Raw genomic sequence first — 51237 nt, 5'->3', positions numbered from 1 at the left:
CACTGGCAAGCGCCTCGATAGACGTGGTAGCTTTCTTCATGGTGTTGCTCTCCATTCAGGATTGAACACCCCGAGCCTACGGCTCGAGGAGAGCAACGCCAACCTCACTCCAATTTTCTACATTGAGCGGGACATCCCCTGTGAGAGCTTCGCCGGGGCTGGGCCTGAAAAAGGTCCGGCCCCGGCCATTTCAGCCCCACTCGTTCACGTGCCGCTTTTCTTTTTGGTGCCGCTCCTGCACTGTGGCCCGATGAACGTTCTCATCCTTCATGCCCACCCGCGCCTACGGAACTCCGTCGTCCATTCGGCGATGCTGAAGGCGGCTGCCGGTCTTGAACGCGTCACGCTCCACGACCTCTATGCCGCCTATCCCGACTTCGCCATCGATGTCGTGGCCGAGCAGCAGCGTTTGCTGGCGCATGACCTGATCGTGTTCCAGCATCCCTTCTACTGGTACTCCTCTCCCGCGATCCTGAAAGAGTGGCAGGACCTCGTCCTGGAGAACGGCTGGGCCTATGGGCCGGGCGGAACGCAGCTTGCGGGGAAGTTTCTTCTTTCTGCCGTCTCCACGGGCGGCACCGAGCCCGCCTATCACGCCCAGGGCCGCAACCGGTTCGAGATGGAGGAGCTTCTCGCTCCCTTCAACCAGACGGCCTGGCTCTGCTCCATGGCTTATCTCAAGCCATTCGTGATCCATGCCGGACGCCGGATGAAACCGGAGGACCTGACAGCCGCCGCCGAAACCTACCGCGACCTGATCGTGGGGTTGCGCGACCACCGGATCGACCCGCTCTCCATTCTGGCCTCGGGCTACAGCCTGCCGCCCGCGTTTGACAGGCAGGCTGCCTGATGCATCTTTCGGATTTTCTCATCGGCGCCTTCGTCTACCTGACCGCCGCCGTCATCGCGGCACCGCTGTTCAGCCGGATGGGCCTGGGCTCGGTGCTGGGCTATCTCGTCGCCGGAATCGTCATCGGCCCGGCCGTACTCGGCCTGATCGGACGCGAAGGCCAGGACGTGATGCATTTCGCCGAGTTCGGCGTGATCGTGATGCTCTTCCTCGTCGGCCTCGAACTCCAGCCCTCGAAGCTCTGGTCACTGCGCAAGCCAATCCTCGGGCTGGGCGGTCTTCAGGTGGTCGTCACCGCCGCAGCCATTGGCCTTGCCGCATGGCTGCTCGGCACCACATGGCAGACCGCGATCACCGTGGGCCTCATCCTTGCCATGTCGTCGACCGCAATTGTCCTGCAGAGCTTGCAGGAGCGCGGCCTCCTCAAGACCGCAGCCGGGCAGTCGTGCTTTTCAGTCCTGCTGTTTCAGGATATCGCCATCATTCCCATTTTCGCGCTGCTGCCGCTGATCGCCGTGGCGCATGGCGCGGATGAACACGGCACCAGCCTCATCGCTGATTTTCCGGGCTGGGCGCAAGGCGTGTTTGTGCTGGCAGCCGTCGCCGTCATCATCCTTGCGGGCCGCTATCTCATGCGCCCATTGTTCCGGCTGGTGGCGGGCTCCGGCATCCGCGAAATCTTCGTCGCCTTCGCGCTCCTGATCGTGGTGGGCATCACGCTGCTGATGCAGTTCGTCGGCCTCTCTGCAGCGCTTGGCACATTCCTCGCCGGCGTGGTGCTGGCGGAGAGCGAATACCGCCATGAACTCGAGATGGACCTCGATCCCTTCAAGGGCCTGCTGCTGGCCGTGTTCTTCATGGCCGTGGGAGCCGGCATCGATTTTTCGCTCCTCATCAGCCAGCCGCTGACGCTTCTGGGCCTTGTCGCCGGTTTCGTTCTGATCAAGCTCGCCGTGCTCTTCGGGCTGGGCAAGCTCTTCCGCATGCGCGATGGCGATCCGGCGCGCTTCTCGTTTTCACTGGCACAAGGCGGCGAGTTCGCCTTCGTGCTGATCTCGTTTGCAGCGGGCCTTGGACTTCTCTCTGGCACGCAGTCCGGAATGCTGGTCGCCATGGTGGCGATCTCCATGGCCTTCGCCCCCCTGCTCATGATTTTTGACGACAAGGTTCTGCAACCCCGTCTGTCGCCATCGGCGGCAGAGCGCGAAGCCGACAGCATCGAGGAGAACGGCGCCCACGTCATCATCGCGGGCCATGGCCGCTATGGCATGACGGTAAACCGCCTGCTCGGCGCCAGCGGCGTCAAGGCCGTGGTGCTCGACCATGACGCCGAGCAGATCGATGCGCTCCGCCGCTTCGGTTACAAGGTCTATTACGGCGACGCCTCACGCGTCGACTTGCTGGAGGCGGCTGGAGCGAAGGAGGCCCAGGCCCTCGTGATCGCGGTCGACGACCGCGCCAAGGTCAACGAGATCGCCGACACCGCGCGGCATCACTTCCCGCACCTCAAGCTCTTTGCCCGCGCCTGGGACCGGACGCACGCCTATGAACTGATCAACAAGGGCGTGGATCATGTCCACCGCGAACTCTTTGCGTCCTCGGTCGAGATGGGCAAGGATGTGCTGGGCGCGCTGGGCCGCCACCCTTTCGAGGCCCACCGCGCAGCCCTCACGTTTGCCACGCATGACGAGCGCCTGATCAGGAAGTCGGCCGCTCATGTGGATGATGCGGTTGCCCTCGTGGACATTGCGCGGAAAGGCCGCGCCGAAATCGAGAACGTGCTCGGGCAGGACGTCAGGGACAGCGAATTGCCCCACGACCACGCCTGGGAAGCCCCCGACAGGACACGCGAGTAGCTGCCCCTTCAAATCACCCCGCGTTCGCGGCTATATGGCCTCATGCAACAGACCAACATTCACGACGTCAAGATCGATCCCCGCAATCTCGGCATTCTCATCTCGGTCAATGGTGAACTCGTACCGCGCGCGCAGGCCATGATCTCCGTCTTCGATTCAGGCTTCATCCTGGGCGATGGCGTGTGGGAGGGCCTCCGCATGGTGAAGGGCGGCGTGCCCTTCCTGCGCGAGCATATCGAGCGCCTCTATGAAGGTGCGAAAGCCATCTTCATGGACATCGGGCTGAGGCCGGATGACCTCGTGAAGCGGCTGTTCGATTGCCTCGACGCCAACCACATGAACGACGGCGTCCACATCCGCCTCATGGTCACGCGCGGCGTGAAGGCGACCCCCTATCAGGACCCTCGCGTCACGATCTCCGCACCAACCATCGTCATCATTCCCGAATACAAGACGCCGAACCCCGAGAAATCCGCCAAGGGGCTCACGCTTCACACCGTGAACGTGCGCCGCGGTTATCCGGACGTTCAAGACCAGAAGCTCAACTCGCATTCGAAGCTGAACTGCATCACAGCCTGCATACAGGCCGCCAACGCCGGCGCAGACGAAGCCCTGATGCTCGATCCGCATGGATTCGTGGCGACGTGCAATTCCACCCATTTCTTCATCGTGCGCCGTGGCGAATTGTGGACCTCGACAGGACAGTATTGCATCCCCGGCATCACGCGTGGCAACATGATCCGCCTCGCGAAGGACATAGGGGTTCCGGTCTTCGAGAAACACTTCTCGCTCTACGACGTCTATGGCGCCGACGAGGCCTTCGTCACCGGCACCTTCGCGGGGCTGATCCCCGTGCGTGAGATCGACGGCAGGCCCGTGCGGCATCCTCTGTCCACAGACGAATGGTCGGGCGCGGGGCCTGTCTCGCAACGCCTGTCCGCCGCCTACAAGGAACTCTGCGCGAAGGATTCGCGGAGGCACCTGTGAGCACCAACATTGCCATGTGGTCAGGCCCGCGCAACATCTCGACGGCCATGATGTATGCATTCGGCAACCGGCTTGATTGCGTGGCGTGGGACGAGCCCTTCTATGCCTTCTCGCTGGTTCATCACGGCAACGATCATCCGATGCGCAACGACATCATCGCCGCCAACGACAGCGACTGGAATCGCCTCGTGTCACGCTGCCTCGCACCTGCGGACAAGCCGGTGTTCTACCAGAAGCACATGACGCACCACATGCTGAAGGGCTATGACCGCTCGTGGATCAAGGGTCTCGTCAACGCCTTCCTCGTCCGCACGCCGGAGCGGGTTCTCGCGAGCTACACGAAGAAATGGTCGGACGTGTCGCTGCGCGACATCGGCTTCGTCGAGCAGGCTGAAATCTTCGACATGGTAGCCGATCACTTGGGCTCCGTACCACCCGTTGTCGATGCGGATGACATCCTCGCCGATCCGCGCGGCGTTCTGGGCAGGCTCTGCGCGGCTTGCGGCATTCCCTTCGATGATGCGATGCTGTCGTGGGCTGCAGGCCCCAAGCCCTTCGACGGCGTGTGGGCGCCGCATTGGTACAACGCCGTTTGGGCCTCGACCGGGCTGTCGAAGCCCGAGACGAAGCCCGTGGAGTTGCCGGCGGCTCTGGCGAAGATTGCCGAAGCCGCCCGGCCCTATTATGAGAAGATGAGGCCTTACCGCCTCACCTGATCGATCAGCGGATGCTCTGTGCCGCGAGGCTGTGGGGGATCATCGGCGCGGGTGACCCGCCCTCCTTCTCCACCAGCATCTCGGCACGCCGCAATTCCTGCGCCTCTGCTTCGAGGGCGGACTGGGCATCGGCAAGCTGGTCCTTGAGTTCGGCGATCGAGCGCATGAGATTGTCACGGCGGCCGCGCGCGGCCTTGGCCGAGAGCGAATAATTGAAATGGGCAGGATCGGTGACGCCGTTCCGGCTTTCCTCGAACTTCACCTGCGCGTCCAGATCGTCATACTTCCGCATGAAGTCCTGAATCATGCCGTCGATATCGGCGACTTGCCGGCGCTTTTCCTCCGTGCGGAAACGGTGCAGACGGAGAAGCGTTTCGCGTGAACGCATGATGACCCCTCAAACTCAAACTACAAACAATGGGGCACGTGCTTCGCGTCCCCTTTTCACGATTCACCGAATCAACTACGCAGATGATTCCGGTGCTCGATGAAGAGACATGATGTACCGGTAAGCTTAAGGGTGGGTAAACCGGAGAGGGCAACCGGTTTAAGGCAACTTCGGCGCCGTTGCGCCCTGGTCCGATCTATATGTGGGGGCTACTTGTGAAACGCCACTACATCTCGATTGGAACATCAACAAGTTGCGTGGCAGGGATTAGGTTTTGTTAACCTTTCCCGGCTTATCTTAAGCGACAACGTTAACGGTTAGTTGTGCGCGGGCCTCGTCGGGCGCGCAGGACAGAAGGGCTCCACGGCGGAGTCCGGACCAAAGGGGATTCGAGATGAGGGTACTGCTGATCGAGGACGATACCGCGACGGCCCAGAGCATCGAACTGATGCTCAAGTCCGAAGGGTTCAACGTATACACGACCGACCTTGGCGAAGAAGGCGTCGACCTCGGAAAACTCTATGACTACGACATCATCCTCCTCGACCTGAACCTGCCCGACATGTCGGGCTACGAGGTCCTCAAGACTCTCCGCGTCGCCAAGGTCAACACGCCGATCCTCATCCTGTCCGGCCTTGCCGGCATCGAGGACAAGGTGAAGGGTCTCGGCTTCGGCGCCGACGACTACATGACCAAGCCGTTCCACAAGGATGAGTTGGTCGCCCGCATTCACGCCGTGGTGCGCCGTTCCAAGGGCCATGCCCAATCGGTCATCATCACCGGCGATCTCTGCGTCAATCTCGATACCAAGACAGTTGAAGTCGGCGGCGCCCGCGTGCACCTGACCGGCAAGGAATACCAGATGCTGGAGCTGCTCTCGCTCCGCAAGGGCACGACGCTGACCAAGGAAATGTTCCTCAACCACCTTTATGGCGGCATGGACGAGCCGGAACTCAAGATCATCGACGTGTTCATCTGCAAGCTCCGCAAGAAGCTGGCGAATGCGGCCGGCGGCAAGAACTTCATCGAAACCGTGTGGGGCCGCGGCTATGTGCTCCGCGAGAACGCACCGCCGATGGGCGACATCGACCTGCGCGAGACCGCCTGAGCGCGCCTCCCTCGTCAAGGCGACTGATCAGAACCCCGATGCTGGCCCTTTGGGCCGCGCCGGGGTTTTTTCGCTCTACAGGATGAAATCGTCGGCCACGAAGTCGGCCGTCTTCAGGCCGGTGAAGAACATTGCACCGCCATCAAGCTTGAGAACCGCGCCCAGTTCCGTGTCGCCCATGTTCGCCAGAACGTCCTTGAAGCTGGCCACGCCCTGGCCGGTCAGCCAGACGCGGTCGGTCCGCCCCGCGCCCGCTTCGAAGTCGGTGATCGTGTCGACGCCAAAGCCGCCCTTGTCGAACACGAAGACATCCTGACCCTTGCCGCCAGCCAGGCTGTCGTCGCCAGCGCCGCCCACCAGGTAGTCATTGCCGCCGCGGCCATCGAGACTGTCATTGCCTTCGCCTCCGTTGAGCCTGTTCACGTTGTCATCGCCGAGCAGCCTGTCGTCGAAGCGCGAGCCCATCAGTTTTTCGATACTGATGAAGGTGTCGCCCTTGGCCTCGCCGCCCGAACCGGCCCCCTTCAGGAGGTCGACGGTGACGCCGGCCCAGGAACTGGTGAAATCGGCTGTATCCATGCCTTCGCCGCCATCATGGACATCGGCACCCGAACCGCCGAGGAGCATGTCGTCGCCTGCGCCGCCCGAGAGAACATCATTGCCCTGACGCCCGACGAGGCGGTTCACGCCGTCATCGCCCGTGAGCTTGTCGTCTGCGTTGGAGCCGGAAAGGTTTTCGATGCCGGCAAGAACGTCACCCTCCGCGTCTCCGCTGAAACCCGCGCCTACGAGAAGATCGACGCTGACCCCCTCCTTCGAGTGACGATAGTCGGCGCGGTCGATACCGAGGCCGCCGTCGATCTTGTCAGCGCCTGCGCCGCCGGTGAGAATGTCATTTCCGCCATTGCCAGCGAGCGCATCGTCACCCGCGCCGCCATCGAGCGTATCGTTGCCCTCGATGGACTCGCCATAGGCGGCATCATAGGCGAAAGCCTGGGTACCGGTTGCCTTGACGTCGACCTGCGCCGAGCCGAGAAGAAGCTTGTGCGTGCCGAAGTCGATGCTGGTGACGAACACGTCCGATTTTGGTGGAACGCGCACGGTGACGGCGGCAACCCCCGAAATCGGCTGAAGCGTGACTAGCTGCTCCGTGGTGGAGGCATTGCGAATGCGCCAGACGCCCAGCTTTTCGCCATCCATGGCAAACGTCGCTCCCATCGAGGTCAGCAACAGGCCCGATGGCCTCGAAACCGTTCCGGCATAGTCGATCCGCGCGTAGCCTGTCTCTCGCACGGCGTCCGCCACCGTGTAGCTGCCATCGCCGGACAGCAAGTCGTTGCCGTCGCCGCCTGAGAGCGTATCCGATCCGCCAAGCCCCACGAGCACGTCATCGCCCAGATCGCCATAGACCTGGTCCACCGCATTGGTGGCCCGGAGGATGTCATTCTTTGCAGTGCCCTTGATGCTTGCCATAGCTCGACTTGCCTTCCCTTGAGTACACTTTGTCTATGAGGGGGAAGGCTTGTGCGTGACCTGAACAACATCATTCAAAATTGAAAGATGGCTGCAGGTTGGACTAACGGATGGTTACGGTCAGGTGCTGACGCCTCAAAGTCGTGATCAGGCGGCCTTCACCAGAACATCGGGGCCATCCATCGTCATCGTCAGCATAAGACCGGCGGACCGCGCCAGTTGCTTGGCATAATATGGCTGTACGAGTCGTGCATCGAGGGTCGTGAGTTCGATGGTGCCTTCGACAACCTGCGCGATGGCCTCCGGCACCTTGGCGCGGTCGCCCGCGGCGCGTGCCGAGAAGCTGTCGCCTTCAGCGCTCACGGTGACGACGCCGCCGCGCGGAATGCCTGCCATCGCCATCAGCAGCATGTTGAGCACGAGCTTCACCTGCTGCTTCGGGCGGTTCTCGCGCGGCGCCTGCCAGTCGAGCTTCACTTTTTCCTCGCCCACGAAGGCCTTGGCGATTTCGCCCGCCTCGCCCATGTCGATGAGTGCGCCCGCAGAGCCCGCAGCGCCGAAGGCGATGCGGCAGAACTTGAGCTTGGCGGAGGCCGTGCGGGCCGAGGAGCGCACCATGTCGAGCGCCGTCTCCTTGGTCTCCTCGTCCATCTCCGGATCGTCGATCAGCTCGAGCCCATTGGCGATGGCGCCCACCGGTGAAATCACGTCGTGGCAGACGCGGCTGCACAACAGGGCCGCAAGATCGAGGTCGGAGAGCCTGGCTTCGACGGGCATGGTTTCGGGCATCGGTTCGGACATCGTTGCGGACATGGGCCTACCTGCAGAGTGATTCGCATGACTCTTGTACCATCAGACCGATGGAATTTCCGCATTGACGGCAGCCCCCCGAGCGACCAAGAACACGCCCGCAACCGCCCTCACGGAGCTTCACAGCATGTCCCTCGTCCCGTCCCCCCTCGTGCAGTCGCTGATTGACCTTTCGGTACTCGCAGGCCGTGAAATCATGGCGATCTACGCCACCGATTTTTCAGCCAAGGAAAAGGGCGACCTGACGCCAGTGACGGATGCTGATGAAGCGGCCGAAAGGATCATCCTCGCAGGTCTTGCCCGGATCGATTCGTCGATCCCCGTGATTTCGGAAGAAGCAGCGTCCGCTGGCCGCATCCCGGAAGTGTCCGCGCGGTTCTTCCTTGTCGATCCGCTCGACGGCACCAAGGAGTTCATTTCAAAAAACGGTGAGTTCACCGTCAACATTGCCCTCTTGGAACATGGCGTGCCGGTGGCGGGCGTGGTCTATGCGCCAGCCCTGAAGCGCATGTTCTGGGGGGAGAAGGGTGTTGGAGCCGCCCAGGGCATGATCGAGGGCGATGCTGCCACCGTCTGGAAGGCGCTTGGCGTGCGCGCACTCCCAGATGACGGCGCCACCGTGGTCGCCAGCCGCTCGCACCGCGACCAGGCGACCGAGGATTTCCTCAAGACGGTCAAGGTGAAGTCGCTGTGCTCGGCCGGGTCCTCGCTCAAGTTCTGCCTCGTCGCCGCCGCCGAGGCCGATCTCTATCCGCGCTTCGGCCGCACCATGGAATGGGACACGGCCGCGGGCCATGCGGTTCTTCTGGCGGCCGGCGGCAAGGTGATGAGCGTCGAGGGTCCCGTCCTCTCCTATGGCAAGCGCGAGCGCGGCTACGACAATCCGGGCTTCATCGCCAGCGCCTGAACGGTCCCGGATGGCCGGGGCCTCTTGACGAAGCATTAACCATCCCGAAACACCCGGCTGCTAGCCTGACCTCATCGAGGCCGGCCGCCTTGGACTTGCCATGAGCCTTTGGCATTCCCGGCCCTGACAGTGAGGATACCATGATGATGAAGCTGATTGCCCCTCTCGCGCTCGCGCTGCTGCTTTGCGCAGGAGTGCCTGCCATGGCCCAGACCACGGGTTCGGTCTCCAAGTCCGAGCAGACGGGAGCGGAGACCTATTCCAACGAGGAGATGCTCACCGTCGGCCACCAGTTCTTCGGCAAGACCACGCGTGGGCTGGCCAAGGCCGTGGAATATGTCTTCCAGCGCCAAGGCGAACCCTCTGCCTACATCGTGGGCGAGGAAGGTGCCGGCGCCTTCGTGGGCGGCCTGCGCTATGGCGAAGGCACCATCTATTACAAGAACGGCACCAAGCAGCGGATCTACTGGCAAGGGCCCTCGCTCGGCTTCGACTTCGGCGCCAACGGCTCGCGCAGCCTGGTCCTCGTCTACAACTCGACGAGCCCCGAAGATCTCTACGACCGCTTCGGCGGCGTGGAAGGCTCGGCCTACATGATCGGCGGCGTCGGCGTGAACTTCCAGCAGCGCGAGAACATCATCCTCGCACCCATCCGCACCGGCGTCGGCGCACGTCTGGGCGCCAATGTGGGTTATCTGAAGTACTCCAAGCGCCCCAACTGGAACCCGTTCTGACCGAACGGCGTTCTTTTCCTCAATCAACCGGCGCAACCGGGGATCATGCTTTGGCCATGATTCTCGGTTGTTGACGTGTGGCGAAAAGGAATCCGCTCATGATGAACATGCTGAAATGGGGCGCGCTGGCCCTGCCCCTCCTGGCCCAGCCCTTTGGTTACGATGCATTGGCCGCCAATCCCGAGGGCGTGTGGTCGATGTCGAATGGCAAGGTAACCGTGAAGGTCTCGGACTGCGGCGGCAATCTCTGCGCCACCATCATCGGCCTCAAGGAGCCGATCAGCAAGATCGACGGCAAGCCCAAGGTCGACCGCGAGAACCCGGATCCCGGCAAGCGCAACCGCCCGCTCATCGGCCTGTCGATCCTCATCGGCATGAAGCCCGCGGGCTACAACAAGTGGGAAGGCGCCATCTATAATCCGGACGACGGCAAGACCTATAGCGCCACGGTGCGCCACGACGGCGGCACCATGAAGGTCAAGGGCTGCGTCGCCAGCGTATTCTGCAAGACCAACACCTTCGTGAAGGCCAACTGACCGGTTGCGGCACGGCTGAAATCGGCGGTACTGCCGGTCCTTTTGCAAGTCGGACCGAAATTGGGTAGTAAGGCGGAGCCGCCGGAGGACACATGTCTCAGACCGAGACGATATTGCTGGTCATTTTGGGCTTTTCGCTCGCGAGCCTCATCGCCCTTTTCATCGGGCGCATGATGTGGGGCATGGCCATCAGGCTGGGCGCGCGGCGCATGCGCAAGCAGGTTCCCTCTTCCCTGGTGGGCCTTCAGACCGAGCGCGACAGGCTGCGGGCGGACTACGCCATGATGTCCCAGCGGCTTGGCTCGAAGCTTGAGGCCGCGCAGTTGAAGATGGCCGAGCAGATGGCCGAGGTCAGCCGCCATCGCAACCGGCTGGAAAATGTCGACCGCGCCATCGCCGAGCGTGACGCCGAAGTGAACCGCCTGACACAGCTCGCCGCCGAACTCGACCGGCGCCTGACCGAGAGCACGGCTCAACAGGTCGATCTGCGCATGGCGCTGGCCGCAAAGGAAGAAGCGCTCCGCAAGCTGCACCGGCCGCACACCGCTGAAGTGTGGACGTCCGAGCCGGACGAAGCCCCCGAACCCTATCAGCCGCCCCCGCCGCCCTCACCCCCAGGCGACCCGGAGGAGAGGTTGCGCCAGCGAATCGCCAAGCTGAACCAGATGGCCTCCGTCCGCGCCCGCGAACGGGCCGACCCGGCGCCCCGCGCACCCTTGCCCCCCGACACGATGGCCTATTCCGCCCCGCAAGTGGCTGAAAGGCTTGAACATGCGGAGCGGGCAACGGGCGACCTCCAGAAGGAACTGGAAGACCTCGACGCCGAATGGTCGCGCCGGATCGAGGAATTGCAGCCCGGACAGCCCGTGGATGGGCCAACGGGCCCGACGGCAGTGGCAAACGTGATCTCTCTGGCCAACCGCATCCGGGACCTCAAGAAGGGCCTCAACACAAATAATTGACGCCTCGGATTTCTGGCCTGTCCTTGATCAAAATCAAGGTGTAATCTAAAACTGACGTCTAGCCTGATTGACAGCTATCCAGGGAGGCTGTCATGCGGATACTGTTGCTCCACCCGAATTATCACTCCGGCGGAGCCGAGATCGCCGGCAACTGGCCCCCCGCCTGGGTGGCCTATCTGGCGGGTTCCCTGAAGAAGGCGGGCTATACCGACCTCCGCTTCATCGACGCCATGACGAATGACCTCTCCGAAGAGGCGATCCGCAAGATTCTCCGCGAGGAAAAGCCCGACGTCATCGGCTGCACCGCCATCACGCCGTCGATCTACAAGGCCGAGCGCCTGCTGCAGATCGCCAAGGAGATCCACCCCAACGCCGTCACCGTCTTGGGCGGCATCCACGCCACCTTCATGTACAATCAGGTGCTTGGCGAAGCGCCCTGGATCGACTGCATCGTGCGCGGTGAAGGAGAGGAGATCTTCACCAACCTGATCCGCGCCATCGACGAAGGCCGCTGGCCCCAATGCCGCACTGACATTCGCGGCATCGCCTATCGCGACGGCGCCGACGTGACCGCAACACCCGCCGCCCCCACCGTCAAGGACCTCGACGCCATCAGCCCCGACTGGTCGGTGCTGAGCTGGGAAAAATACATCTACATCCCCATGGGCAAGCGCGTGGCCATTCCCAACATGGCGCGCGGCTGTCCCTTCACCTGCTCCTTCTGCTCGCAGTGGAAGTTCTGGCGCGATTACCGCATTCGCGATCCGAAGAAGGTGGTCGACGAGATCGAAACTCTCATGCGTGACCACGACGTGGGCTTCTTCATCCTCGCCGACGAGGAACCGACCATCAACAAGAAGAAATTCCTCGCCTTCTGCGAAGAGCTGATCGCGCGCGACCTCAAGATCCTGTGGGGCATCAACACCCGCGTCACTGATATCCTGCGCGACGAGGCCCTGCTGCCGCTCTATCGCAAGGCGGGCCTCATTCACGTATCGCTCGGAACGGAAGCCGCAGCCCAGCTTCAGCTCGACCGTTTCAACAAGGAAACGACGGTCGCGCAGAACAAGAAGGCGATCCAGTTGCTGCGCGATGCCGGAATCGTGGTCGAAGCGCAATTCATCGTCGGCCTCGAGAACGAGACCCGCGAGACGCTGGAAGAAACCTACAGGATGGCGCAGGACTGGAAACCCGACCTCGCCAACTGGTCGATGTACACGCCCTGGCCCTTCTCCGATCTGTTCCGTGAACTTGGCGACAAGGTCGAGGTCTTCGATTACGAGAAGTACAATTTCGTGACGCCGATCATGAAGCCCGACGCGATGGACCGCGCCGAACTGCTCGATCGCGTGATGCACAACTACCGGCGATTCTACATGAAGAAGGCGCTGTTCTCCTATCCATGGGCAGGCTCAGGCGAGCGCCGCCGCTATCTGCTGGGCTGTCTCAAGGCCTTCCTGAAGTCGGGCTTCGAGCGGAAGTTCTATGACCTGGGCCGCGTCAACTACTATGGCAAGAAGGACACCGTGGACTTCGGCTTCGACCGCACGCGCAAACGCGCTGACATGGGCAAGGTCGAATGGCAGACGACCCATAACCGCAAGGTCAAGGGCCAGCAGCAGGCCGAGCTCATGGCCTGCGGTGGAAGCAAGGAACACATGCAGGAGGAGCGCCAGCCCGTCGAGCCCGCCGAATGAACAGCGCGGTTACATCGGGCCGCATCGGCCCCAATGCGGTGATCCGCCTCGTGGAGGCCCTCGATGCCATCGAGAGCCGAACCGTGACGACGAAGCTGTTCCGGTCCGTCGATCTCGAATCCTATGTCGTGACGCCGCCTGATAAGATGGTGGCCGAGGACGAGGTGACCGTCCTGCACCGCAAGCTTCGGCATGACATGGGAGCAGAGCGCGCCGCCAGCGTCTCGTGGATCGCGGGGCTGCGCACGGCGGACTATCTGCTCGCCAATCGCATCCCGAAGCCGGTGCAGCGCTTGCTGAAGATCCTTCCCCGCCGGATTGCGGGTTTCATCCTGCTGAAGGCCATCGGCAGCCATGCCTGGACCTTCGCGGGCACCAGCCGCTTCACCTGGCGCATGGGACCGCCGATCGAACTCGCGTTCGAGGACTGCCCGCTCTGCCGCTATGACGAGGCGGCCTCGCCCTGCTGCCAGTACTATGCCGCGACCTTCGAGCACCTGTTCCGTGAATTGATCGATGCCGATGCCCGTGTCGTCGAGACCTGCTGCATCGCGGCGGGCGCAGAAGCCTGCCGCTTCGAAATCCGCACATGACATCGCCGTAACCTGCGGCGTCCCGCCTTGCCGTGCCCCCATGCCCAGTCTACAAATTCGGGCATCGGGAGGAACGACGATGGACAAGCCGACATTCGACAAGGCACGATTGCCCAGCCGACATGTGAGCGTGGGGCCTGAGCGAGCGCCGCACCGCTCCTACTATTATGCCATGGGCCTCACCCAGGGCCAGATCGCCCAGCCCTTCGTCGGCGTCGCCTCGTGCTGGAACGAGGCTGCCCCCTGCAACATCGCGCTCATGCGCCAGGCCCAGGCCGTGAAGAAGGGCGTGGCCGCCGCCAGCGGCACGCCGCGCGAGTTCTGCACCATCACGGTGACAGACGGCATCGCCATGGGCCACCAGGGCATGAAGTCGTCGCTTGTATCGCGCGAGGTGATTGCGGACTCTGTCGAACTCACCATGCGCGGCCATTGCTATGACGCGCTCGTCGGCCTCGCCGGCTGCGACAAGTCGCTGCCCGGCATGATGATGGCCATGGTGCGTCTCAACGTGCCCTCCGTCTTTATCTACGGCGGCTCGATCCTGCCCGGCATCTTCCGCGGCCAGCAGGTGACGATCCAGGACATGTTCGAGGCCGTCGGCAAGCATTCGGCCGGCCTCATGTCGGATGCCGACCTCGACGAGATCGAGAAGGTCGCCTGTCCGTCAGCAGGCTCCTGCGGCGGCCAGTTCACGGCCAACACCATGGCGACCATCGCGGAAGCGATCGGCCTGGCCCTCCCCTATTCCTGCGGTGCGCCCGCACCTTACGAAGTGCGCGACACTTTCTGTTACACGGCCGGCGAAAAGGTGATGGAACTCATCGCCCGCAACATCCGCCCGCGCGACATCGTGACCTTGAAGTCGCTCGAGAACGCGGCGACCGTCGTCGCGGCGTCCGGCGGCTCGACCAATGCAGCACTTCATCTTCCGGCCATCGCGCATGAGGCCGGCATCAAGTTCGATCTCTTCGATGTCGCCGAGATCTTCAAGCGCACGCCCTATATCGCCGACCTGAAGCCCGGCGGCCGCTACGTGGCGAAAGACCTCTTCGAAGTGGGCGGCATCCCGTTGCTCATGAAGACGCTGCTCGACCACGGCTTCCTTCATGGCGACTGCATGACGGTGACCGGCCGCACCATGGCCGAGAACATGGCGAGCGTGAAATGGAACCCGCACCAGGACGTGATCCGCCCGGCCGACAATCCCTTCACCGTCACCGGCGGCGTGGTGGGCCTCAAGGGCAATCTGGCACCCGAGGGCGCCATCGTGAAGGTCGCGGGCATGAAGAACCTCAGGTTCTCCGGTCCCGCCCGCTGCTTCGACTCGGAAGAGCGCTGCTTCGAGGCCGTGTCGAAGAAGCAGTATCAGGAAGGCGATGTGCTGGTTATCCGCTACGAGGGCCCGCGCGGCGGCCCCGGCATGCGCGAGATGCTGTCGACCACCGCGGCGCTTTATGGCCAGGGCATGGGCGACAAGGTGGCGCTCATCACCGATGGCCGCTTCTCGGGCGCAACACGCGGTTTCTGCATCGGCCATGTCGGACCCGAAGCCCAGCAGGGCGGCCCCATCGGGCTCCTGAAGGATGGCGACATCATCACCATCGACGCTGTCGAAGGCACGCTCTCGTGCAACGTGAGCGATGCGGAGTTCGCGGTGCGCGCCAAGGACTGGAAGCCGCATCCTCATGGCTACAACTCCGGCACGCTGTGGAAATACGCCCAGCAGGTGGGGCCTGCCGTCAATGGCGCCGTCACCCATCCGGGCGGGGCCGCCGAGACGCAGTGCTACGCCGACATCTGACGGCGCTGCCTCACTGCTGCTCGTCCGAGCCGCCGCCTGAGCCGGTGTCGCGCCGCGTGAGCGCCTTGAGGTCGGCTCCTGCTTCATCGAGGAAGAGCAGCAGCGTGTGGTCCACCCGCACGCCGCGCACCCTGGAGAGCAACGCGAAGAAGTCGCTCTCCTTCTTCATCACGTCCTCGGGGCAGGCCATGCGCGTGGCGGCCATCGGCGACAGGGTGAGATGATGATCGTGCTGCTCGTAGGTTCCGCTGAAGCGGTTGCAGCCGCCGAAGCCGAACACCCGCCCAGAGCCCGCAAAGCTGATGTAGCGCGCCTTAGGCCCCTCATCGCCCACCACGCCCCACTCGCTGCCTTCAAGCTTCTCCTCATGGGCGCATGCCTGACCGGACAGTGCCACGAGAAGAACTGCCGAAAAAACCATTGAAGTGAGACGCATGAAAACCTCGCTGCCTGGAACGTGTCTCTGGTTACGGCAGATCATCGTGATTCGGCCATGGCGCCGCTTGTTGAGCGATGAACGGTTGATCCCGTTGATCTGGAGAGTCGCTGTCAGCGACGCCGAAATCGCGAGTTAGATGTCGAATTTCTTACAATCATTGCGAACTGTGCAATCGACTATCCGGCAACAGGTCAAACGAAGTCATCCCCCGCGTTCCAATGACTGGAGAAACCATGACGAGCCACGTGGAAGTGACGCGCACCGGGCATGTGCTCGAAGTGAAGCTCAACAAGCCGAAGGTCAATGCCATCGATCAAGCGATGAGCCGTGAACTTGGTGCGGCATTCGCATTGCTGCGCGAAGACCCTGAACTTCGCGTCGGTCTGCTCACTGCGGAAGGCAGCCGGATATTCTCGGCGGGCTGGGACCTCAAGGCGCTGAATGCCGGCGACACCAAGCTGGACAACTGGTGGGAGGACGGCGACTACGGCGATGGCGGTTTCGCGGGCCTGACGGAAAACTGGAAACTCAACAAGCCCGTCATCTGCGCCTTGAACGGCATGGCAATCGGCGGCGGCTTCGAGCTCGCGATGGCCTGCGATCTCATCATCGCCGCCGATCATGTGGAATTCGCCTTGCCCGAAATGCCGCTGGGCATTGTTCCGGATGCCGGAGCATTGCAGCGATTGCCGCGGCGGCTGCCCTATAACATCGCCATGGAAATGCTGCTGCTCGGACGCCGCATGGGTGCGGAAGAGGCCGCCCGCTATGGCCTGATCAACAAGGTGGTTCCACATGCGGAGCTGATGACCGTTGCCCGCGCCTGGGCCTCGCAACTCGCCAGGGCTGCGCCACTCGCGATGCAGACGGTGAAGGAGGTCCTGCGCGCCATCGAGTGCAAGCCGCTGGAACAGACCTTCGTCACCATGCGAACAGGTGACCTTCCGACCTATCGCGCGATGCTGAAGTCGGAGGACGCAGCCGAAGGCGTGAAGGCCTTCGTCGAAAAGCGCGAACCAGTGTTCAAAGGGCGCTAGGATCATGGCAAGGCCACTTCCACAAGATGTGAAACATGTCGTCAGCATCGGCGGCGGGCCGATTGGTGCTGGCTGGGCGGCGCATTTCCTGGCGCGCGGCTATGACGTCACCGGCTATCTGCACGCGATGCCGGAGGAAGCGGTCTACCGCAAGATCCTCGACACGGCCTGGCTCAGCCTCGAACAACTCGGGCTGGCGGAAGGCGCATCACGCGAGAGGCTGCGCCTGACCGACAATCTGGAAGATGCAGTCAGAACCGCTGACTTCGTGCAGGAGAGCGCCCCCGAACGCCTCGACCTGAAGCAGGCGCTCTATGCGAAGCTCGGGACATTGGTGCCGGAAGGCGTTGTTATTTCCTCGAGCACGTCAGGTTTCATGATGACCGACATCCAGATGCTGTGCCCGACACCGGAACGCACTGTGATCGGGCATCCGTTCAACCCGCCCTACCTGCTGCCGCTGGTCGAGATCATCGGCGGCAAGAAGACCTCGCCCGATGCCGTCGAATGGGCCCGCGACTTTTATGCCCATGCGGGAAAGGCACCGCTGGTGATGAAGAAGGAAATCCCCGGCTTCGTGGCGACACGGCTGCAGGAAGCCATCTGGCGCGAGGCCCTTCACATGGTGGCCAATGGCGAGGCAACGCCCGAAGACATCGACATCGCACTGATGAACGGTCCTGCCCCGCGCCTGGCGATCCAGGGCCAGTGCATGGCATTTCACGTTGCCTGCGGTGAAGGCGGCATGGCAACAAACCTCGACCAGTTCGGCCCGGCGCTCAAGCTGCCGTGGACGCGGCTTCAGGCACCGGAACTAACAAAGGAACTGCGCGACCGCATGGTCGATGGCTGTGACGCGATAGCCGCGGGGCGTCACTTCGAGGAGATGGCGGCCGAACGAGACCGCGCCATCGTGGGCATCCTGAAGGCCGTGAAGGCCGCCCGCGCCGGCGGCGTGTAAGACTGGCGAAACCGGTTCGCTACCTTGGCTTCGGCTTCTTGCCTCTTTCGCTTTCGATGAAGGAATAGACCGTTCCGGGCCAGGACGGTGCCGTCTCGCTGTCGGGCCACGCCTGCCGGTATTCGCTCGGCTTCTTGCCGAAGGTTTCCGAAAAGCTCAGCGAAAAATACGACATCGAATTGAAGCCGCAAGCTGCCGATACCTCGCGGATCGACATGCGCGTGCTGCTGAGAAGGACGCGCGCATATTGCAACCGCAACAGCTTGCTGTACTGCACGATGGTACAGCCTGTGTCGCGGCGGAAAAGGCGTTCGAGCTTGCGCTGCGACACGCCGAGCTCCCGGCAGACGCGCGGCACCGGTGAAGGCTCCTCGATACGGCCTTCGAGCAACGTCATCGCGGCACGGACATCCGGGTGCACATCGTCCTTCTTTCCTCCGGTCGCGTATCTCTGCAGGCTCTCGGGCGGGCGTCTCGGATGATGCATGACCTGATTGGCGACCTCGGCCGCAAGCTGTTCGCCCTGCTGCTTCGCAACGATATGGAGCATGAGGTCAAGGCCCGCAGTACCGCCGGAGCAGGTCATGATTGTTCCATCGACGGTAAAGAGCTGCTCGACCACCTGCAGGCGCGGGAAGGCTTCGGCCAGGCCAGCCATCATGGACCAGTGCGTCGTCACCTTCTGATCGGCCACAAGTCCTGCTTTTGCCAGCGCATAGATGCCAAGCTCGATCGCCACGATCTGCTTTCCGGCGCGCGACTGTTGCCGGAGCCAGCGGAACAGGCGCTGGTCTTCGTAGTGCTCAGACCCCCAGCTGCCGCAGACGAAGATCATGTCGGGAGGCGGATGCCCGGGATGGACCAGCGCTGCACAGGTGACGGACAGGCCATTGCTTGCCGAAATGATGCCGCTGTCCGGCGAGATGAAATCCCACTCGAAGAGTGGCTGCGGCGCCAGATAATTGGCGATGCGCATTGGCTCGATCAGCATCGTCAGCGTCATCATGTTGAAGCGCGGAACGAGAACGAAGTTCACTCGTGTGGGAATGATCTTCAATGTCGTGGGTGCGGGATTGATCATTCTCTGTTTCGGCCCTCAACTCTGTTCAGCGGAGCGCCGATCCATTGCGGCGGAAAAAAAGCAATTTTGGCGAATAATTTATAACGTCTTCGCGTCTTCCGGCAAATCATTTTATCCCATGCACAGCGCGTGAAGACGCCAGGAGGACGGGCCGTGAACTTTGAAGTCATTGTGACCTGCGCCGTGACCGGTGCGGGAGATACTCTCGGAAGGCACCCCGGTGTTCCGGTAACGCCGGAGCAGATTGCCACCGCGGCGATCGACGCCGCCAAGGCCGGCGCCACGGCGGCGCACATCCATGTTCGGAATCCGGAAACCGGCAAAGGGTCGCGCGATCCCGAGCTGTTCAGGAGGACTGTCGACCTCGTGCGGTCGAGCGGCACCGACGTCGTCATAAACCTGACAGCCGGCATGGGCGGCGACTGGATGATCAGCGAAGACGACCCCACGCGGTTTGGTCCCGGCACCGACATGATCGGCCCTGACGAACGCCTGAAGCATGTTGAAATGATGCGCCCGGAAATCTGCAGCCTCGATTGCGGATCGATGAACTTCGGCGACGGAAACTATGTCTACATGTCCACTCCTCCCTATCTCCGGCGCATGGCGGCACTGGTGAAGGAGTGGGGCGTCAAGCCCGAACTCGAGGTTTTCGATCTGGGGCACATCCGGCTTGCGAAACAATTGATGAAGGAAGGTCTCATCAACGACCCGCCGATGTTCCAGATTTGCCTCGGCATACCCTGGGGTGCGGATCAGACGGTTGCGAACATGAAGGCAATGAAGGACGAGCTTCCACCCGATGCAAGCTGGGCCAGCTTCGGCATCTCGCGCATGCAGATGCCGATGGCCGCCGCGGCCGTTGCCATGGGCGGCAACGTCCGTGTGGGACTCGAGGATAATCTCTACCTTGATCGTGGCGTACTGGCGACCAATGCGCAGCTTGTCGAACGGGTTGTCGGCATCATCGAGCGGATGGGTGCGCGGGTGCTGACGCCGCAGGAAGCCCGCGACAAGCTGGGCCTCAAGAAGCAGGCCGGAGTGCTCTGATGGCGAAGATGCCGGCGGGCATCGGGCTGGATCTGGACCGCTTGAGCAAGCGCTACGGACCTGTGAAGGCCGTTGACGATGTAACGCTCAGTATCCAGCCCGGAGAGTTCCTGACGCTTCTCGGCCCTTCGGGATCGGGCAAGACGACTCTCCTCATGATGATCGCAGGCTTCCAGGACGTGAGCAGCGGCGATATCCGGATCGAAGGCAAGTCGATTGCCGCGATCCCGCCAGAGAAGCGCAATTTCGGAATGGTCTTCCAGGGCTATGCGCTGTTCCCGCACATGAGTGTCCGGAAGAACATTTCCTATCCTCTCGAGATCCGGAAGCGCGGCAAGGCGGAGATAACGGCACGCGTGGACGAGATGCTCGAACTCGTGCAGCTCACGGGTCTCGCGGACCGCATGCCGAAACAGCTCTCGGGCGGCCAGCAGCAGCGCGTGGCACTGGCGCGGGCCCTGTGTTTCTCACCGCAGGTTCTGCTGCTCGACGAGCCGCTGGGTGCGCTCGACCGCAAGCTCAGGGTCGATGTCCAGGAGCAGCTCAAGGCCATTCATCGGCGTGTGGGCACCACTTTCATCTACGTCACGCATGACCAGGAAGAAGCCCTGACCATGTCCGACCGCATCGTGATCATGAATCACGGCAAGGTCGTGCAGGTCGGCTCTCCAGTCGATCTGTACGAAAGGCCGCGCACGGCATTCGCGGCGAGTTTCCTGGGCAAGAGCAATTTCCTGCGGCACGGCGGCAAGACCTTTGCGGTGAGGCCGGAGAAGATCGACATTGCACCAGCAGCGATGCCGCAAGGCGCTGCCGCGCTGAAAGGCCGTGTGCGCAGCATCACCTACATGGGTTCGGCGCTGAAGATCGCGGTGGCGGTCGATGGCATGGACGACATCGAGGTTCACCTCGATGCCTGGCGCACGCAACATCGTTTCGAGGAAGGCCAGCCCGTCGGCCTGTCCTGGACCGAAGGTGCTGCCGTCGAGGTCGAAGACAGCGAAAATACGAAAGCGGACACCAGATCCGCTGCGACCAAGTCCGGACTGCAACCGGGATCATGAAACTGCGCAACACGCGCAACAACGAGGAAAAAACAGGCATGCAAGACAAGAATTTTATGCGTGACATGGCACGGCAGGGCGCCATCGCCTTCAAGAGCGGCAAGCTCGACCGCCGGAGCTTCCTGATGCTGTGCGTCATGGCGGGCGTTGCCACGCTGGCTGTATCAGCAGGCGATGCGGAAGCGGCCGCCAACGAGATCGTGATGTGGAACTGGGGCGGTGAATCGGAAAAATGCCACGGCGATGCCATCGGCAAACCCTTCGAGGCCGCCACCGGCATTCCGCTGAAGTTCGACACCTCGGGTCCTCTCCAGGGCAAGATCAAGGAGATGGTCGACTCCGGCAAGGTCACGGCCGACGTCTGCGACGCCGACGGGTTCGATGCGATTGCGCTCGGCAAGTCCGGGCATCTCGAAGCCATCGATTATGCGATTGTCGAGAAGAGCAAGGTGAAGGATGGCTTCGCGCTGGAATATGGCGTCTCGGTCATCTTCTACGGCTATGCCTTCATGTATGACACGCAGGCCTTTGGCGCCAATCCTCCGAACTCCTGGGCGGATTTCTTCGACACCGCGAAGTTCCCCGGCAAGCGCTCGCTCTACAAGTGGGCGAATGGCTCGATCGAAGGTGCACTGATGGCGGACGGCGTGCCGAAGGACAAGGTCTACCCCTGCGACATGCCGCGCGCGTTGGCGAAGATCAAGTCGATCAAGGCCGACAGCCTCTACTGGGGGTCCGGCTCGGAAGCCCATGACATGATCGTCAATGGCGAAGTGGCGCTCGGCATGGTCTGGCAGAACCGCGGCAAGGCCATCGAGGAGCGCACAAACGGACGCTACAAACTGGTGATGAACGAGGCGATCGCCATGCCCGGCGCCTATATCGTACCGCGTGGAAACCCTGCCGGGCGCGAGAACGTCATGAAGTTCATCAACCAGGCCCTGCAGGTCGACTCGCAGCTCACCATTCTCGACTGCCTCGGCATGACGCCCTCCAACCCCGAGGCCTTCGCCAGGATCCCCGAGGCGATGCAACCCTATGCAGTCAACTCGGCGCAGAACATCGACAGGGTTCTCTTCAATGATCCGGTCTGGTGGGCGGACATGGGCGGCGATGCCGTCAATGACTTCCTCGATGCCATTGGCTGACCTCTGAAACAATTCCGCGCGCCGGCGTGATGTCTGGCGCGCGGAATATCATGATTTACACCAGGAGCCGAGATGGCACGCCCCGCGCTGCTTCGAAATGCGAGCCCCTACTGGCTGCTTGTCGCGCCATTCCTGGTGGCGCTGACGCTGCTCTATGCCGCACCCATTCTGAACATCCTGTGGCTCAGCTTCACAGACCCGAAGCCCGGCCTCGGCAACTACCAGAGGATCATCGAGAGCGAGACGGTTGCCCGGCTGATCTGGACAACCATCCGCATCTGCCTCATCACCACGGTCTTCAGTGTCTTTCTTGGCTACATCGTCGCCTATGCGATGCTCCATGCGCTGGCCGGCGTGCGGCGCCGCATGATGTCGATCCTGCTTGTCTCGTTCTGGATTTCCGTGCTGGTGCGGTCTTTCGCCTGGCTCATGCTGCTCGGCCACAATGGCCTGGTGAACAACGCACTGCTGTCCACCGGCCTCATCTCCGAGCCCATCGCCTTCGTCCGCAATGAACTGGGCGTGCTGATCGGCATGACCGAATACATGATTCCCTATGCCATCCTGCCCCTTCTCGCCAACATGCAGGGCATCGATCCGCGTGTGATGAGCGCATCGCGCAGCCTGGGCGCCAGCAGCACGCAGACATTCTTCCGCGTGTTCCTTCCCCTCACCAAGCCCGGGCTGATCGCGGCATCGCTTCTCGTCTTCATCTCGAGCCTTGGCTTCTACGTGACACCCGCCATTCTTGGCGGCGGCAAGGTGCAGATGATCGCTGAGTACATTTCCGTACAGCTTCTTGTCACCGTGCGCTGGGGCACGGCGGCGATGCTGGCGACACTCATGCTCATCAGCGTTCTGGCGCTCATGTATGCCCTCAACAGGTCCATGAAGCTCGGCACAGTCTTCGGTGGAGCCGCCCGATGAAGCGCTCGCTTGGCGGCAGGCTCAATCAAGCTGCGGCATGGATCATCCTGCTTCTCCTGATCATTCCCTCGCTGGTGTCGTTTCCCGTCTCTGTCACGTCCAAGACCTACCTGTCCTTCCCGTGGGAGGGCGTCTCGTGGCAGCATTTCCGCAACCTGCTCACCAGCCCGGAATGGCTCAGCAGCTTTGGGCAGAGCGCCATCATCGCGGTGCTCTCCGCGCTCATCGCCACGGCGAGCGGCACATTGTGCGCCATCGGGCTCTGGCGGATTTCCAGCCGGTTTGGCGAAGCGGTCCGCGCCTTCCTGCTGTTGCCGCTCATGGTGCCGCCGATCATCTCCGCCATGGCCTTCTATCGCTGGTGGATCCCGCTCGGCTTGATCGACTCCTATCTCGGCATCATCATCGCGCATGCGATCCTGGCCCTACCCCTTGTGCTGATCACCGTTTCGGCTTCGCTCGCCAATTTCGACCCCCGGCTCGAACAGGCCTCGCGAAGCCTCGGTGCTTCCATGAGCACCACGGTATGGCGGGTGATCCTGCCGGTCATCAAGCCGGGCATTGCCGCGGGAGCGGTCTTCGCCTTCATTCTCTCATGGGACGAAATCGTGGTGACGCTCTTCATCTCGAAATTCGACGTCTTCACCCTGCCCCGCCGCTTGTGGAACGGCATGCGCGAAAACACCGATCCCACGGTCGCTGCCGCGGCGGTCGTGCTCATCCTCATCACGCTCGCGGCTCTCGTCATCTTCAATCTCACGTCGCGCCGCCGGGGCGACGACACCGCTTGAATTCTGGAGGTATTCGTGAACATGGACCACTCCCATGAGAACCGGCTGCTGCTCGAGACGGTGCAAGCCTTCATGAAGGCGGAACTCACGCCGCACGAGGCGGAGGTCGACAGACTGGGCGAAGTCCCCCTCGAACTTGGCCGGCAGATCGAGAGGCGCGCCATCGCGGCGGGCCTCTATGCGGCAAACATGCCCGAGAATGTCGGCGGCGGCGGCTTGAGCCTCGAAACCAAGGTGCTCATGGAGCGCGAGTACGGAAAGACCAGCCACGCGCTGCATTCGTGGATCGGGCGCCCGACCGAACTGCTGCTGGCCTGCGAGGGAGACCAGATCGAGCGTTACCTGTTGCCATGCGTGCGAGCGGAAAAGCGCGAACTCTTCGCGCTGACCGAGCCCGAGGCGGGATCGGATGTCATGGGGATGAAGTCGAACGCGCGGCGCGACGGCGCAGACTGGATTCTCAACGGCTCGAAGCATTTCATCTCGGGGCCCGTGATGCCCGACTTCGCCATCGTCTTCGCCGCCACCGGCATCGACGAAACAAAGCGCGGTCCTCGCAAGCGGGTCACCGCGTTCTTCGTCGATGTCGGCATGACGGGCTTCACCATCAGCGAAGGCACGCATTGCGTGAGCTATCGCGGCTACAAGACGTTCCAGCTTCACTTCGACAACGTGCGCCTCGGCCCCGGACAAGTCCTAGGCGAAGAAGGCTGTGGACTTGAGATGTCCGGAAAATGGCTCACCTATGGACGGATTTTCGTGGGCGCGTCATGCTGCGGCAAGGCCGAGCGGCTGCTGGGTCTCGCGGCCGAGTGGGCGGCAAGCCGCAAACAATTCGGCCAGGCCATCGGCAAGTTCCAGGGCACGGGCTTCAAGCTTGCCGACATGGCGACGGAACTTCGCGCGGCAGATCTTCTGGTCGAAGATGCCGTCCGCCGCGCCAATGCCGGCACGCTGACCGATGCCGACATCTCGATGGTGAAGCTCTACTGCTCCGAAATGGTGAACCGCGTTGCCGACAATACAGTGCAGATCTATGGCGGCATGGGACTGATGGAGGAACTTCCCGTTCAGCGGCTCTGGCGCGACTCCAGGCTGGAGCGCATCTGGGATGGAACCTCCGAGATCCAGCGCCATATCATTTCGCGCGCGATCCTGAGGCCGCTTGGGGCATGAACGAACGGCAGCGGAAGAATCTTCAGCGGCTGCTGAAGCCGCGCCATGTCGCGGTGATCGGCGGCCGCGATGCGGAGGTAGTCGCGACCGAGTGCGCCCGCATCGGCTTTCCGGGGCCGTTCTGGCCGGTCAATCCCAGGCGGCCCGAGATCAAGGGGCACAAGTGCTTTGCCACCGTGGACGACCTGCCGGACGCGCCCGATGCGGTCTACCTTGCCATTCCGCGCGAAGTTGCGATCGAGACACTGGCGAAGCTGCGCGACATGGGTGCAGGCGGCGTCGTCTGCTACACTGCGGGCTTCGGCGAGACCGGTGCCGAGGGCGCTGACGCAGAAGCCCGGCTGATCGCCGCCGCCGGAGACCTGGCGCTCGTCGGCCCCAATTGCTACGGCATCATCAACTACATCGACCGCGTGGCGCTCTGGCCCTTCGCGCATGGCGGCTCCTGCCCGGGATACGGCGCGGCGATCATCACACAAAGCGGAATGCTTTCTTCCGACTTCACCATGAGCCAGCGCGCGGTGCCGTTTGCCTATATGGTGTCGGCCGGAAACCAGACGCAGATCCATCTTGAGGACTTCATCGACGCGCTCTGCGACCACGACGAGGTCCGCGCCTTCGGGCTTCACATCGAAGGCCTGAAGGATGTGGGGCAGTTCGAACGCGCCGCTCTCAAGGCCTTGAAGATGGGCAAGCCCATCGTTGCGCTGAAGACCGGAACGTCGGCACTCGGTTCGAGACTTACTGTCAGTCACACGGGCTCCCTCTCAGGCACCGAGGAAATTTATGACGCCTTTTTCGAACGACTGGGCATCATCCGCGTCACCAGCCCGTCGCAACTGCTGGAGACGGTGAAGCTGCTCAGCGTCTCGGGTATTCCCAAGGGACGGCGTGTTGCCGGGCTGACCTGCTCCGGCGGCGGAGCGACCATGCTGGCAGATCATGCAGAGAGGGTCGGGCTCGCATTCCCCTTGCCCCCGGACGAGATCGCAACCAGGCTCAGGCAACTGCTCCCGCAGACAGCGACCGTATCGAACCCGCTCGACTACACGACACCGATCTGGGGCATGCCTGAGAAAACGGCTCCCGTGTTCCGCACCCTGTTCTCGGGCGAACATGACTGCGCCGTGATCGTGCAGGACTACCCAGCTTCGGGCCTCGACGAGAGCAAGCGCTATTATCGCAATGATACGGTCGCGTTTCTCGAAGCCGCAAGGGAGCGTGGCCTCGTCGCCGCTGTGTGCAGCACATTGCCGGAAAACCTCGATGCGGAGACCCGCGCGTTCCTCGTCGGCCAGTCTGTCGCGCCGATGCAGGGCATCGAGGAGTGCCTCAATGCGCTCGGCCATGGCGCCTGGTTCAATGAACGCCGCGAGGCGTTGCTGAAGGACTGGCCCAGCCCCCTGATGGCCGGCCATGGAGACCCCGTTGGCGCGGTGCTTCTCGACGAGGCGCAGGCAAAGGCAAAGCTCTCGGCCGCCGGCATCAGCGTGCCCAGCAGCATGACCGCATCGGGAAGCGATGCGCCGGACGCCGCATCGAAGATCGGATTTCCCGTGGCGCTGAAAATGGTGAGCGCGCGCCTGCCGCACAAGACGGAAGCCGGCGCCGTGAAACTCGGCCTCGGAAACACCGGGGCCGTCGCTCAGGCCATCAGCCGCATGACAAGGGACGTGTCGGCGCATGATCCGGCGGCGGTGACCGACCTGTTCCTGCTGGAGCGGATGGCGGGCCCGGCCATCGTGGAACTCATGGTCGGCATCCGCCGCGATCCGCAATTTGGGCTTGCGATGACCCTCGCAAGCGGAGGCATACTGGTTGAGCTCCTGGCCGATGCCGTGACCTTGCTCCTGCCTACCTCGCGCGGCGCGATGAATGCCGCGCTCTCACGCCTCCGCATGGCGCCTCTGCTCGATGGCTATCGCGGGAAGCCCGCCGCCGACCGCCATGCCTTGCTCGATGCGCTCGAACGCCTTGCGACCTTCGCGATGTCGCCGCGCGGCCAAGTGGTGGAGCTTGAGATCAACCCGCTCTTCGTGATGGCGGACGGCGTTTGCGCTGTCGATGTCCTGATGCAGGTCGAGGCGGCCGCCGTCACCGCATGACGAAGGGATTGGCCATGGGCTTGTCCGACGTGTTGAGCCAAAGCGTCTTGGTGCGCGTGTAGTCGTAGACGGCCTCCATGCCCGCCTCGCGTCCGTGACCGCTGTTCTTGAAGCCGCCGAACTCGGCCATGGGCGAGACCATGCGGTAGGTGTTCATCCACACGATGCCGGAATGAACGGCCTTTGCCATCCGCATGGCGCGGGCGGAGTCGCGCGTGAAAATACCAGCCGCGAGGCCATATTCCGAGTCGTTGGCATAGGAGAGAACTTCCTCTTCGGACCTGAAGCGCAGCACGCTCAGCACCGGGCCGAAGAGCTCGGTGCCGACGATCTGCAGGTCCTGGCGCGGGCAATCGACGATGGTGGGCTCGTAGAACCAGCCGCTGTTGTGCTCGCGCGGCTGACGGCCCCCTGTCAAAACCGTCCCGCCCTGCTGCTGGGCCATGGCGACGTTCGCTTCGATATGCGCGATCTGCCCCAGGGTGGCGAGCGGGCCCATCTCTGTCTCCTCGAGCATCGGATCGCCGATGCGGATCGCCTTGGCCCTCCGCACCAGCCCGTCGAGGAACTGCTCGGCGATCGAGTCCTGGAGATAGAGCCGCGAACCGGCAACACAGCTCTGGCCGCTGGCACCGAATATGCCCGCCATCACGCCATTGGTGGCGCTTTCGAGATCGGCATCGGCGAAGACCATCACCGGGCTCTTGCCGCCGAGTTCGAGCGACACCTCTGCCAGATTGTTGGCGGAGTTGCGGACGATGCTGCGCGCGGCCGGAACACCGCCGGTGAAGCTGATGCGCGCCACGAGGGGATGGCTGGTCAGCACGCGTCCGCAAGGGTCGGCCGTGCCCGTCACGATGTTGACGACGCCCTTCGGAAAGCCTGCCCTCTCGAAAAGCTTGCCGAATTCCAGCATCGGGGCGGAGGCGTGTTCCGATGCCTTCAGCACCACGGTGTTCCCCGCAGCGAGCGCCGGCGCGATCTTCACCGCCACCAGGAAGATCTGCGAGTTCCACGGCACGATGGCCGCCACGACACCGAGCGGCTCGCGGATGGTGCAGGCGAACATGTCGGGCTTGTCGATGGGCAGCGTGTCGCCCTGGATCTTGTCGGCAAGCCCCGCATAGTAATGGAAGTAGTCGGCGATGTAGCGCGCCTGCCAGCGCGTTTCCTTGAACATCTTTCCGGTATCGATGGTTTCGATCCGGCCCAGCGCCTCTGACTGCTCGGCTAGGAGGTCCGCCAGCTTCCGCAGCAGCCGCCCGCGCTCGGTGCCGTTGAGCTTGCCCCAGGGGCCTTTGAGCGCCGCATGGGCGGCTTCCACGGCCCGGTTGACGTCGCCTTCCGTAGCACTGGGGATCATGGCCCACACCTGCCCGGTCGCCGGATTATGGCTCTCGAAGCTGCCGCCATCCGAGGCCTCAACCCAATCACCATCGATGAACATCCGGTAGCTCTGTACGTCGGCCATGGGCACGTCTCCTCTGGTGGTTGGGCGCAAGGTCGGGCAATCGCGCTCGTTTGACAATTATGCTATGCCATCATACGGTATGTAAAGAGACAGGCATGGGCGGCGATCCGCCGCGTGTTCGCAACTTTGAGGTCTTCAATCCGCGCCATGCCCGTCACGCCAGCCGGAACCTTCCATGCGACAACGGGACAAGGGTTCCCGCTGGTTCTGATGCATGGCGTCGGCATGACTCACGAGATGTGGAACCGGCAGGCTGGAGACCTCGCCAGCCACTTTCGCGTGGTGACATATGATCTTCTCGGCCACGGCCGGAGCCCGAAGCCTCCCGGTCCTTATGCCTTCTCTGATTTCGTGAATCAGCTTCGGGAACTTGCCGATCATCTCGAACTGGACCTGTTCGGCCTTGCCGGGTTTTCCTTTGGCGGAATGGTTGCCCGCGCCGCGGCGCTCGCCATGCCCGAGCGTATCGCGGCACTGGCCGTGCTGAACAGCCCGCATGGCCGGACCGATGCCGAGCGCGCCGACATCCGCAAGCGGCTGGAACAGGTGAGAGCGGGTGGCCCTGCGGCCACCGTAGACGTGGCCCTCCAGCGCTGGTTCACCACGGAACATGCGGAAAGTCACCCGGAAGACCTGGCACTGGTGCGCCAGTGGGTGATGGCCAATGACAGGCAAGGCTACGCCGCCGCCTATGAGCGGCTGGTCGAGGGCGATGCCGAACTGGCGGACCCGATCAGGAACATCGCCTGCCCATCGCTGTTCATGAGTTGCGAGCATGACTACGGGAACTCGCCGGCAATGGCCGAAAGAATGGCGGGCCTGGTCCGGAACGCCCGAGCCGTGATTGTCCCCGGGCTCAGGCACATGGGCCTGTTCGAGGACCCGGCCCCGTTCAATGCGGCGCTGATCGACTTCTTTGGCGCAACACTCACTCATTCGTCTGGAGATGGGCAGGCCGCGAGTCATCACGGCTGAGGCGGGCAATCGATCGGTGACGACAATGCCCGTCTTGCACATGCCATCAGTGCATGGTTCTTACAGCCGTGCCGGATTGTTCACGTCGGCCCCGATTTCCGCAAGGTCCTGATAGCGATCGCCGATGCGGTGATGGGGCCTGCCGCCCGTTGCGCCACCGAAGGCGACGACGAGTTCGTCATCGGCTGGCGCATCGTAGATCGAGAACTGAACCGTGAGGTAATGGGAACGCCGGCCCGTGTCATGCTTGTCCATCAGCGGAATGTTGATCTGCGTGTTCGCAGGCCCACGGGTGTTGGTGAAGCCGAGATAGCTCTTGGCATCTACCGCCTGCCGGAAGAAATTCCCGTAGTGCAGCGTGTGTATGAGGGCCGACGCATGTTCCTGTTCGCAATCCAGCCCCGCCATCGCAGCCTTGCCATAGGCTTCGATCTTGTCGCCGCCACCCGCCAGCGCAAGGATGCGCTCGGTGAGCAGCTTTCCGAGAACCGGAGCGAAGGCCCTTATCTCGGGCTTGAGGTCTTCGACATATCCCCTGCCCGCCCAGGGATTCCTGACGACAGCCGCAACACCGAAGACGCGGAGCACGGGGTCTGCCACGCGCTCGCCCTCGATCCTGATCTCTTCTTCGAAGTTCACGAGCTTTCTGATCTTGAGTTCCATGTCTGGTTCCTTCCTGTTGTCAGGCTGCCGGAGATTTGACGGCGGCGAGGATGCGGGTGTTGTCCTCGCCAAGTTTCGGCGGCGTGGTGGGTGTGATGGCGGGTGTCCGGTTGAAATGGACGGGATTGCCTGCGACTCGCCACGGCGCATGCCCCGCAACCGGATGAGGAATGCTGGCAATCAGGCCGCGCGCGGCGACATGCGGATCGGCGAACACATCCCTGGCGTCATTCACCGGCCCGAAGGGCAGCTTGCCGCCGAGCATCTCCGCCAGTTCCACCTTGCTGAACCTTCTCGTCCAGCCCGCGACAGCGTCGTTGACCTCGGCAGAATGGCGCCGCCGCCCGGCCTTGCTGGCCAGGCGCTGGTCCGTTGCCAGATCCGGACGCTCCATGATGCGGGCGAGTTCGCGCCAGAAGGCATCGTCGACGACACCGATGGAGATCCAGCCATCCGACGCCGGAAACAGGCCGAAGGGTGCCAGCAGCGGATGACCATTGCCCGAAGCCTCGGCGACAGTTCCTTCCATGTCGTATTGATAGACCATGCGCTCGCACAGGCTCAGCATCGCGTCATACATGCCGATATCGACAAACTGGCCCAGGCCCGTCTTCTCCGCGTGGCGGACGGCGGCGACGATGGCAAAAGACATCATCAGGCCGGTGAAGACATCGCCGATGCCTGGGCCGGTCTTCATCGGATGATCGCGGTCCTGTCCGGTCATGCTGATGAGGCCGCCCATGGCCTGGGCGACGACATCGTAGGACGGCCAGTCTGCATAGGGACTGCTGCCGCTGCGTGGATCGCCGAAGCCCCGGATCGCGGCATAGACGAGGGCGGGGTTGGACTCGGCAAGTGATTCATAGCCAAGGCCAAGACGCTCCATGACGCCTGGCCGGTAGTTCTCCACAATCACATGAGACGTCTTCGCAAGGTCACGCACGGCGGCCTTGCCCTCATCGCTCTTGAGATCGAGGACGACACTTTTCTTGCTGCGGTTGAGACTGACGAAATACCCCGCCCAAAGCCTTTCCGGATCGTCGCTGCGATAGGGACCGTTGGTGCGGCTGGTGTCGCCTTCCGGGCTCTCGATCTTGATGACCTCGGCTCCGTGATCTGCCAGCATCATCGTGCAATAGGGTCCCGACAGCATGCGGCTGAAATCGAGCACGCGAATGCCGGCAAGGATGCCCGCACCGGGACTGCTCATGTCATGCATCTGCCGGCTTGCAGGCAACGACTTCGATCTCGACCCGCACATCAACCAGAAGGTCACTCAGGACTGCGGAGCGGGCGGGCGGATCCACTGGAAAATACTCGCCATAGACAGCATTGAAGCCGGGAAAATCTGCACGGTCCCGCAGCCAGACCATCGCCTTGACGACATCCGGCAATTTGCAGCCTGCCTCAGCCAGCGTCGCCTTGATCGCGCCGAGCACGGCGTGCGTCTGCTCCTCGATCGTGCCATCCGTCATCACCATGCCATCCTTGAAGGGCACCTGACCTGTCAGGAAGACAAACCCATTGGCTTCGACGGCGCGGGACAGCGATAGCTTTCTGCCACCAATGACGAGCGGGCCGCCGATGATCTTCCTGGAGGACATGCTGACGCCTTCCCTTGCCTATGCGAACGCGGGGATAACTTCGTTGCAGAAGAGTTCGAGGGATCGCTTCTGTTCCTTGAAGCCGAGGCCGAGGCTGGCGTAGTAGGTGAACTCGTCCACGCCCAGCGCGGCATAGGGCTTCAGCTTGGCAATCACCTCGTCGGGCGTGCCGAACATCAGGTTGGTGGACAGCATCTGCGGATCGTACTCGGCCCGGTTCGAGATTTCGCCGAGGTCGAGCTCCTTCGGGAAGCCGTTCTTGACGTCGCCGAGGTTCTTGAACAGGTTCTCGAACTGCCCGAGCTGGCGCTGCGCCGCCTTCACCGGCACCATCCACTCGTCTTTCCGGTCATAGACCGCCGTGTGCCGCATCATCGCGAAGACCGGGCGCGCCTTGCCGGGATTGGCGGCCATCGCTTCATCCAGGCGTGACGAGTAGAGTTCGGCCTCCGACATCGGCCGCGTCAGCGGCCACGACATGATGTTGAGCCCGTGCTTCACCGCAAAGTCATAGGTGATGGGCGCGCGCGCCGCGACCCAGACCGGCGGATGCGGCTGCTGCAGGGGCTTGGGCACCGAGGTCGACGTGGGGAACTGCCAGAACTCGCCCGCGTGTGCATAGTCACCCTTCCAAAGGGCCAGCACGGCGGGCAGCATCTCCTGCATGTATTTCCACCCGTCGGTCTGCTTGAGGCCCGCGTGCATGCGATCGAACTCGCGCTGGTAGGCACCGGACCCGATGCCGAATTCGAGCCGTCCGCCGGTGATCAGGTCGGTGAAGGCGGCCTCGCCCGCGAGCTTGATCGGATGCCAGTAGGGCGCCACGGCAACGGCCGTGCCGAGCCTGATCGTCGAGGTATGCGCCCCCCACCAGGTGAGGATCTGGAAAGGGTCGGGCGCGATCGTCATTTCCAGCGCGTGGTGCTCCGCGGCCCAAGCGATGTTGAAACCGCCCCGCTCCGCCATCTGCACCATCTCCAGCGTGTGGCGGGCCACCTCGCGCATGTCGAGGCTCTCGTCCATCCGCTCAAGATTGATCGCGAGTTGGAATTTCATCGTCTCACTCCCTCAGAATACCGGCATGGATCATCACAAGACTTCTTCAATGGCCTTCGCCGGCAGATGTCAGCATGGCCATGGCCGCATCACGGGCACATCTCACATGGTTCATGCAGGCTTCAGCGGCTGCATCCGGATTGCGCCCTGCCAATGCCGCCACGATCTCCTGCATTTCCCGAAGGCTCTTCGGTGCGCGCCCCGGCTGCGACATGGACGAGGCCCTCAGCAGCACCATGCGCGCCTGAAGCGAACGGATCGTGCTGGCAATGAGCGAGTTGCCGCAACCTTCGAGGAACACATCGTAAAACCGCATGGTCTGGCGGATGATGCTTCTCACGTCACCGGAGGCAAAAGCCTGTGCGAGCGAGTCGAGTTCGCCCTTCAGGGCCAGCATTTGGGCTTCGGAAGCACGCTCGGCGAAAAGCCGCCCGGCAAGGCCCTCGAGCGCCTCGCGCAACTCGTAGATCTCCCTCGCCTCCTTCGTATCGACGATGGCAACGATCGGGCCCTGATTGGGAAGATTGCGGACCAGTCCCTCCGACTCGAGATGCCGCAGCGCCTCGCGCACACTGGTGCGGCTCACGCCAGTCAACTCGCAGAGCTCTCGCTCGATCAGCCTGTCACCGGGCCTGAACCGCAGATCGAGAATGGCCTTGCGGATCACCTCAAGCACCTGGTCCCGCAGGGTTGGCCGCACACGCTCGATCCGGAGCGATCCGCCGTCGTCTTCAAAGGCCGCTGACGTGGCTGTTTTCATTGTCCATCCCATCAGATTGTCTTTGCCCTTCGCGACCGCGTCAGGGACGATTCACAAAATGACATGATCCTTCATTCGGTTGGAAGACAATATCGGGGAGCATCTTGTATGTCAAATTATTGTATACATTGCTCGCGAAACCAATACCCCGATTCGATCCAACTGGCGCGATCTGTCCGCGACCACGCAGGATATCCCTGATTGACCAGATGAAGGTTGACGGCGATTGCTCACACAAGCCCGCAGGAGTTGCAGCCCGTCAAGGCGATGCCGGGCACGAGAGGGCTGTGAAAGAATGGCACCCTCCCCGCTTCGCCCCAAGTGATATCGATGATGCAGGAAAAGCTGGCTCTCACCGGTTGCCTGTCCCGCTAGACCGTGCATCAGGCTCTGAACCCATTCGTGCAATTTGGGCACCTACGCCCTTCACCATCGCGAAATCGAAGTCTTGAGCGCTCAGGCCCTGGATGGAATCGTGATGTCCGGCGAAAAGAAGGGTGCGTGAGACAGGACGCGTAGACAGGCGGTTCCTTGGGTTCGCGGTCCACGAGCGCCCGGACAAGGTGGCCATCCGCAATACCATTGGCAACCATGATATCCGTCAGGACAGAGAGGCCACAGCCCGTGAGGCATGGGTCTTTCTAACGTCTGATCAGTCGGGCCATTCTGCTGCCTGTCTGAACCGAGGCTCCCGGCATTCAGTGAGTTTCTTGTTGAAGAGACAAAAGCCACATCGAACAATGCATGCACATCTATATCAGCTCAGACTTGAATGTGGCCGGCATCGGCCTGATTCACGTATTGCGCCACATTCGATCTATCGAGACTTTGCCCGGTCCAATGGCGATGATGCCAAGTGCCATGGCGGCCCACGTGAGATGGATTGGCCAGCCTGATGGCACGGTGATCTGAATGATGGCGGTCATTGCCAGCAGGGCAAGAGCGGCAAAGCGCGTAAAGAGGCCCAGCACAAGAGATATCGGCAACACAACCTCGCCGACACCCGCAGCAAAGGCAGAGGCATAGGGAAAGGGATAGTCAATCAAGCTGCCGAACACATGCAGTTTGAATTCTTCCGTGAACAGGAAAACGGCCGATTCAGACAGCTTCCCAAAACCATCCCACTTTGTGAGACCCGACAAGAAAAACGGCACGCCCAGCGCCACCCGCAATGCGGCACTTGTGAGCCAGTCCGGTGCCAGACGCTTCGACAGCATTTCAGCTTTGTTCAACAGGGCGATCATGATGGTTCTTTCTTGGAATGGATGGATTGAAATGCACCTGAGACCAGAAGCAGCCCAAGTGAATGAGTGAGGTCGAAGTCAGCTTGAACTTCTGCAGCACTGTCGGCAGCTTCGCCCAATGACTCCCCTGCAGTAAGTTGCCGGAAAAAACAAAGCTGCGCGGCGTCAAGCAGGCGCAGTTCCACATCAAACGACGGCCTCGTCACCAGAACCGACTGTGCCTGCAGTTGACCATTGACCCGCCCTGCCTCACCGCTTTGGTTTGCCATATAGATGGCATGAATACCGAATCTGGAGGCAAGAATGGCCGTGGCCGGATGTGGGGTCAAAACAGCATCGAACAATTCTTCCTCAGCCATGGCTGCAAGACATTGTGCTGCCAGAGGTGTCACATCGGCCTCATGATAGGAAAGTCGCACCTGCTGCTCGAGCCGTGCCACGTCGCCGAGATAGGCGAAGCCGCGCAGATCCTCCTCGGCCTCCAGATAGGCGGGAAAGCGATCGCCATAGTGGAACATCAAGGGTGAAGCGGGAGGATGCTGTTGAACGAATTCACGGGCCAGTCCGGAAAAGTACTGTTCTCCAAGCAGCCGCCGCACCACCGGAAAATTGGCCTCCATGGCACGCATGAGGCCAACGGTGACATTGTTCCTGTAAACTGAGTAGCGTCTGGGTGACCGGCCCTTGATGTCATCCGGCACGGGCGCGGAAGGGTTCAGCAGACCTGCGGCAAAACCAGTCATGGATCGCGGAAAATCAGCTTGCACGTCGCAGAAGCTCCGGGTGGGCGGGGGAGGCAAAGCGCGAAAGAATCATATTGGCCTTCTCTGCCTCCGACTTCAAAACGGACCACGCTGGCAAGTCATTGTCCCACTCAATAAGCGTAGGCAACAGACCGCGGGACGCGATCGCCTTCTCAAAGAGAGCCCAAACCTGGGACGCAACTGGCCGGTCATGGGCGTCGATCAGAAGGGGGCAACCCTCATCATCTTCTTCTGTGGCATGGCCGGCCAGGTGAATTTCACCCACCTTGTCCAGGGGAAACTCGGCAAGATAGGTCTCAGGCGCATATCGGTGGTTTGTCGCAGAGATGAAGACATTGTTGATGTCGAGAAGCAGGCCACACCCCGTGCGCCTCACAATCTCCCCGATGAAGTCGGTCTCACGCATCGTCGAGGATTCAAGCATCACATAGGTCGAGGGATTTTCAAGCAGGATGGAACGGCCAAGTGCATCCTGCACTTCATCGATATGCGAAGCCACACGTACCAGCGTGTCGGTGTTGTATGGCACGGGCAGGAGATCGTTGTAATAGCTGTTGTCGTGGGTGGACCAGGCCAGATGCTCCGAAACAAATTGTGGCTCGTAGCGCGCAACCATGGACTTCAACCTGGCAAGGTGGTCCTTGTCGAGTGGTCCCACACTGCCGATGGATAGGCCAACACCATGAACGAAGACAGGGTAATCTTGGCGAATCCGTTCCAGCGTGGCATGGGGCGCCCCGCCCCTGCCCATATAGTTCTCGGCGTGGACCTCAAAAAAGCCAACCGCATTCGGATCGCGCACGATTGCGTCGAAATGTTCAGGCTTGAAGCCCACGCCCGCAATTCGCGGTGTGGAAAAAATTGGCAGACGCATGGGCATCACTCCCCAATTGCGAGTTTGAGATTGCGCAAGCACGCCTGCCTCGCTTGCAGTGATCAGTTTCTATCAGGCGCTCTTCGGCTTCAATGAACCCTTGCCCTTGGGCGTGCTGATGGAAGTGCAGGTGCCCTTGTTGACAAACTTCCACGCATTGCCCTGATAGTCGACGGTAGACGTGCCGGCGCATGTGGTGCCTGCGCCAGCAGCGCAATCATTCTGCCCCTTCTTGGAAACGCCATAGCACTTTTCCTTGCCAGCGGCCTGGGCTGCGGGGGCGAAGGCTACAGTCGAAGCAACTGCGGCAACAGCTGCAGCGAGAATTGTAGAATTGAAAACTCGGCGATTGGTCATTTGGGAGCTCCAGTGAGGTTGGCAGGCGCCCGGGTCGTTCCCGGACTTGACGTTCGATAGCCCCAGATGCTTGCGGGATGGAAATGAACTTGCCCCACCGGCGAATCACAGTTCGGTGAATTGGCAGATGTTGAGCTGAACACTCCGTTGTCAGATTTGGTGCGATCACTCTTTTGTTAGTGTTATCTGCATGCTTTCCTGGCGCATGCAGGCAGGCCAGACTCAAGACTGGAGTGATTCCCCGATGTCGCGATTGCAAGTGCTGTTCGGCCTGGCCGTCACCATGCCTTTCTGGTTTGGCCTCGCGTCTGGTCTTGTCCATGCCAAGGACAGCTTTGAAAGCCCCGATGTACTGGTTCTCGGCGACTCTCAGCTGAGTTTCGGTGCCGGTGTGGCGTTCCTGGAGTTCTTCAAGCAGCACGGGGTTTCGTGCGGTCTGCCAAGGCAATCCAGCATCGGCGTCATCGGCGTGCGATCCAGTCAGCTTGTCGCCTGGACAGCACGCGACGATCGGGGCAAGAAGTCAATCTGTGACGTGGATCCGAAGTGGAAGGTAAATGCCGGATCATTTGGCGTGATCAACAAGACGAACAACAAGTACGTACAGATCGGGCAAGGCACGGCCTACCAGTTCTGCAAGCCCGGCCTCTCCCCTCTTCAGGCGATGTTCGCCGATGCCTACTATGACCCGAAGCTGTTGGTCTTCTTTATTCTCGGCAATGCAACAGAGCGCTGGGCCAGCAGTTACGCCGATGCGCTTCATGACGTCAAACGCACTCTCAAGGACCTGCCCCGGCACCTGCCATGTGTCTTCATGACAACAGCGCCCGCCTATACCAGGAACGTGGTGAAGCAACGCAAGCAAGCCCAGGACAATGTCGAGAGGGCGTTTGCCGCAACGGGCAACCGGTGCAGCTTCGTAAGGGGCTATACTGAAGCCACTATTGCGGCCAATCTCGGGAATGCTGCAAATTTCCGTCGTAGACCAGATGGAACCGTGAAAGACCCCTATCACCCGACAGAGGACTCGGCACGGCAATTCCTGTCTTTGGTCAAGACGGATCTCTGCAATGCCATCCGAGCGCAGCTGAAATAGTGTTCACGGCTCCTCACAAGCGCGGCAAGTCACGGGCTCGTGTAATGCATTCTCTTGGTTATTCTCTCATTCTGTGAGGATCAGAGGAGATTGCTTGTGTTCAAGAATTCCATAGCCGGACTGGCTTTTGCGATTGCGATGGCAACCAGTGCCTGGGCCGGACCGCAATTCATTGACAGCAGCAAATTTGCCGTCTCTGGCTTTGATACGGTGTCATACTTCGACCTGTCTCAATCCGCAATTGGTTCGCCACAAGCCTCGCCGTTGCCGGGCAAGGCGAGCATCACTGCCGAATACAATGGCGTGAAGTTCGCCTTCGCGACCGAAGACAACCGCAAGCGCTTTCTTGCCGATCCTGCAAAGTTTGCACCGCAATATGATGGACATTGCGCTTTCGGTGTTGCCAAGGGCGGCAAGGTTCCGGGAAATCCGAAGCTCTGGCGGATTGTTGATGGCAAGCTTTACCTCAACATCAAGGACACCGTGGTGTCGCAATGGGAAGAGAACATTCCAGGCAACATCAAGACAGCCCAGAAGAACTGGAAGAAGCTGGAGAGCAAGGCTGCTTCCAAAGCTGTCATCCCAAACTTTACATCCAGCGCCCCCACTCCATGATGGCATGTGCAAGGGGGCCATCATTCTGAACGCGCAAACAGGAACTGCCCGCAAGAGCGGAGCTCTTGAAGGGCTGCGCGTTCTGGACCTGTCACGCATCCTGGCCGGCCCCACGGCTACACAGCTGCTGGCGGACATGGGCGCCGACGTGATAAAGATTGAGCGTCCGGGCGCCGGAGATGACACGCGTGGCTGGGGTCCTCCATTTCTTGAAACAAGGCCAGACGCCATGATTCAGGAAAGTGCATATTTCCTGTCAGCCAACCGTGGCAAGTCTTCCCTCGCTGTCGACATCTCCGTGCTTCGTGGCCAGGACATCATCCGGAGGCTGGCTGAAGATAGCGACGTTCTCGTCGAGAACTTCAAGCTGGGCGATCTTGAGCGCTATGGGCTGGACTATGGGGCGCTACGCAAGATCAACTCAAGACTCATCTATTGTTCCATTTCAGGCTTTGGCCGTAGCGGACCCAATGCGCACCGGGCAGGCTATGACTTTCTGGTGCAGGCCGAGGGCGGCCTCATGTCCCTGACAGGCAATGCCGAGAGTGCTCCGATGAAAGCGGGCGTTGGCGTTGCGGATTTTGTCTGCGGTCTCTTTGCGTCAAATGCTATCCTTGCCGCCCTGCAGGCGAGGCATCGCACAGGTGAAGGCCAGCACATCGATCTGGCACTGATCGATTGCCAGATGGCCATGCTTGTCAACCAGGGTGTGGGCTATCTGACCGACGGCAAGGTTCCGCCGCGCCGCGGCAACGACCATCCCACAATTGTGCCCTATGGGGTTTTCCCGGCCGCTGATCAGGACATCATTTTGGCCATTGGCAATGACCAGCAGTTCCGCCGATTTGTGACAGAGGCCGGTGCGGCGCATCTGGCTGATAGTCCAGACTATGCAAGAAACAAGGACCGGGTGCTCAATCGGGACAGGCTCATTCCACAAATTGCGGCACTGACACAGCAGCGGCCCGCAGAGGTTTGGCTTTTGCGGCTGGAAGAACTTGGTGTGCCCGCGGGGCCGGTCAACGATCTCAAGCAGGTGTTCGAGGGAGCTCAGGCCCAGGCCCGTGAGATGTGCATCGCCTTGCCCCACAAGACGGCTCATAACGGCAAGGTCGCATTGATCGGCAATCCCATCAAGTATTCGGAAACGCCGGTTCAATATCACAAGGGCCCACCTCTCTTGGGCGAGGACAGCAAGACTATTCTTGCTGAAAGGCTGGGCCTCTCGGAAGCAGAGATTCTGGACCTGGTGAAGGAAGGCATCGTGGGAACGGCATGACCGCAATACCGCGCACCGGCGCCAGCATCATCGGAACCCAGCTGGCGCGCGCTGGTGCGACCCATGCCTTTGGCATTCCGGGTGGAGAAGTTCTGGCCCTGATGCAAGGCATGGACGATGCAGGCATCCGCTTTGTCCTGGTAAGGCACGAGAATGCGGGTGGCTTCTTTGCTGAAGGCCTCTGGCATGTGACAGGTGCATTGCCGGTACTGATCGCAACTCTGGGCCCAGGCATGGCGAATGCCGTCAATGTCGTGGCCAATGCCATGCAGGATCGCGTGCCCCTGATTTTCCTCACGGGATGCGTCGATGCAGACATTGCAGAGCATTACACACATCAGGTCTTTGACCATCAGGCTGTATTGCGGCCCCTCGTCAAGGGCACGTTCCGGCTCGAGAAGGGCCGGATTGGCAAGACAATGGCTGAGGCGCTTCATCTGGCCCAACAGGGTCAAAAGGGGCCGGTCCACATTGACGTACCCATTGGTGTGGCCGAAGGGTGGAGCGAAGAGCTGGAAACCCCGGCCTCCGCATTGTGCACCGAATTCCCCAATGAAGAAATCATGGGCATGGCGAGGCAACATCTCGCGACTGCGGAACGGCCCATAGCCATTGCAGGTGTCGATGCTGTGAATGACGGAGCCGGGCCGGCAATAACGGCCTTCTGCCAGGCTCATGGCCTTCCGCTTGTCACTACATACAAGGGCAAGGGATTACTGGATGAGACCGACCCCTTGTGTCTGGGCGGTGCCGGGCTATCGCCTCTTGCCGACGGGGTGCTGCTGCCGCTGATCGCAAAGGCCGACGTGATTTTGCTTATCGGCTACGATCCCATCGAGATGCGGATCGGCTGGCGCGCGCCATGGACCAATCAGCAGGCCGTCATCGAGATCACTCCACAACTCCGCAATCACGGCATGCATCGTGTCGACCATGTGTTGATCGGTGACACAGCATCGCTGTTGAAAGAGCTTTCGCATGACCCGCTAGCCCGCTGGCCAAAGCGGGAATTCGCGACTGCGCGTGAAAGCCTTGGGCATGCGTTTCAGGGTCCGGAGCGATGGGGACCACATGCAGTGTTCCGCACGCTGCGGCAAGAGCTTCCGGCTGAAACCATCGCAACGGCGGATTCGGGTGCGCACCGCATTCTTTTCAGCCAGATGTGGACGAGCACGCGACCACGGCAAATTCTGCAGTCCTCCGGTCTCTGCACCATGGCTTGTGCCATGCCGCTGGCTGGCGGAGCGAAGCTGGGCCGGCCTGCGGCCCCCGTACTCTGTGTGGTTGGCGATGCAGGGCTGGAAATGGGAGCGGGAGACCTGGCAACGCTGCGCGACATGAAATTGCCTGTCATCATTTGCGTGCTTGTGGACCAATCCCTCGCCTTGATCGAGATGAAGCAAAGAGCAAGTCAAAGACCGGGGCTTGGCGTGACGACCGGGCAGACTGATTTTTCCGGACTGGCTCACGCCTTCGGAGGTGCAGGTGAAAGCGTGACAAATCAGGCCGAGCTGGCGGCCGCCGTCCGCACCGCCCTGACTCGAGACACTTTCACTGTCATTGCAGCTGTCATTGGCGAGCGGGCCTATGATGGGGCATTCTGAATCATTCATCATGCTCACTTGCTTTCACATGTGGGTGATAGGTCCAGTTTGATGGCGCATTTGGGATTCGCTTCGTCTAGCAAAGCAAGCTGATCTTTTGAGACCTTTAGCCAGTCGAGGACGGAATGTTGCCAAGTGACCTGAGCGGGATACCCACGTCGCTGCCAAAGACGCACATCGAACTCTGGGACAGCGTTATAGTTGGTATTCTGTCTCATTCCGCGCAGACGGGTCCCGCACTGCAAACACTCCTGACACTCCATCCTGATTTTGCCCTTGGACAGGCCATTCGTGGATTTGCCTGTATGTTGCTGGGCCGGGCAGAAATGACTGCCGTCGCGCGTGAGGCTCTCAACGCTGCGGAGGCTGCGGTGCCCGGAACAATGCGCGAGATTGCATTTGTGCAGGCCCTGAAGGATTGGCTCGGCGGTTTTCCCACCCGCGCCACCCAACGGCTGGAAGCGGTGCTGATGCAACACCCTCGTGATGCCCTGGCCATGAAGCTTGTTCAGGCCATACATTTCCTGATGGGCCGCCCGAAGGAAATGCGCAAGTCGGTTGAGAACATCCTGCCACACTGGGATGGCCATGTGGCACAAGGCTATGTACTGGGTTGCCACGCCTTCACCCTTGAGGAGACCGGCGAATACGCCCGTGCCGAATTGCAGGGCCGCAAGGGTGTCGAGCTTGCCCCGCAGGACGCATGGGGGCTGCACGCCGTGGCCCATGTCTACGACATGACAGCGCGCTCTGCCGACGGCTTGCAATGGCTCAGGGGCCGGGAGGCGTCATGGATGCATTGCAACAACTTCCGCTATCACGTCTGGTGGCACCAGGCATTGATGCATCTTGATCTGCAACAGTTCGACGAGGCATTGGCACTCTATGACCGGGACGTGCGCGCCGACAAGACCGACGACTACCGTGACATTTCCAATGCGGCCTCGTTGCTGTCGCGGCTTGAACTGGAAGGTGTCAATGTCGGAGACAGATGGGACGAACTTGCCGATCTTTCAGAAAAGCGTGCAACCGATGGCAGTCTGGCCTTTGCCGATCTCCATTACCTGCTGTCCTTGTGCGGGGGCGAGCGTTTTGAGTCCGCCAGCCGGCTGATCGCCCGCATGGCGGCGGCGAAGAGTGAAATCTGCGAGTCGCAGCGCATCATCGCCCATCCGGGTTTGCGCATGGCCGTTGGCGTGCAAGCCTTTGCGCGCGGGGAATATGCCAACGCCTGGTTCAATCTGCGCGATGCTCGCGCGGACTTGCAGCAGATTGGTGGCAGCCACGTACAGCGTGACGTGTTCCAGCGCATCTGCATTGAAGCGGCCATTCGCGGCGGATACCTCGATGCAGCCCGGGGCATGATCGAGGAGCGCAGCACAGTTCGCGGCAAGACTTGGGATGGTTACGCCGAACGCCGCCTTGCTCTCCTGGCGCGCGCGCAAGCCCAGGCCGTCTGATGCAAGTGACCGCAAGCGAACCTGCAAAACGTGCAACGCGTTCGCGCGATGTGCGCCTCGACTTTTTCCGCGGACTCGGCATGTTCATTATCCTCATTGCCCACATCACAGACAACCCGTGGACACTCTACATTCCGGCACGCTTTGGCTTCTCTGATGCGACGGAGATGTTCGTATTCTGCTCCGGCATGGCTTCGGCCATTGCCTTTGGCGCGGTGTTTGCGAAAGCCGGCTTCTGGATCGGATGCTTTCGCGTCGCGCACCGCATCTGGCAGGTCTACTGGGTTCACATCGGTACCTTCCTGATCACTGTCATGATGATGCTGCTGATCAACAAGACGGGGCTTGCAGGACGGGACGAAGTGAGCGCGCTCAATCTCCATCCATTCTTGCGGCCCCATGGCAACAACATCATTGGCTTGTTCACACTGACCTATGTGCCGAACTACTTCGATATCTTGCCGATGTATCTGGTGATTCTCGCACTGCTGCCTGTCGTCTACGCACTGAGCAGGGTGCATGTGCACCTGGCGCTTGCCTTTTGCCTGGCGCTTTGGGCTATCGCGACATTCACCACCTTCAACTTGCCCGCAGAGTTCTGGTTTGCAAACGACTCCAGACGGCAGTGGTTCTTCAACCCATTCGCGTGGCAACTGATCTTCTTCACCGGCTTTGCCTTCATGTCCGGCTGGTTGCCGAAACCGCCGGTCACGCGCGGATTGCTTCTTGCTGCCGGTTCCGTTGTCCTCATCACGATCCCGTTTGCGTGGCATGTCATCATCGCAGAATCTGCGTGGATCAAGGCGTGGCGCGGCGCATGGCGCATACTCTACGACAAGACGGATTTCGGCATTCTGCGCTATGTGCATTTTCTGGCTTTGGCCTATCTCGCCTGGGCGGCGGTTGGTCCGGGCGGCGAAAGACTGACTTCCACGCCGGCCATGCGTGCGCTGACCGCCATATTCACCCGCGTGGGGCGTCAGTCACTGGCAGTCTTTGCCGCGTCCATTGTGCTGGCGCGGGTGCTGGGGGCGTTGCTCCTTGCACTTGGCGGCGGCGCAGGACCAGCGTTCATGGTCAACACACTTGGATTTCTTGTCATCTATCTGGTTGCGTGGTTCACTGACTTTGCCAAGAGCGAGCCGTGGCGAAAGCAATCATCTGCGGGAACAAGCGAGTCCCCCGGGAACGATGCGCAGACACCGGAGCGCCCCAAACTGGTTGTCGTCAATCAGTGACAGCGAGCCGCTATCATAGCGCCTTGTTCCGCATCCGTGCACATGAAACCTTGTCTGGCTTGGCACACTCGTCTGGTGAACAACCATTCGGCGTCGTGATCATGCGCAAGTTTGGGCCCACACGCAGGGCTGCCGCGAACAGCGTAGGCCGCAGGGTGACGAGGGACGTGCGCCCTGCTCATATGATGTCATTTTCCGTCCTGATCGGCGTCCACGGTGTTGAGGTTGCATTTGGCCTGATGTCCGCTTCTGTTCGTGTGGCCAAACCTCCTCTCATCGGCGCGCCAATTCTTTCATCACTACTGCCTCAGCCATCGCGAGGAGCCCACCAATGGGAGCAATGAGGCCCTCCGTTGCAGCTTTTCTTGCGGCCACACTATCGCAGATTGGCACAGCAAACGCGGCGTGCTTTGACTCGCCCGGTGCATGCAAGGTGGCTGGTGGGAGTTATCATGTCGCCTGGCCACCCGGCGTTTCAAGAGACAAGACGGTGTCTGCCGTCGTAGCACTTCATAGCTACAAGGGTTCGGGTCTTGGCCTCATCAGGAACGGCAAGATGGTCAAGGCACTGCTGGCGCGCGGCTATGCCGTAATCGCCCCCGAAGGCATTGGTGGCAGCTGGAACTTCAGGGCACAGGGCCGTGACGATGTCGCATTCATTCGCGCCGTTGCCGATGACGCCACGAGGCGAGGCAATATCGAGAGAGGCCGCATTTTGCTGGCGGGCTTTTCTGTTGGCGGCTCCATGGTGGCCTATGTGGCCTGCCGCACGCCGGAGGCCTTCAAGGGCTATGCGCCGGTTTCGGGCAATTTCTGGAAGCCCGAGCCCAAGACTTGTGCCGGTCCGGTCAACTATCTTCACACCCACGGGTTCAGGGACACCACAATGCCGATTGCAGGACGCAGCGTTGGGTCAGGCCTCCGTCAGGCGAACTTGCTGGAGTCGCTTGCGACACTTGCACGCGCCAGCGGTTGCAAGGATTCCGAAATCACTGTTGCGGCCACGCGAAGCTGGTCGGGTTGCCAGACCAACCTGCGGCTTGTGATGCATCCCGGCGGACATTCCGTACCACGCTTCTGGGCAGACGCGGCCATTGATTGGTTTGAAGGCCTTTGATGACGTCCGTTGTCAAGCAATCGTGATGCACTCTCTGCAGTTGTGAATTAACACGCGCATCCTTGCGGGCTAACTCGGTTGCAACATGGAGTTAACCGATGATCACACGCCGCAATTTCCTTCTTGCTTCGGCCGCTGCCGGTGCAGGTCTCATTGGCTTTGGCCCACCCGCCTTCGCTGCATCCTATAGCGATAGCGCCTTTGAGGCAGCCCAGGCCGCAGGCAAGTCCATCATTCTGGAGTTCCATGCCGACTGGTGCCCCACCTGCCGTGCGCAAAGTCCTGCCGTGCGTTCCGTCATGTCAAGCAAGTATGACGATTTTGCAATTTTCACTGTGAACTATGACAGCCAGAAGTCAGCTGTCAAAAAGTTTGGAGTGCGTCGCCAGAGCACCCTGATCGTGTTCAAGGGCAAGAGCGAGAAGGGCCGCGCCGTCGGCATAACGAGTGAAAGCGCCATTGCCAAGCTGATGGCAAAGGCAGCATAGCTGCGATCATGTCCACAACGCTGCTGGCACTTCTGGCTGGCATTTTGACTGTTCTCTCGCCATGTGTGCTGCCGTTGCTGCCACTCGTCCTTGGCGCTGCGGCAAGCCATGGCCGCACGGGACCAGTATATCTGGCGGCGGGCGTGACCATATCATTCGTAGCCATCGGCCTGTTTGTAGCCCTTGTTGGCTATTCCATTGGCCTTGATGAGGGAGTGTTCCGCGTCATCGCTGCAATCATCATGATCGCAGTGGGGCTTCTGCTTTCGGTCCCCGTCTTTCAACAGCAGTTTGCACTTGCAGCTGGCCCGGCGAGCAACTGGATCAACGAGAGATGGGGCAACGCCGGGGGCTCGACTTCGGCGGGCCAATTTGGTCTGGGTGCCCTTCTGGGGGCGGTATGGGCACCTTGCGTGGGACCGACACTTGGAGCAGCTTCTGTGCTTGCTGCGCAAGGCGAAAACCTGGGCGAAGTCACGCTGACCATGACGGCGTTCGGGATCGGGGCGGCACTTCCACTCCTGGTGCTTGGCCTCCTGTCCCGTGAATTGTTGATGAAGTGGCGTGGCAAGATGCTGTCAGCCAGCGGAACTCTGAAAGCGCTCATGGGTGTCATTCTTGTTGCCGTTGGTGTGAGCATTTTGACGGGGGCCGACAAATCCATCGAATCCAGGCTGGTGGAGTGGTCACCGGACTGGTTGACTGAACTGACGACACGCTATTGAGGATCTGCAGTTGGATAACACCCGTCGAAAACTTGTGCTGGGTACGGCCGGTCTCCTGTTTGCGGGCCTGCCAGTTCATGCGGCGAGCGTTCTGTCAGCAGAGAAGGCGCATCAACTTGCCATGGCCGGAAAGCTCCTGTTGATCGACATCAGGACCCCGGAGGAGTGGGCGGAGACAGGTTCAGGGCAAGGGGCAAGGCGACTTGACATGCGGCGAAAGGACTTTGCATCCGCGCTGGATAGTATGCTCAAGGGTGACCGCGGGATGCCGGTCGCTCTGATTTGCGCGCGAGGCGCCCGTTCCAGCAGATTGTCACGTGTGTTGCGCGAAGCTGGCTATAAGGACATTATCGACGTGCCTGAGGGCATGCTGGGCTCATACGCAGGGCCGGGCTGGATTGCGCGCAACCTGCCCCTTCTGCGATAGCTCAGGCTGCGGCCCGTTGGGTTACCGACTGTGGCTCTGCCGTTGCCCTTTCCTGCTTTGCCAAGAATTCAGCCAGGGGCATCGGTTTGCCAACGAGATAGCCCTGGCCATGCGTGACACCGGCCTTGTGCAAGGCATCAAGCTGGCCCACGGTTTCAATGCCCTCTGCCGTAGTCTTGAGATTGAGCTTTTGGGCCAAGCCAACCAGTAGCGTGATGATGGCGTCCGCCACCACTTCCTTTCCAACAGTATCGACAAACTTCTTGTCGATCTTGATGATATCCAGTGGCACGTCTTGAACACTCGACAACCCATTCTGTCCCGTGCCCATGTCATCCAGCGCCACCTTGAAGCCAAGGTCGCGCGCCTGCTGCACTGCCGAGCGCAACGCTGCGGAGTCATCAACCGCTTGGCGTTCGGTTATTTCCAGAACCACTTGCCGCGTCGCTACTCCTGCCTGACTGGTGATCTTCAGAATCTCTCGGGCGAAGTCCGGTGAAATGAAGTCAGAGGGAACGACGTTGAAGGCGACCTTGAATTCCCTGTTTCTCTGAAGGTATTCGGACAGTTCACCCAGAGTATGCGTGATCACATGCCGCGTCATCGGCACAATCATGTTGGTCACTTCGGCAAGTGGAATGAACTGAGAGGGCGGGATCATGATGCCGTCTGTCTTGATCCAGCGCATCAAAATCTCACAACCAGTAATGCGCCGCGTCGTAAGCTCGAATGTAGCCTGCGCAAAGGGTATGATTTCGCGGTTGGCCAAAGCTCGCCGCAGTGCTTCTCGCGGCGGCACCGGGCGGCGCAATTCCCTCACGGCTAACGCACCCAGCATCAGACCGATGATCAAGCCGAACATGGTGACGATCCAGCGGTTGCCGCCATTCCATTCCGCAAAGCTCGCGTTCTCCAGTTTCAGCACGACCTGAACTGGAAAGCGTTCAGAGCTTGCGGTAACCGGCACGGCTTCTCCTTCACCCATTTCGCGGCCAAAACTGGCGATTTCCCCCAGGCCCGCCACCTCAATGCTGTTGTAGGCATCATCGCGTATCTCACCGGGGAGCGTGGTGTAGAGTTGGGCATCCAGGTCGAGAGAGATGACATAGGAGCGGGTGCCATCACGCCAGGCAACGCCCAGATTGTCGCGTTCTGCATAAGAAAGACGGTGCAGGGCAAAATTTTCATTGCGTGTTGCCACGCCGGCAGAGACTTGCGACTTCCGTTCAAGTCCCGGGAATGCGGCGCACAATTGCTTGCCGATTGAATCGAGTACGATCAGGTCCTTGAGGTTGCTGCCTCCATGCACGAGCGACTGCAGCGCAACCTGGGCTTCCGGCAAACAGGGTTGGGGAGCCTTTTCCACAGCCTCGAAGGCAGCGAGGATGGCGTAGTCGATATTGTATTCAACTTGTTTGATGGCGCTATCAGCAAGGGTTTTCAGTTCGCCAATATTGTGTCTCTTCTGCCAAAAGTCGTGAGCCAGCAAGGCCAGACCTGAAATGGCAGTTGCGCACGCCAAACTGATCCCGACATCCCGCCAGACCCCGGCACTTCTGAGCAAATTCAACACATTCAACCTCCCCAACCATGTCAAGGCTGCCACAACGAAGTTAAGTCCGCTTTCCAGTTCAACGATGAGGAGTTGCCGACGTGATCACAGTCTGGCGCTTGGTTATCAACGGATTAAGACTCCGATTTTTTGAGCAAGCCATTCGTGCGGGACCTGATGCAGAAGATGGATCGGGATTTTGGGTAAAGGCGACTCCGGTCATCAGATACGATTGTGCGGCTGACAAGCGAGAATGCCTCAGAGAGTTCCTGAGCTATCCAGCGATCATGGATCGGCATGTCCCAGCGCTTCAATCTGCTCTCCCGCAGTCCTCGCTCATCATAGCCCATACTCTTGCCGAATGAGCGGCTCTGCTGCCTTGACCTGATCAGTCGTCAACACCTCGGTCATGAACGGCTGCGCTGGTCCTGCCGAGAACCCGCAATCCGCACACGTCATCGCCATTGGTTGAAGGCGAGACGGCTTGGCACCATCAAAACCCAGTTCGACCATCGCACAATCGGGCTCGCCACAGACCGCGCAAGTCAATGGCCAAGTGACTTCACCAGCCAGCTCCAGCTGTTGCTTCGCCCTCTCCACGCGTTCTAACCTATTGCCCGTTGCTTCGCCATGCTGCGCGATGTCTTCCCACCCTGGCAGATTGCCTTCTGCGAAGCGCAGGCGCACGAGATAGCTCAGACTATCGAGGCAATGTGACATGCGGCCTCCCGCGACTGTCTTCGCCAGCTGATGAACCTGCTGTGCCACCTGTATGTGCTTCTCGACTTCAGGCAGCAGGTTACCGAGCAACTCGTAATGGTGAAACTCCCGAAGGCATAACTCCATAAATGGGATTCCGGTGCTGATCAGCAGATCAACAGAAGGGCCATCGTCCTGAGGGCTGAACCCGCGATGAACAATTTGGTTACGTAGTTCGCGAAGGTCATTCATCTCATCAGGCGCGAAAGCGCCTACCGCAGAAGACTTTGTCGTAGCCTTGCGCACCAGTATTTGAAGTCCGTCCTTCTTCGCGGCCCCAATGGACGACCCCTGCAAAAGACTTTCCAGAGCTGACGCACAGCTCGTCAAGGCGTGTGGGAAGCGTCTGTATGCGATCAGAACGATGACTGTCTCGAACGTCTGCATCGCACTCAGCAGCTCAGCATTGGTCGCGCATCCCGCAGGATAGCGCGTCACAAATAGGCGCTTGGAGAGCGGTATATTCATGAGAGCATTTCCTGAACGGTTCTGGCCCCAGACGGGACGACTATCTCAACACCACGCACATCGATCTTTCCGGTTACAGCAGCGGAGATGAGAGCGCTGCGGCGCTCGGCAAGCAGGCCGAGGCTCCGCGTTACTTCTGATAGCAAGTCATCAATCAGGGTCGTCTCCGTATTGAGGTAGTTGCAAACCTCAAGCTGCTCATGCATCGGAGGCAGCGCAACCCTGAAAGCAGCAATATCGGGCATGTATATAGTATTGTGCGTCGAGCCCATCATCATCCGCGAAAACTCCGGCTTCATTGCCCTCAACGTCCAGAGAAGGAAGTGGTTATTGAGTCGCGAACCGCAGACCCAGTTTGCGAAATCCTGAGTGGTCGCCATATCAACGCCCATGATTGCGGCGAAACCAACTGAGGCAGTCCGGGAGAGCATCACCGTTCCTTTCGGAAGCAGTCGAGCTGACGAGTTTGCCAACCCTAGCTCGCTCACTTTTTCGTTTGTCTCAAAGATTTCTGTGCGGCCTTCCTCCCTGACTTGCCATATGTCGGCAAGACCAAACCACGGGATCGTGCAGTTTGCCCACCAGTCCGGTCGCGACCGGCTCGGAGTATGTCCCGACTGCAGGTTCGCAACACTGCGGATAGGCTTCACCTCCCAGTGTGAGGGCACGTCGCCCAGCCATTCGATGCCAGAGTGCTTCATCGGGGCGTTGGGGTTGAGGCCCTTGGTTACGGCTTGCGTGATAACAGCTTTGCGCTTCTCTTTCAGTAGCTCGATGAGACGCTTCTGCTCATCCACCAGCGCATCAATCTTGGCCGTCTCACGGTCGAGGAACCTGTTTATTGAGTTCTGTTCACTCAAGGCTGGAAATGCGAAGCGCAGTGAAGCTATTTGGCTCTCGTTCAACGAAGGCACAGTCCCGGGATTAGCTATGAAGTCGAACCGTACTTGGTTAAACACGTATCGAACAAAGCCCTCATCACAGCCTCTTTGTGGGATGAACCCCATCATGTTGTTATCCATGCAGGCTGGTTCCCTCAGCCTCCTGATGCGTCCAAGCAAGAGGGCCGCGCCGATCTTAGCAAATACAATTGAACTCGGCGGGAACACGTACGCGCGAAGCCTAGTTGCAGTGACGACTGAGACAGTGTTGTCACTTGGCAACAAGAAATCATCGGGCCCAGCCTTACCTAGTGCATTGACCTTGTGGAAAGTAAGTTCCTCCCCGTCTTGCCCTTGATCCACATCAGGAAATCCTGCACCAGCCTTGAAATATCCTACTGCCTTGAGTGGCTTCAGTTCCCAATGCTCAGGCACATCACCCAGCCACTCAAGTCCAGAAGGCTTGTCGCGCGGATAGGGCGGAAAGCTCATGCCGCCAGACCTTCGATCATGGCCTTGATGCGGTCGGTCACCTGCTTCAGGTCGGCATCGATCTCCGC

General features: G+C 60.9%; 51 protein-coding genes (1 of these 51 only partly in view). 32 read left to right on the top strand and 19 right to left on the bottom strand.

Annotated elements, in window-relative coordinates; genetic code table 11:
* Positions 1-250 precede the first annotated feature (250 nt).
* The 4 genes from ACEW8Q_RS22340 to ACEW8Q_RS22325 are packed head-to-tail and all read left to right on the top strand — an operon-like array spanning position 251 to position 4409.
* Positions 251-850: an NAD(P)H-dependent oxidoreductase gene (locus ACEW8Q_RS22340; RefSeq protein ID WP_373506281.1), complete on the top strand. Its 600-nt coding sequence runs from the start codon at positions 251-253 to the stop codon at positions 848-850.
* Entirely contained in the window at positions 850-2706 is a 1857-nt protein-coding gene (locus tag ACEW8Q_RS22335; RefSeq protein WP_373506280.1) for a monovalent cation:proton antiporter-2 (CPA2) family protein, read from the top strand. The genes ACEW8Q_RS22340 and ACEW8Q_RS22335 overlap by 1 nt, the downstream gene beginning before the upstream one ends.
* Before the next feature lie 42 nt (positions 2707-2748).
* A complete protein-coding gene (locus ACEW8Q_RS22330; RefSeq protein ID WP_373506279.1) occupies positions 2749-3693 on the top strand; it encodes an aminotransferase class IV in 945 nt (314 codons plus the stop codon).
* A complete protein-coding gene (locus ACEW8Q_RS22325; protein ID WP_373506278.1) occupies positions 3690-4409 on the top strand; it encodes a hypothetical protein in 720 nt (239 codons plus the stop codon). The genes ACEW8Q_RS22330 and ACEW8Q_RS22325 overlap by 4 nt, the downstream gene beginning before the upstream one ends.
* A 4-nt stretch (positions 4410-4413) precedes the next feature.
* Here the strand turns inward: ACEW8Q_RS22325 and ACEW8Q_RS22320 are convergent, their stop codons facing one another.
* Positions 4414-4797: a flagellar export protein FliJ gene (locus ACEW8Q_RS22320; protein WP_373506277.1), complete on the bottom strand. Its 384-nt coding sequence runs from the start codon at positions 4795-4797 to the stop codon at positions 4414-4416.
* 394 nt (positions 4798-5191) lie between these two features.
* Here ACEW8Q_RS22320 and ctrA point away from each other — a divergent pair, with 394 nt between their 5' ends.
* Positions 5192-5905, top strand: coding sequence for a response regulator transcription factor CtrA (ctrA, locus tag ACEW8Q_RS22315; protein ID WP_373506276.1), 714 nt, complete (start codon positions 5192-5194; stop codon positions 5903-5905).
* 75 nt (positions 5906-5980) lie between these two features.
* On the opposite strand, the gene ACEW8Q_RS22310 is transcribed toward ctrA, so the two are convergent.
* Together ACEW8Q_RS22310 and chpT are read right to left on the bottom strand one after the other, a co-directional pair.
* Positions 5981-7378 carry a calcium-binding protein gene (locus tag ACEW8Q_RS22310; protein WP_373506275.1) on the bottom strand — a complete coding sequence of 466 codons (1398 nt, stop codon included), beginning with the start codon at positions 7376-7378 and terminating at the stop codon, positions 5981-5983.
* Between the two features lie 147 nt (positions 7379-7525).
* Positions 7526-8191, bottom strand: a complete 666-nt coding sequence (gene chpT / locus ACEW8Q_RS22305; RefSeq protein WP_373506274.1) for a histidine phosphotransferase ChpT — start codon at positions 8189-8191, stop codon at positions 7526-7528.
* Between the two features lie 124 nt (positions 8192-8315).
* On the opposite strand from chpT, the gene cysQ reads away from it, so the two are divergent.
* The 7 genes from cysQ (at position 8316) to ilvD (ending at position 15421) form a co-directional block, all read left to right on the top strand.
* Positions 8316-9095: a 3'(2'),5'-bisphosphate nucleotidase CysQ gene (cysQ, locus tag ACEW8Q_RS22300; RefSeq protein WP_373506273.1), complete on the top strand. Its 780-nt coding sequence runs from the start codon at positions 8316-8318 to the stop codon at positions 9093-9095.
* A gap of 203 nt (positions 9096-9298) precedes the next feature.
* A complete protein-coding gene (locus tag ACEW8Q_RS22295; protein WP_373506284.1) occupies positions 9299-9829 on the top strand; it encodes a DUF1134 domain-containing protein in 531 nt (176 codons plus the stop codon).
* A gap of 98 nt (positions 9830-9927) precedes the next feature.
* Positions 9928-10365 (top strand): DUF2147 domain-containing protein, encoded by a 438-nt coding sequence (locus tag ACEW8Q_RS22290; RefSeq protein ID WP_373506272.1) that lies wholly within the window; start codon positions 9928-9930, stop codon positions 10363-10365.
* Positions 10366-10457: 92 nt separating this feature from the next.
* Complete coding sequence (locus tag ACEW8Q_RS22285; RefSeq protein ID WP_373506271.1) at positions 10458-11327, top strand: hypothetical protein; 870 nt, start codon at positions 10458-10460, stop codon at positions 11325-11327.
* 92 nt (positions 11328-11419) lie between these two features.
* Positions 11420-13024 carry a magnesium-protoporphyrin IX monomethyl ester anaerobic oxidative cyclase gene (gene bchE, locus ACEW8Q_RS22280; RefSeq protein WP_373506270.1) on the top strand — a complete coding sequence of 535 codons (1605 nt, stop codon included), beginning with the start codon at positions 11420-11422 and terminating at the stop codon, positions 13022-13024.
* Positions 13021-13617: a bacteriochlorophyll 4-vinyl reductase gene (gene bchJ / locus ACEW8Q_RS22275; protein ID WP_373506269.1), complete on the top strand. Its 597-nt coding sequence runs from the start codon at positions 13021-13023 to the stop codon at positions 13615-13617. Before bchE ends, bchJ begins: the two co-directional genes overlap by 4 nt.
* Positions 13618-13696: 79 nt before the next feature.
* Positions 13697-15421: a dihydroxy-acid dehydratase gene (gene ilvD, locus ACEW8Q_RS22270; RefSeq protein WP_373506268.1), complete on the top strand. Its 1725-nt coding sequence runs from the start codon at positions 13697-13699 to the stop codon at positions 15419-15421.
* A 10-nt stretch (positions 15422-15431) separates the two neighbouring features.
* Here ilvD and ACEW8Q_RS22265 read toward each other — a convergent pair whose 3' ends face one another.
* Entirely contained in the window at positions 15432-15857 is a 426-nt protein-coding gene (locus ACEW8Q_RS22265; protein WP_373506267.1) for an META domain-containing protein, read from the bottom strand.
* A gap of 236 nt (positions 15858-16093) precedes the next feature.
* Here ACEW8Q_RS22265 and ACEW8Q_RS22260 point away from each other — a divergent pair, with 236 nt between their 5' ends.
* Together ACEW8Q_RS22260 and ACEW8Q_RS22255 are read left to right on the top strand one after the other, a co-directional pair.
* Positions 16094-16897, top strand: a complete 804-nt coding sequence (locus ACEW8Q_RS22260; RefSeq protein WP_373506266.1) for an enoyl-CoA hydratase-related protein — start codon at positions 16094-16096, stop codon at positions 16895-16897.
* A gap of 4 nt (positions 16898-16901) precedes the next feature.
* The gene (locus tag ACEW8Q_RS22255; RefSeq protein ID WP_373506265.1) at positions 16902-17858 is read left to right on the top strand and encodes a 3-hydroxyacyl-CoA dehydrogenase NAD-binding domain-containing protein; all 957 of its coding nucleotides are present in this window, start codon (positions 16902-16904) and stop codon (positions 17856-17858) included.
* Positions 17859-17877: 19 nt separating this feature from the next.
* Here the strand turns inward: ACEW8Q_RS22255 and ACEW8Q_RS22250 are convergent, their stop codons facing one another.
* Entirely contained in the window at positions 17878-18939 is a 1062-nt protein-coding gene (locus ACEW8Q_RS22250; RefSeq protein WP_373506264.1) for a GlxA family transcriptional regulator, read from the bottom strand.
* Positions 18940-19092: 153 nt separating this feature from the next.
* Between ACEW8Q_RS22250 and ACEW8Q_RS22245 the strand changes: the two genes are divergently transcribed.
* From ACEW8Q_RS22245 to ACEW8Q_RS22215, 7 genes are all read left to right on the top strand, one after another.
* Entirely contained in the window at positions 19093-19989 is an 897-nt protein-coding gene (locus tag ACEW8Q_RS22245; RefSeq protein WP_373506263.1) for a 3-keto-5-aminohexanoate cleavage protein, read from the top strand.
* Complete coding sequence (locus tag ACEW8Q_RS22240) at positions 19989-21053, top strand: ABC transporter ATP-binding protein (protein WP_373506262.1); 1065 nt, start codon at positions 19989-19991, stop codon at positions 21051-21053. Before ACEW8Q_RS22245 ends, ACEW8Q_RS22240 begins: the two co-directional genes overlap by 1 nt.
* A gap of 38 nt (positions 21054-21091) precedes the next feature.
* Positions 21092-22201, top strand: coding sequence for an extracellular solute-binding protein (locus tag ACEW8Q_RS22235; protein WP_373506261.1), 1110 nt, complete (start codon positions 21092-21094; stop codon positions 22199-22201).
* A 72-nt stretch (positions 22202-22273) separates the two neighbouring features.
* Complete coding sequence (locus ACEW8Q_RS22230) at positions 22274-23128, top strand: ABC transporter permease (RefSeq protein ID WP_373506260.1); 855 nt, start codon at positions 22274-22276, stop codon at positions 23126-23128.
* The gene (locus ACEW8Q_RS22225; RefSeq protein ID WP_373506259.1) at positions 23125-23919 is read left to right on the top strand and encodes an ABC transporter permease; all 795 of its coding nucleotides are present in this window, start codon (positions 23125-23127) and stop codon (positions 23917-23919) included. The genes ACEW8Q_RS22230 and ACEW8Q_RS22225 overlap by 4 nt, the downstream gene beginning before the upstream one ends.
* 15 nt (positions 23920-23934) lie before the next feature.
* Positions 23935-25095, top strand: coding sequence for an acyl-CoA dehydrogenase family protein (locus tag ACEW8Q_RS22220; protein ID WP_373506258.1), 1161 nt, complete (start codon positions 23935-23937; stop codon positions 25093-25095).
* A complete protein-coding gene (locus tag ACEW8Q_RS22215; RefSeq protein ID WP_373506257.1) occupies positions 25092-27200 on the top strand; it encodes an acetate--CoA ligase family protein in 2109 nt (702 codons plus the stop codon). The genes ACEW8Q_RS22220 and ACEW8Q_RS22215 overlap by 4 nt, the downstream gene beginning before the upstream one ends.
* On the opposite strand, the gene ACEW8Q_RS22210 is transcribed toward ACEW8Q_RS22215, so the two are convergent.
* The gene (locus tag ACEW8Q_RS22210; protein WP_373506256.1) at positions 27190-28671 is read right to left on the bottom strand and encodes an aldehyde dehydrogenase; all 1482 of its coding nucleotides are present in this window, start codon (positions 28669-28671) and stop codon (positions 27190-27192) included. The two genes, ACEW8Q_RS22215 and ACEW8Q_RS22210, sit on opposite strands and share 11 nt — an antisense overlap.
* 147 nt (positions 28672-28818) lie before the next feature.
* Here ACEW8Q_RS22210 and ACEW8Q_RS22205 point away from each other — a divergent pair, with 147 nt between their 5' ends.
* A complete protein-coding gene (locus ACEW8Q_RS22205; protein WP_373506255.1) occupies positions 28819-29646 on the top strand; it encodes an alpha/beta fold hydrolase in 828 nt (275 codons plus the stop codon).
* Between the two features lie 60 nt (positions 29647-29706).
* On the opposite strand, the gene ACEW8Q_RS22200 is transcribed toward ACEW8Q_RS22205, so the two are convergent.
* The 9 genes from ACEW8Q_RS22200 to ACEW8Q_RS22160 form a co-directional block, all read right to left on the bottom strand.
* A complete protein-coding gene (locus ACEW8Q_RS22200) occupies positions 29707-30309 on the bottom strand; it encodes an amino acid synthesis family protein (protein WP_373506254.1) in 603 nt (200 codons plus the stop codon).
* Between the two features lie 19 nt (positions 30310-30328).
* The gene (locus tag ACEW8Q_RS22195; RefSeq protein WP_373506253.1) at positions 30329-31519 is read right to left on the bottom strand and encodes a CaiB/BaiF CoA transferase family protein; all 1191 of its coding nucleotides are present in this window, start codon (positions 31517-31519) and stop codon (positions 30329-30331) included.
* Between the two features lies 1 nt (position 31520).
* The gene (locus ACEW8Q_RS22190) at positions 31521-31913 is read right to left on the bottom strand and encodes a RidA family protein (protein WP_373506252.1); all 393 of its coding nucleotides are present in this window, start codon (positions 31911-31913) and stop codon (positions 31521-31523) included.
* A gap of 18 nt (positions 31914-31931) precedes the next feature.
* Positions 31932-32969: an LLM class flavin-dependent oxidoreductase gene (locus tag ACEW8Q_RS22185; protein ID WP_373506251.1), complete on the bottom strand. Its 1038-nt coding sequence runs from the start codon at positions 32967-32969 to the stop codon at positions 31932-31934.
* A 46-nt stretch (positions 32970-33015) separates the two neighbouring features.
* Complete coding sequence (locus ACEW8Q_RS22180; RefSeq protein ID WP_373506250.1) at positions 33016-33729, bottom strand: GntR family transcriptional regulator; 714 nt, start codon at positions 33727-33729, stop codon at positions 33016-33018.
* A 794-nt stretch (positions 33730-34523) separates the two neighbouring features.
* Positions 34524-34973: a DoxX family protein gene (locus ACEW8Q_RS22175; RefSeq protein WP_373506249.1), complete on the bottom strand. Its 450-nt coding sequence runs from the start codon at positions 34971-34973 to the stop codon at positions 34524-34526.
* On the bottom strand, positions 34970-35740 hold the full coding sequence (locus tag ACEW8Q_RS22170) for a putative DNA-binding domain-containing protein (protein WP_373506248.1): 771 nt from the start codon (positions 35738-35740) through the stop codon (positions 34970-34972). The genes ACEW8Q_RS22175 and ACEW8Q_RS22170 overlap by 4 nt, the downstream gene beginning before the upstream one ends.
* Positions 35730-36611, bottom strand: a complete 882-nt coding sequence (locus ACEW8Q_RS22165) for a DUF692 domain-containing protein (protein ID WP_373506247.1) — start codon at positions 36609-36611, stop codon at positions 35730-35732. The genes ACEW8Q_RS22170 and ACEW8Q_RS22165 overlap by 11 nt, the downstream gene beginning before the upstream one ends.
* Before the next feature lie 72 nt (positions 36612-36683).
* A complete protein-coding gene (locus tag ACEW8Q_RS22160; protein ID WP_373506246.1) occupies positions 36684-36968 on the bottom strand; it encodes a DUF2282 domain-containing protein in 285 nt (94 codons plus the stop codon).
* Between the two features lie 190 nt (positions 36969-37158).
* On the opposite strand from ACEW8Q_RS22160, the gene ACEW8Q_RS22155 reads away from it, so the two are divergent.
* From ACEW8Q_RS22155 to ACEW8Q_RS22110, 10 genes are all read left to right on the top strand, one after another.
* On the top strand, positions 37159-38064 hold the full coding sequence (locus ACEW8Q_RS22155; protein ID WP_373506245.1) for a hypothetical protein: 906 nt from the start codon (positions 37159-37161) through the stop codon (positions 38062-38064).
* Positions 38065-38160: 96 nt separating this feature from the next.
* Positions 38161-38679, top strand: coding sequence for a YHS domain-containing (seleno)protein (locus ACEW8Q_RS22150; protein ID WP_373506244.1), 519 nt, complete (start codon positions 38161-38163; stop codon positions 38677-38679).
* Positions 38680-38683: 4 nt separating this feature from the next.
* Complete coding sequence (locus ACEW8Q_RS22145; protein ID WP_373506243.1) at positions 38684-39958, top strand: CaiB/BaiF CoA transferase family protein; 1275 nt, start codon at positions 38684-38686, stop codon at positions 39956-39958.
* Complete coding sequence (locus ACEW8Q_RS22140) at positions 39955-41562, top strand: thiamine pyrophosphate-binding protein (RefSeq protein WP_373506242.1); 1608 nt, start codon at positions 39955-39957, stop codon at positions 41560-41562. The genes ACEW8Q_RS22145 and ACEW8Q_RS22140 overlap by 4 nt, the downstream gene beginning before the upstream one ends.
* A 326-nt stretch (positions 41563-41888) precedes the next feature.
* Positions 41889-43022, top strand: a complete 1134-nt coding sequence (locus tag ACEW8Q_RS22135) for a tetratricopeptide repeat protein (RefSeq protein ID WP_373506241.1) — start codon at positions 41889-41891, stop codon at positions 43020-43022.
* Entirely contained in the window at positions 43022-44260 is a 1239-nt protein-coding gene (locus tag ACEW8Q_RS22130) for an OpgC family protein (RefSeq protein WP_373506240.1), read from the top strand. The genes ACEW8Q_RS22135 and ACEW8Q_RS22130 overlap by 1 nt, the downstream gene beginning before the upstream one ends.
* A 490-nt stretch (positions 44261-44750) precedes the next feature.
* Positions 44751-45377: a PHB depolymerase family esterase gene (locus ACEW8Q_RS22125; protein WP_373506239.1), complete on the top strand. Its 627-nt coding sequence runs from the start codon at positions 44751-44753 to the stop codon at positions 45375-45377.
* A 98-nt stretch (positions 45378-45475) separates the two neighbouring features.
* On the top strand, positions 45476-45865 hold the full coding sequence (locus ACEW8Q_RS22120; protein ID WP_373506238.1) for a thioredoxin family protein: 390 nt from the start codon (positions 45476-45478) through the stop codon (positions 45863-45865).
* 8 nt (positions 45866-45873) lie between these two features.
* The gene (locus ACEW8Q_RS22115) at positions 45874-46590 is read left to right on the top strand and encodes a cytochrome c biogenesis CcdA family protein (RefSeq protein WP_373506237.1); all 717 of its coding nucleotides are present in this window, start codon (positions 45874-45876) and stop codon (positions 46588-46590) included.
* Between the two features lie 34 nt (positions 46591-46624).
* Positions 46625-47017 (top strand): rhodanese-like domain-containing protein, encoded by a 393-nt coding sequence (locus ACEW8Q_RS22110; protein ID WP_373506283.1) that lies wholly within the window; start codon positions 46625-46627, stop codon positions 47015-47017.
* A gap of 1 nt (position 47018) precedes the next feature.
* Here the strand turns inward: ACEW8Q_RS22110 and ACEW8Q_RS22105 are convergent, their stop codons facing one another.
* The 4 genes from ACEW8Q_RS22105 to ACEW8Q_RS22090 all read right to left on the bottom strand — a co-directional run.
* Positions 47019-48587, bottom strand: coding sequence for an EAL domain-containing protein (locus tag ACEW8Q_RS22105; protein WP_373506236.1), 1569 nt, complete (start codon positions 48585-48587; stop codon positions 47019-47021).
* A 321-nt stretch (positions 48588-48908) separates the two neighbouring features.
* Complete coding sequence (locus ACEW8Q_RS22100; protein ID WP_373506235.1) at positions 48909-49796, bottom strand: hypothetical protein; 888 nt, start codon at positions 49794-49796, stop codon at positions 48909-48911.
* On the bottom strand, positions 49793-51169 hold the full coding sequence (locus ACEW8Q_RS22095) for a restriction endonuclease subunit S (protein WP_373506234.1): 1377 nt from the start codon (positions 51167-51169) through the stop codon (positions 49793-49795). The genes ACEW8Q_RS22100 and ACEW8Q_RS22095 overlap by 4 nt, the downstream gene beginning before the upstream one ends.
* Positions 51166-51237, bottom strand: the end of a protein-coding gene (locus ACEW8Q_RS22090; RefSeq protein WP_373506233.1) for an N-6 DNA methylase. The gene runs 1764 nt beyond the window's last position; 72 of the gene's 1836 nt are visible here — the last part of the coding sequence; its start codon lies off the right edge, out of view; its stop codon occupies positions 51166-51168. Before ACEW8Q_RS22090 ends, ACEW8Q_RS22095 begins: the two co-directional genes overlap by 4 nt.

This window comes from Aestuariivirga sp. (genome assembly GCF_041738905.1).
Lineage (GTDB): Bacteria > Pseudomonadota > Alphaproteobacteria > Rhizobiales > Aestuariivirgaceae > Aestuariivirga.
Note: the sequence above shows the minus strand (reverse complement) of the source record. Positions and strands in the feature narration are given on the sequence as shown.

Bases quoted from the DNA above. Each gene is read 5' to 3' on its own strand.
- ACEW8Q_RS22235 (WP_373506261.1), top strand. From the start codon at position 21,092: ATGCAAGACAAGAATTTTATGCGTGACATGGCACGGCAGGGCGCCATC.
- ACEW8Q_RS22255 (WP_373506265.1), top strand. From the start codon at position 16,902: ATGGCAAGGCCACTTCCACAAGATGTGAAACATGTCGTCAGCATCGGC.
- ACEW8Q_RS22165 (WP_373506247.1), bottom strand. From the start codon at position 36,611: ATGCGTCTGCCAATTTTTTCCACACCGCGAATTGCGGGCGTGGGCTTC.
- ACEW8Q_RS22330 (WP_373506279.1), top strand. From the start codon at position 2,749: ATGCAACAGACCAACATTCACGACGTCAAGATCGATCCCCGCAATCTC.
- ACEW8Q_RS22190 (WP_373506252.1), bottom strand. From the start codon at position 31,913: ATGTCCTCCAGGAAGATCATCGGCGGCCCGCTCGTCATTGGTGGCAGA.
- ACEW8Q_RS22240 (WP_373506262.1), top strand. From the start codon at position 19,989: ATGGCGAAGATGCCGGCGGGCATCGGGCTGGATCTGGACCGCTTGAGC.
- ACEW8Q_RS22100 (WP_373506235.1), bottom strand. From the start codon at position 49,796: ATGAATATACCGCTCTCCAAGCGCCTATTTGTGACGCGCTATCCTGCG.
- chpT (WP_373506274.1), bottom strand. From the start codon at position 8,191: ATGTCCGCAACGATGTCCGAACCGATGCCCGAAACCATGCCCGTCGAA.
- ACEW8Q_RS22200 (WP_373506254.1), bottom strand. From the start codon at position 30,309: ATGGAACTCAAGATCAGAAAGCTCGTGAACTTCGAAGAAGAGATCAGG.
- ACEW8Q_RS22135 (WP_373506241.1), top strand. From the start codon at position 41,889: ATGACTGCCGTCGCGCGTGAGGCTCTCAACGCTGCGGAGGCTGCGGTG.
- ACEW8Q_RS22180 (WP_373506250.1), bottom strand. From the start codon at position 33,729: ATGAAAACAGCCACGTCAGCGGCCTTTGAAGACGACGGCGGATCGCTC.
- ACEW8Q_RS22290 (WP_373506272.1), top strand. From the start codon at position 9,928: ATGATGAACATGCTGAAATGGGGCGCGCTGGCCCTGCCCCTCCTGGCC.
- ACEW8Q_RS22250 (WP_373506264.1), bottom strand. From the start codon at position 18,939: ATGATCAATCCCGCACCCACGACATTGAAGATCATTCCCACACGAGTG.
- ACEW8Q_RS22310 (WP_373506275.1), bottom strand. From the start codon at position 7,378: ATGGCAAGCATCAAGGGCACTGCAAAGAATGACATCCTCCGGGCCACC.
- ACEW8Q_RS22225 (WP_373506259.1), top strand. From the start codon at position 23,125: ATGAAGCGCTCGCTTGGCGGCAGGCTCAATCAAGCTGCGGCATGGATC.
- ACEW8Q_RS22285 (WP_373506271.1), top strand. From the start codon at position 10,458: ATGTCTCAGACCGAGACGATATTGCTGGTCATTTTGGGCTTTTCGCTC.
- ilvD (WP_373506268.1), top strand. From the start codon at position 13,697: ATGGACAAGCCGACATTCGACAAGGCACGATTGCCCAGCCGACATGTG.
- ACEW8Q_RS22335 (WP_373506280.1), top strand. From the start codon at position 850: ATGCATCTTTCGGATTTTCTCATCGGCGCCTTCGTCTACCTGACCGCC.
- ACEW8Q_RS22130 (WP_373506240.1), top strand. From the start codon at position 43,022: ATGCAAGTGACCGCAAGCGAACCTGCAAAACGTGCAACGCGTTCGCGC.
- ACEW8Q_RS22185 (WP_373506251.1), bottom strand. From the start codon at position 32,969: ATGAAATTCCAACTCGCGATCAATCTTGAGCGGATGGACGAGAGCCTC.
- ACEW8Q_RS22230 (WP_373506260.1), top strand. From the start codon at position 22,274: ATGGCACGCCCCGCGCTGCTTCGAAATGCGAGCCCCTACTGGCTGCTT.
- ACEW8Q_RS22295 (WP_373506284.1), top strand. From the start codon at position 9,299: ATGGCCCAGACCACGGGTTCGGTCTCCAAGTCCGAGCAGACGGGAGCG.
- ACEW8Q_RS22145 (WP_373506243.1), top strand. From the start codon at position 38,684: ATGTGCAAGGGGGCCATCATTCTGAACGCGCAAACAGGAACTGCCCGC.
- ACEW8Q_RS22115 (WP_373506237.1), top strand. From the start codon at position 45,874: ATGTCCACAACGCTGCTGGCACTTCTGGCTGGCATTTTGACTGTTCTC.
- ACEW8Q_RS22260 (WP_373506266.1), top strand. From the start codon at position 16,094: ATGACGAGCCACGTGGAAGTGACGCGCACCGGGCATGTGCTCGAAGTG.
- bchE (WP_373506270.1), top strand. From the start codon at position 11,420: ATGCGGATACTGTTGCTCCACCCGAATTATCACTCCGGCGGAGCCGAG.
- ctrA (WP_373506276.1), top strand. From the start codon at position 5,192: ATGAGGGTACTGCTGATCGAGGACGATACCGCGACGGCCCAGAGCATC.
- ACEW8Q_RS22205 (WP_373506255.1), top strand. From the start codon at position 28,819: ATGCCCGTCACGCCAGCCGGAACCTTCCATGCGACAACGGGACAAGGG.
- ACEW8Q_RS22210 (WP_373506256.1), bottom strand. From the start codon at position 28,671: ATGGCCGACGTACAGAGCTACCGGATGTTCATCGATGGTGATTGGGTT.
- ACEW8Q_RS22095 (WP_373506234.1), bottom strand. From the start codon at position 51,169: ATGAGCTTTCCGCCCTATCCGCGCGACAAGCCTTCTGGACTTGAGTGG.
- ACEW8Q_RS22340 (WP_373506281.1), top strand. From the start codon at position 251: ATGAACGTTCTCATCCTTCATGCCCACCCGCGCCTACGGAACTCCGTC.
- ACEW8Q_RS22320 (WP_373506277.1), bottom strand. From the start codon at position 4,797: ATGCGTTCACGCGAAACGCTTCTCCGTCTGCACCGTTTCCGCACGGAG.
- ACEW8Q_RS22140 (WP_373506242.1), top strand. From the start codon at position 39,955: ATGACCGCAATACCGCGCACCGGCGCCAGCATCATCGGAACCCAGCTG.
- ACEW8Q_RS22215 (WP_373506257.1), top strand. From the start codon at position 25,092: ATGAACGAACGGCAGCGGAAGAATCTTCAGCGGCTGCTGAAGCCGCGC.
- ACEW8Q_RS22265 (WP_373506267.1), bottom strand. From the start codon at position 15,857: ATGCGTCTCACTTCAATGGTTTTTTCGGCAGTTCTTCTCGTGGCACTG.
- ACEW8Q_RS22160 (WP_373506246.1), bottom strand. From the start codon at position 36,968: ATGACCAATCGCCGAGTTTTCAATTCTACAATTCTCGCTGCAGCTGTT.
- ACEW8Q_RS22175 (WP_373506249.1), bottom strand. From the start codon at position 34,973: ATGATCGCCCTGTTGAACAAAGCTGAAATGCTGTCGAAGCGTCTGGCA.
- ACEW8Q_RS22195 (WP_373506253.1), bottom strand. From the start codon at position 31,519: ATGAGCAGTCCCGGTGCGGGCATCCTTGCCGGCATTCGCGTGCTCGAT.
- bchJ (WP_373506269.1), top strand. From the start codon at position 13,021: ATGAACAGCGCGGTTACATCGGGCCGCATCGGCCCCAATGCGGTGATC.
- ACEW8Q_RS22120 (WP_373506238.1), top strand. From the start codon at position 45,476: ATGATCACACGCCGCAATTTCCTTCTTGCTTCGGCCGCTGCCGGTGCA.
- cysQ (WP_373506273.1), top strand. From the start codon at position 8,316: ATGTCCCTCGTCCCGTCCCCCCTCGTGCAGTCGCTGATTGACCTTTCG.
- ACEW8Q_RS22155 (WP_373506245.1), top strand. From the start codon at position 37,159: ATGCTTTCCTGGCGCATGCAGGCAGGCCAGACTCAAGACTGGAGTGAT.